The 57,671-nt window shown below is 62.2% G+C and carries 47 protein-coding genes and 1 pseudogene (2 of these 48 running past the window's edge); 26 read left to right on the forward strand and 22 right to left on the reverse strand.

The genetic code is table 11. The features are described from left to right. The 4 genes from NKJ09_RS03680 to glcF form a co-directional block, all read left to right on the forward strand. Positions 1–881, forward strand: partial view of an FAD-linked oxidase C-terminal domain-containing protein gene (locus NKJ09_RS03680; protein ID WP_352493848.1) — the 3' portion only. 616 nt of this gene lie to the left of the window's left edge; only the last 881 of its 1,497 coding nucleotides appear in the window; its start codon lies off the left edge, out of view; the stop codon is at positions 879–881. A gap of 223 nt (positions 882–1,104) precedes the next feature. Continuing rightward, positions 1,105–2,361: an FAD-binding protein gene (locus NKJ09_RS03685; RefSeq protein WP_352493849.1), complete on the forward strand. Its 1,257-nt coding sequence runs from the start codon at positions 1,105–1,107 to the stop codon at positions 2,359–2,361. Beyond that, positions 2,358–2,747 carry a DUF4870 family protein gene (locus NKJ09_RS03690; RefSeq protein ID WP_352493850.1) on the forward strand — a complete coding sequence of 130 codons (390 nt, stop codon included), beginning with the start codon at positions 2,358–2,360 and terminating at the stop codon, positions 2,745–2,747. Before NKJ09_RS03685 ends, NKJ09_RS03690 begins: the two co-directional genes overlap by 4 nt. Positions 2,748–2,809: 62 nt before the next feature. After that, complete coding sequence (gene glcF, locus NKJ09_RS03695; RefSeq protein WP_352493851.1) at positions 2,810–4,141, forward strand: glycolate oxidase subunit GlcF; 1,332 nt, start codon at positions 2,810–2,812, stop codon at positions 4,139–4,141. Positions 4,142–4,153: 12 nt separating this feature from the next. On the opposite strand, the gene NKJ09_RS03700 is transcribed toward glcF, so the two are convergent. Next, a complete protein-coding gene (locus NKJ09_RS03700; RefSeq protein ID WP_352493852.1) occupies positions 4,154–5,074 on the reverse strand; it encodes a bifunctional 5,10-methylenetetrahydrofolate dehydrogenase/5,10-methenyltetrahydrofolate cyclohydrolase in 921 nt (306 codons plus the stop codon). 273 nt (positions 5,075–5,347) lie between these two features. Continuing rightward, entirely contained in the window at positions 5,348–6,082 is a 735-nt protein-coding gene (locus NKJ09_RS03705; protein ID WP_352493853.1) for a L,D-transpeptidase, read from the reverse strand. Between the two features lie 222 nt (positions 6,083–6,304). Between NKJ09_RS03705 and NKJ09_RS03710 the strand changes: the two genes are divergently transcribed. Then, positions 6,305–6,940, forward strand: a complete 636-nt coding sequence (locus tag NKJ09_RS03710; protein WP_352482353.1) for a DNA-3-methyladenine glycosylase I — start codon at positions 6,305–6,307, stop codon at positions 6,938–6,940. A gap of 4 nt (positions 6,941–6,944) precedes the next feature. Here the strand turns inward: NKJ09_RS03710 and NKJ09_RS03715 are convergent, their stop codons facing one another. Next, the gene (locus NKJ09_RS03715) at positions 6,945–7,199 is read right to left on the reverse strand and encodes a hypothetical protein (protein WP_352493854.1); all 255 of its coding nucleotides are present in this window, start codon (positions 7,197–7,199) and stop codon (positions 6,945–6,947) included. A gap of 210 nt (positions 7,200–7,409) precedes the next feature. Here NKJ09_RS03715 and hisS point away from each other — a divergent pair, with 210 nt between their 5' ends. The 5 genes from hisS to NKJ09_RS03740 all read left to right on the forward strand — a co-directional run bounded on the left by hisS (position 7,410) and on the right by NKJ09_RS03740 (position 14,417). Beyond that, positions 7,410–8,972, forward strand: coding sequence for a histidine--tRNA ligase (hisS, locus tag NKJ09_RS03720; RefSeq protein WP_352482351.1), 1,563 nt, complete (start codon positions 7,410–7,412; stop codon positions 8,970–8,972). Between the two features lie 178 nt (positions 8,973–9,150). Next, positions 9,151–10,266 carry an ATP phosphoribosyltransferase regulatory subunit gene (locus tag NKJ09_RS03725; RefSeq protein ID WP_352482350.1) on the forward strand — a complete coding sequence of 372 codons (1,116 nt, stop codon included), beginning with the start codon at positions 9,151–9,153 and terminating at the stop codon, positions 10,264–10,266. Further along, positions 10,263–10,964 (forward strand): ATP phosphoribosyltransferase, encoded by a 702-nt coding sequence (gene hisG, locus NKJ09_RS03730; RefSeq protein ID WP_352482349.1) that lies wholly within the window; start codon positions 10,263–10,265, stop codon positions 10,962–10,964. Before NKJ09_RS03725 ends, hisG begins: the two co-directional genes overlap by 4 nt. 498 nt (positions 10,965–11,462) lie before the next feature. Next, on the forward strand, positions 11,463–13,229 hold the full coding sequence (locus NKJ09_RS03735; protein WP_352493855.1) for an AMP-binding protein: 1,767 nt from the start codon (positions 11,463–11,465) through the stop codon (positions 13,227–13,229). 84 nt (positions 13,230–13,313) lie between these two features. Further along, a complete protein-coding gene (locus NKJ09_RS03740; RefSeq protein WP_023716483.1) occupies positions 13,314–14,417 on the forward strand; it encodes a calcium:cation antiporter in 1,104 nt (367 codons plus the stop codon). Between the two features lie 475 nt (positions 14,418–14,892). On the opposite strand, the gene NKJ09_RS03745 is transcribed toward NKJ09_RS03740, so the two are convergent. Then, positions 14,893–15,366, reverse strand: coding sequence for a methyltransferase family protein (locus NKJ09_RS03745; protein ID WP_023716484.1), 474 nt, complete (start codon positions 15,364–15,366; stop codon positions 14,893–14,895). 21 nt (positions 15,367–15,387) lie between these two features. Then, the gene (locus NKJ09_RS03750; protein ID WP_023716485.1) at positions 15,388–16,281 is read right to left on the reverse strand and encodes an NAD(P)/FAD-dependent oxidoreductase; all 894 of its coding nucleotides are present in this window, start codon (positions 16,279–16,281) and stop codon (positions 15,388–15,390) included. A gap of 114 nt (positions 16,282–16,395) precedes the next feature. On the opposite strand from NKJ09_RS03750, the gene NKJ09_RS03755 reads away from it, so the two are divergent. Then, complete coding sequence (locus NKJ09_RS03755; protein WP_023716486.1) at positions 16,396–17,043, forward strand: TetR/AcrR family transcriptional regulator; 648 nt, start codon at positions 16,396–16,398, stop codon at positions 17,041–17,043. 321 nt (positions 17,044–17,364) lie between these two features. After that, the gene (locus tag NKJ09_RS03760) at positions 17,365–17,967 is read left to right on the forward strand and encodes a cupin domain-containing protein (RefSeq protein ID WP_352482348.1); all 603 of its coding nucleotides are present in this window, start codon (positions 17,365–17,367) and stop codon (positions 17,965–17,967) included. Between the two features lie 159 nt (positions 17,968–18,126). Here the strand turns inward: NKJ09_RS03760 and NKJ09_RS03765 are convergent, their stop codons facing one another. From NKJ09_RS03765 to NKJ09_RS03775, 3 genes are all read right to left on the reverse strand, one after another. After that, positions 18,127–18,831: a hypothetical protein gene (locus NKJ09_RS03765; RefSeq protein WP_352493856.1), complete on the reverse strand. Its 705-nt coding sequence runs from the start codon at positions 18,829–18,831 to the stop codon at positions 18,127–18,129. 34 nt (positions 18,832–18,865) lie between these two features. Further along, a complete protein-coding gene (locus NKJ09_RS03770; RefSeq protein WP_352515651.1) occupies positions 18,866–20,086 on the reverse strand; it encodes a coiled-coil domain-containing protein in 1,221 nt (406 codons plus the stop codon). A gap of 486 nt (positions 20,087–20,572) precedes the next feature. Next, positions 20,573–21,481, reverse strand: a complete 909-nt coding sequence (locus NKJ09_RS03775; protein WP_352482345.1) for a hydrogen peroxide-inducible genes activator — start codon at positions 21,479–21,481, stop codon at positions 20,573–20,575. A 148-nt stretch (positions 21,482–21,629) separates the two neighbouring features. Here NKJ09_RS03775 and katG point away from each other — a divergent pair, with 148 nt between their 5' ends. Then, a complete protein-coding gene (gene katG / locus NKJ09_RS03780) occupies positions 21,630–23,828 on the forward strand; it encodes a catalase/peroxidase HPI (RefSeq protein WP_352493858.1) in 2,199 nt (732 codons plus the stop codon). Positions 23,829–23,905: 77 nt separating this feature from the next. Here the strand turns inward: katG and NKJ09_RS03785 are convergent, their stop codons facing one another. Continuing rightward, positions 23,906–24,583: an MIP/aquaporin family protein gene (locus NKJ09_RS03785; protein ID WP_023677138.1), complete on the reverse strand. Its 678-nt coding sequence runs from the start codon at positions 24,581–24,583 to the stop codon at positions 23,906–23,908. 348 nt (positions 24,584–24,931) lie between these two features. Between NKJ09_RS03785 and NKJ09_RS03790 the strand changes: the two genes are divergently transcribed. The 4 genes from NKJ09_RS03790 to guaA all read left to right on the forward strand — a co-directional run bounded on the left by NKJ09_RS03790 (position 24,932) and on the right by guaA (position 29,152). Next, a complete protein-coding gene (locus tag NKJ09_RS03790) occupies positions 24,932–26,221 on the forward strand; it encodes an RsmB/NOP family class I SAM-dependent RNA methyltransferase (protein ID WP_352493859.1) in 1,290 nt (429 codons plus the stop codon). A 145-nt stretch (positions 26,222–26,366) separates the two neighbouring features. Further along, the gene (locus NKJ09_RS03795; RefSeq protein WP_023716493.1) at positions 26,367–26,825 is read left to right on the forward strand and encodes a PaaI family thioesterase; all 459 of its coding nucleotides are present in this window, start codon (positions 26,367–26,369) and stop codon (positions 26,823–26,825) included. Between the two features lie 27 nt (positions 26,826–26,852). Then, on the forward strand, positions 26,853–27,503 hold the full coding sequence (locus NKJ09_RS03800) for a 5'-methylthioadenosine/S-adenosylhomocysteine nucleosidase (protein WP_023716494.1): 651 nt from the start codon (positions 26,853–26,855) through the stop codon (positions 27,501–27,503). Between the two features lie 86 nt (positions 27,504–27,589). Next, positions 27,590–29,152, forward strand: coding sequence for a glutamine-hydrolyzing GMP synthase (gene guaA, locus NKJ09_RS03805; protein WP_352482341.1), 1,563 nt, complete (start codon positions 27,590–27,592; stop codon positions 29,150–29,152). A 262-nt stretch (positions 29,153–29,414) separates the two neighbouring features. On the opposite strand, the gene NKJ09_RS03810 is transcribed toward guaA, so the two are convergent. Beyond that, a complete protein-coding gene (locus NKJ09_RS03810; RefSeq protein WP_352493860.1) occupies positions 29,415–30,014 on the reverse strand; it encodes an NADPH-dependent F420 reductase in 600 nt (199 codons plus the stop codon). Between the two features lie 407 nt (positions 30,015–30,421). On the opposite strand from NKJ09_RS03810, the gene NKJ09_RS03815 reads away from it, so the two are divergent. Further along, positions 30,422–30,655 (forward strand): hypothetical protein, encoded by a 234-nt coding sequence (locus NKJ09_RS03815; RefSeq protein WP_023716496.1) that lies wholly within the window; start codon positions 30,422–30,424, stop codon positions 30,653–30,655. A 159-nt stretch (positions 30,656–30,814) separates the two neighbouring features. On the opposite strand, the gene NKJ09_RS03820 is transcribed toward NKJ09_RS03815, so the two are convergent. Continuing rightward, positions 30,815–31,945 (reverse strand): aminopeptidase, encoded by a 1,131-nt coding sequence (locus NKJ09_RS03820; RefSeq protein ID WP_352482497.1) that lies wholly within the window; start codon positions 31,943–31,945, stop codon positions 30,815–30,817. Between the two features lie 264 nt (positions 31,946–32,209). Between NKJ09_RS03820 and NKJ09_RS03825 the strand changes: the two genes are divergently transcribed. The 3 genes and pseudogenes from NKJ09_RS03825 to NKJ09_RS03835 form a co-directional block, all read left to right on the forward strand. Next, a complete protein-coding gene (locus NKJ09_RS03825; RefSeq protein ID WP_352482339.1) occupies positions 32,210–32,869 on the forward strand; it encodes a L,D-transpeptidase in 660 nt (219 codons plus the stop codon). 10 nt (positions 32,870–32,879) lie between these two features. Next, entirely contained in the window at positions 32,880–33,392 is a 513-nt protein-coding gene (locus NKJ09_RS03830; RefSeq protein WP_352482338.1) for an OmpA family protein, read from the forward strand. Positions 33,393–34,534: 1,142 nt separating this feature from the next. Continuing rightward, positions 34,535–34,660 (forward strand): annotated as a pseudogene (locus NKJ09_RS03835) (LysR family transcriptional regulator); the annotation flags it as partial. A 106-nt stretch (positions 34,661–34,766) separates the two neighbouring features. On the opposite strand, the gene NKJ09_RS03840 reads toward NKJ09_RS03835, so the two are convergent. The 4 genes from NKJ09_RS03840 to NKJ09_RS03855 form a co-directional block, all read right to left on the reverse strand. Then, complete coding sequence (locus tag NKJ09_RS03840; protein ID WP_023716502.1) at positions 34,767–35,579, reverse strand: SDR family NAD(P)-dependent oxidoreductase; 813 nt, start codon at positions 35,577–35,579, stop codon at positions 34,767–34,769. 164 nt (positions 35,580–35,743) lie between these two features. Beyond that, a complete protein-coding gene (locus NKJ09_RS03845) occupies positions 35,744–36,247 on the reverse strand; it encodes an SRPBCC domain-containing protein (RefSeq protein ID WP_352493861.1) in 504 nt (167 codons plus the stop codon). Positions 36,248–36,250: 3 nt separating this feature from the next. Then, positions 36,251–36,850 carry an NADPH-dependent F420 reductase gene (locus tag NKJ09_RS03850; protein WP_502895877.1) on the reverse strand — a complete coding sequence of 200 codons (600 nt, stop codon included), beginning with the start codon at positions 36,848–36,850 and terminating at the stop codon, positions 36,251–36,253. A gap of 158 nt (positions 36,851–37,008) precedes the next feature. Continuing rightward, entirely contained in the window at positions 37,009–37,743 is a 735-nt protein-coding gene (locus tag NKJ09_RS03855; protein ID WP_292208972.1) for an SDR family NAD(P)-dependent oxidoreductase, read from the reverse strand. Positions 37,744–38,011: 268 nt separating this feature from the next. Here NKJ09_RS03855 and NKJ09_RS03860 point away from each other — a divergent pair, with 268 nt between their 5' ends. Beyond that, the gene (locus tag NKJ09_RS03860; protein ID WP_352515650.1) at positions 38,012–38,908 is read left to right on the forward strand and encodes a LysR family transcriptional regulator; all 897 of its coding nucleotides are present in this window, start codon (positions 38,012–38,014) and stop codon (positions 38,906–38,908) included. Positions 38,909–39,110: 202 nt separating this feature from the next. On the opposite strand, the gene NKJ09_RS03865 is transcribed toward NKJ09_RS03860, so the two are convergent. The 5 genes from NKJ09_RS03865 to NKJ09_RS03885 all read right to left on the reverse strand — a co-directional run bounded on the left by NKJ09_RS03865 (position 39,111) and on the right by NKJ09_RS03885 (position 46,683). Next, on the reverse strand, positions 39,111–41,411 hold the full coding sequence (locus tag NKJ09_RS03865) for a mechanosensitive ion channel family protein (protein ID WP_245278482.1): 2,301 nt from the start codon (positions 41,409–41,411) through the stop codon (positions 39,111–39,113). Positions 41,412–41,758: 347 nt separating this feature from the next. After that, complete coding sequence (locus NKJ09_RS03870) at positions 41,759–42,841, reverse strand: adenylate/guanylate cyclase domain-containing protein (protein ID WP_352493862.1); 1,083 nt, start codon at positions 42,839–42,841, stop codon at positions 41,759–41,761. 3 nt (positions 42,842–42,844) lie between these two features. Continuing rightward, positions 42,845–43,336 carry a Rab family GTPase gene (locus NKJ09_RS03875; protein WP_352482333.1) on the reverse strand — a complete coding sequence of 164 codons (492 nt, stop codon included), beginning with the start codon at positions 43,334–43,336 and terminating at the stop codon, positions 42,845–42,847. Positions 43,337–43,352: 16 nt separating this feature from the next. Continuing rightward, positions 43,353–46,010 carry an OmpA family protein gene (locus NKJ09_RS03880; protein ID WP_352762334.1) on the reverse strand — a complete coding sequence of 886 codons (2,658 nt, stop codon included), beginning with the start codon at positions 46,008–46,010 and terminating at the stop codon, positions 43,353–43,355. Positions 46,011–46,017: 7 nt separating this feature from the next. Continuing rightward, complete coding sequence (locus NKJ09_RS03885; RefSeq protein WP_352482331.1) at positions 46,018–46,683, reverse strand: DUF3450 domain-containing protein; 666 nt, start codon at positions 46,681–46,683, stop codon at positions 46,018–46,020. Positions 46,684–47,093: 410 nt separating this feature from the next. Between NKJ09_RS03885 and NKJ09_RS03890 the strand changes: the two genes are divergently transcribed. After that, a complete protein-coding gene (locus NKJ09_RS03890) occupies positions 47,094–47,225 on the forward strand; it encodes a glycosyltransferase (protein ID WP_352482330.1) in 132 nt (43 codons plus the stop codon). Positions 47,226–47,306: 81 nt separating this feature from the next. After that, complete coding sequence (locus NKJ09_RS03895) at positions 47,307–50,279, forward strand: trifunctional glycosyltransferase/class I SAM-dependent methyltransferase/polysaccharide deacetylase (protein ID WP_352482329.1); 2,973 nt, start codon at positions 47,307–47,309, stop codon at positions 50,277–50,279. Positions 50,280–50,584: 305 nt separating this feature from the next. On the opposite strand, the gene NKJ09_RS03900 is transcribed toward NKJ09_RS03895, so the two are convergent. Together NKJ09_RS03900 and NKJ09_RS03905 are read right to left on the reverse strand one after the other, a co-directional pair. Continuing rightward, positions 50,585–51,265 carry a redoxin domain-containing protein gene (locus tag NKJ09_RS03900; protein WP_023716514.1) on the reverse strand — a complete coding sequence of 227 codons (681 nt, stop codon included), beginning with the start codon at positions 51,263–51,265 and terminating at the stop codon, positions 50,585–50,587. A gap of 19 nt (positions 51,266–51,284) precedes the next feature. Further along, entirely contained in the window at positions 51,285–54,584 is a 3,300-nt protein-coding gene (locus tag NKJ09_RS03905) for an ATP-binding protein (protein ID WP_352493864.1), read from the reverse strand. A gap of 279 nt (positions 54,585–54,863) precedes the next feature. On the opposite strand from NKJ09_RS03905, the gene NKJ09_RS03910 reads away from it, so the two are divergent. Together NKJ09_RS03910 and NKJ09_RS03915 are read left to right on the forward strand one after the other, a co-directional pair. Continuing rightward, on the forward strand, positions 54,864–55,958 hold the full coding sequence (locus NKJ09_RS03910) for a branched-chain amino acid ABC transporter substrate-binding protein (RefSeq protein WP_352493865.1): 1,095 nt from the start codon (positions 54,864–54,866) through the stop codon (positions 55,956–55,958). Between the two features lie 80 nt (positions 55,959–56,038). Next, positions 56,039–57,671, forward strand: partial view of an adenylate/guanylate cyclase domain-containing protein gene (locus NKJ09_RS03915; protein ID WP_352482326.1) — the 5' portion only. The gene runs 839 nt beyond the window's last position; 1,633 of the gene's 2,472 nt are visible here — the first part of the coding sequence; it begins with the start codon at positions 56,039–56,041; the stop codon falls past the right edge of the window.

Genomic DNA, 57,671 nt, shown 5'->3' on the forward strand with positions numbered 1-57,671 from the left:
TCGGCGTGATGACCGGCTCCGAAGGATTGCTCGGTGTCGTCACCGAGGTCACCGTCCGCATTTTGAAGAAGCCCGAGACGGCGCGTGCCCTGCTGATCGGCTTCCCGACCAGCGAGCAAGCCGGCCAATGTGTCGCCGACATCATCGGCGCCGGCATCATCCCGGGCGGCATGGAGATGATGGACCGCCCGGCCATCCACGCCGCCGAGGATTTCGTCCAGGCCGGCTATCCCCTGGATGTCGAGGCGCTGCTGATCGTCGAGCTGGACGGGCCGGGTGTCGAGGTCGACCATCTGATCGGCCTGGTCGAAGCCATTGCCTATAGGAACGGCTCGACCACATGCCGCATTTCGCAATCGGAGCAGGAGCGGCTGAGTTTCTGGGCCGGCCGCAAGGCAGCCTTCCCGGCGGTCGGCCGCATCTCGCCCGACTATTACTGCATGGACGGCACCATCCCGCGCAAGGAATTGCCGCGCGTCCTCGCCGGCATGCGCGAACTGTCGGAGAAATACGGGCTCGGCGTCGCAAATGTCTTCCACGCCGGCGACGGCAATCTGCATCCGCTGATCCTCTACGACGCCAACGTGCCGGGCGAGCTCGACAAGGCGGAGAGTTTCGGCGCCGACATATTGCGGCTCTGCGTCAAGGTCGGCGGCGTGCTGACCGGTGAGCACGGGGTCGGCGTCGAGAAGCGCGACCTGATGCCGGAAATGTTCAACCAGATCGATCTCGACCAGCAGATGCGCGTCAAATGCGCCTTCGACCCCAATCACCTGCTCAACCCGGGCAAGGTATTTCCGCAGCTGAGGCGATGCGCGGAGCTCGGGCGGATGCACGTGCATCGCGGGCAGCTGGCATTTCCGGACATTCCGAGGTTTTGAGGGGTATGTTGGCGCTTGGACACCCCCCTCTGTCCTGCCGGACATCTCCCCCGCAAGGGGGGAGATTGGCTGCTTCAACGTCCTGCTCGCCTTCAAGCGTTGATGGTTGGCGAAAGCCTAAGCGACATCCGATCTCCCCCCTTGCGGGGGAGATGTCCGGCAGGACAGAGGGGGGTGGGAAGGATCGCGGCTTCTCGTCATTTACGACTGGTGGTTCTGCCGCATGACCACCTTCACCCCGACCACATCAGCGGAAACCCTCTCCACCATCGCCTGGGCCGCAGCGGAAGACTCGCCGCTCGAGATCCTCGGCCATGGTTCCAAGCGCGGCATCGGCCGGCCGCAGCAGAGCGAGCATACGCTCGACCTGTCGAACCTGTCCGGCGTCACGCTCTATGAGCCGGCCGAACTGGTGCTGTCGGCGAAAGCCGGCACGCCGCTGGCCGCGATCGAAAGCCTGCTTGCCGAAAACGGCCAGCAACTGGCCTTCGAGCCGATGGACTACGGCCCGCTGCTCGGCGGTGAACCAGGACGAGGCACGATCGGCGGCGTGCTGGCCGCGAACCTTTCCGGCCCGCGGCGGCTGAAGGCCGGGGCTGCGCGCGATCACATCCTTGGCATCGCGGCCGTTTCCGGCCGTGGCGAGGCCTTCAAGTCGGGCGGCCGTGTGGTCAAGAATGTCACCGGCTATGATCTGTCCAAGCTGATGGCCAACAGCTGGGGCACGCTGGCGGTGTTCACCGACGTCACCTTCAAGGTGCTTCCCGCTGCCGAGACCGAAGTCACGCTCGCCATCCGTGGCCTGCTCGACGATCATGCCACCGCCGCCATGGCGCTGGCACTGGGTTCCAGCGCGGAGGTGTCGAGTGCGGCCCATCTTCCTGAACGGGTCGCCGCGCGGGTCGCCGGCGGCAGTCTCGGCAGCGATGCGGCGACGCTGCTGCGCATCGAGGGTTTCGGCCCGTCGGTCGCCTACCGCATCGCGGCGCTGAAAGACCTGCTGAAAAACGCCGGTCCGCTGCAGGAGATTTCCGGTTCGGTCTCGTATTCTGTCTGGCGTGACATCCGCGATTGCGCGCCGTTTGCCGACGGCAGCGAAAGGCCGGTGTGGCGCGTCTCGATGGCGCCGTCGCAGGGCCACCTTATGGTGCTGGAGCTGCGCATGCAGGCCGCGGTCGATGCCTTCTACGATTGGCAGGGCGGGCTGATCTGGCTGCGCATGCAGCAGGACGATCCAGAGGCCGGCCTGTTGCGCGGGCTGATCAGAAAATATGGCGGCGGCCATGCGACGCTGGTGCGCGCAACCCCTTCGCACCGTGCCGCCGTGCCGGTGTTCGAACCGCAAGCGCCGCCGCTGGCAGCTTTGTCGGCGCGGCTGAAGGCCGAATTCGACCCGAAGAATATCCTCAATCCCGGGCGTATGGCGCCGGGCGCAGGCTCTGCTACTCTCGCCCCAGCAACCGAGGGAGGAGCGCAATGAGCGATGCAGGCCAAAACGGTACGTCACGCCAGACCGACCGCTGGCTGGAGCCCGGTCCGACCAACGCGCTGGTCATCTATATCCTCTATCTCGCCGGCCTCGTTATCGGCGTCAGCGGCATTGTCGGCATCGTCCTGGCCTATATCAACCGCGGCAAGGCCGGCGGCTTCGTCGAAAGCCATTACGCATTCCTGATCCGCACCTTCTGGATCGGCCTGCTCTATGCACTGATCTCGGCGCTGCTGATGGTCGTGGTCGTCGGCGTCGTGCTGATGGTCGCTGTCGCCGTCTGGTTCATTGCCCGCTGCATTCTCGGCCTGCAGGCGCTGCAGCGCGGCGAGGCGGTCAAGAACCCGGAAAGCTGGTTCCTCGGACTACGAGCATGATCCCAAAAAGCGGATACCGGTTTTGGGAAAAGATCATGCTCAAACGGTAAGGATTCGTTTAGGTGCAGACCTCCTTCTCGCTTGCCCAGCTTGCCGATCCGCATGTCGCGGAATCGGAAAAGATCCTGCGCAAATGCGTGCATTGCGGCTTCTGCACCGCCACCTGCCCGACTTATGTGACGCTCGGCAACGAACTGGATTCGCCGCGCGGCCGGATTTACCTGATCAAGGACATGCTGGAGAACGGCCGTCCCGCAGACAAGGAGATCGTCACCCATATCGACCGCTGCCTGTCCTGCCTCGCCTGCATGACCACCTGCCCGTCTGGCGTCAACTACATGCATCTGGTCGACCACGCTCGCGCCCATATCGAGGAGACCTACAAGCGTCCGCTGGCCGATCGCCTGACACGCGCCATGCTGGCCTTCGTGCTGCCTTATCCCTCGCGCTTTCGCGCGGCGCTCAAGCTGGCGAAGCTCGGCCAGCCATTCGCCGGCCTGTTTGAGAAAATCCAGGCCTTGAGGCCGCTGGGCGCCATGCTCAAGCTTGCACCGGCGTCGGTCCCGGCAGTCTCGCCGATGGCTTCGCCGGGCGTCCATGCGGGGCAGGGCGGCAAGAAAAATGGCCGCGTCGCCATCCTCACCGGCTGCGCGCAATCAGTGCTCGATCCCGGCATCAACGACACGGCGATTTCGCTGCTGACCCGGCTTGGTGTCGAGGTCGTCGTCCCGCAGGGCGAGGGCTGCTGCGGCGCATTGGTGCATCACATGGGACGCGAGGACGCTGCCTTGGCGTCGGCCCGACGGAACGTCGACGCCTGGACGCGCGCCATCGAGCAGGGCGGACTCGACGCCATCGTCATCACCGCATCCGGCTGCGGCACCACCATCAAGGATTATGGCTTCATGCTGCGCCTCGATCCTGCCTACGCCGACAAGGCGGCGCGCGTGTCGGCGCTGGCCAAGGACATCACCGAATATCTCGGGAGTCTCGACCTGCCGGAACCGGTGCGTAGACCGGGCACTATCGTCGCCTATCACTCGGCCTGCTCGATGCAGCATGGCCAGAAGATCACCCGCCAGCCGAAGGAGCTTCTGGTCCGGGCCGGGTTCGTCGTGCGCGAGCCGCGCGAAGGGCATCTCTGCTGCGGTTCTGCCGGCACCTACAACATCCTGCAGCCCGGGATTTCGGCGACGCTGCGCGACCGCAAGGTCAGGAATATCGAGGCGACCGGCGCTGAAATCGTCGCCACCGGCAACATCGGCTGCATCACCCAGATCGCCTCCGCCGCCAAGCTGCCGGTGGTGCATACGATAAAGCTGCTCGACTGGGCCTATGGTGGGCCGAAGCCCGAAGGCGTTCGCGAAGACAGGGTGGTTGTCGCGGCCGAGTGATCCGCCAGTCGCCTACTCCGCCGCCAGTCTGTCCGCCGTGCCGTAGGTTGCCTGGTAGCGGGCGCGCTGGCGGCTGAGCGCCACCATCGTGTTGCGCAGCAGGATCGCCACGGTGATCGGGCCGACGCCACCAGGCACCGGCGTGATCCACGACGCGACATGCCTGACGCTCTCGGCATCGACGTCGCCGACGATGCGGCTCTCGCCATCCGGCCCGATTTCCGAATTGATGCCGATATCAATCACGGCGGCGCCCGGCTTGACCATGTCGGCCTTGATCAGCCGCGGCTTGCCGACGGCCACGAACAGCGCGTCGGCGCGGCGTGCATGTGCCGCCACCGAGCGCGTCATGTGATGGCAGACGGTTACCGTCGCGCCTTCGCTCATCAAAAGGAAGGCGATCGGCTTGCCGACGATCTCGGAGTGGCCGACGACCACCACTTCGAGCCCCTTGAGGTCGAGGCCGGTTTCCCTGAGCAGTTCGACCGAGGCAGCGGCAGTGCAGGGCGCCAGGTCGAGTTGGTTGTAGACGATGTTGCCGATTGACGCCGGATGCATGCCCTCGACGTCCTTGAGTGGATGCACCGCCGCCTGCAGCGTCTTGATCGGGATATGCACCGGCACCGGTCGCTGGATGATGATGCCGGTGACGCGCGGGTCGGCGTTGAGGCCGTGGATCGCAGCTTCGAGTTCGCCGGCAGTGATGTCGGCGCGAAAGCGCCTCTCCTCGAAGCCGATTCCGGCCAGCCCCGCCTTGGCGCGCTGGTTGCGGACATAGACGTCGACCGCCGCTGTGTCGCCGACGGTGATCGACACCAGCTTGGGCGGAAAGCCTTCGGCGGTGGCGATCGCCGCGTCCTCGCGCACGCTGGCGATGATGCGTTGGGCAACCGGGCCGCCCTTGAGATAGCGGCTGTCATCGGAGAGGGACATCGAGATAGGGCCTTTGTCTGGAATTTTGGCTGCCACATAGCAAAGGGACGGCGAAAAGGCAGCGCGAAAAGCGAACCGCTATGCCTGTCGCGCGACGTGCCGGCGAAATCTTCGTCAATTCTCGCTGGCGGAAACAAAAAGGGCAGCACGGCTTGCCGCGCTGCCCTTTCGTGACTGGCCGCATCCCCACACGGCCCGTCCCCCGTTGTTTATTCATCTGGCCTCAGAAAGCCAAAGCTAATGTCTTCTAGACCAGATGATTCGTCGCGGCAACTATATCACCACCACCGTTGTTCCGATATTCACGCGTTCGTAAAGATCGACCACATCCTCGTTGCGCATGCGGATGCAGCCCGACGACACCGCGCCGCCGATGGTCCAGGGCTGGTTGGTGCCGTGGATGCGGTATTCGGTCGAGCCGAGATAGAGCGCGCGTGCGCCGAGCGGGTTTTCCATGCCGCCGGCGAGATAGGTTGGCAGATAACGGCCCTTTGCGGCTTCGCGGGCGATCATCACCGCCGGCGGCCGCCAGTCCGGCCAGACGCGCTTGTTGGTGATCTTGTGAGTGCCGGACCATTCGAAGCCCGGCTTGCCGGTGCCGACGCCGTAGCGCCGCGCCTTGCCGTTCTTCTCGACCAGATAGAGGAAATTCTCTCTCGTATCGATGACGATCGTGCCCGGCTTCTGCGGGCCGTCATAGGCGACTTCCTGCGGCAAATAGACGGGATCGATCTGCGGCCGCATCACCATGCGTTTGGCCGGCGCCTGCACCGCTGCGGTGTGCAATTGATCGGGTTCAGCTTGCCGCCGGTAGCGCCGTAGCGGCTGCGCTTCTTGCCGGCTCTGCCGCACGATGCCCGGCGCATGGCCGAGCTGCAGCACCCAGGGCGCCGAAAGGTCGGGGCTGACCACCACCGGCGGCCTCTCGGCATAGCGGTCGTTGGCATTGGCGGCACCAGCGGCAAGCACGGCCGCGGCGCCGAACAGTGGGAACAAGAATATCTTCATCGGATCGCACCTTGATCGTCGAACATGCCGGGGCGCAAAGCCTCCCCGATTTCCGCGACATTGGGCGCGAAGCGGCAACCGAAACATGAATCGGAATGCGTAAAATGCCGATCTGTCAGTAAAGCTTTTGGTGTGGTTACCGCCCGGTTCAGGAATCTGGTAAAGCCGCGGTAAAGGCCGCTTCAAAACGCGTTAACGCCAAGACACGAACGGAATTCTGCCATGGACGAAAAGACAGGTCTGCTTGCTGGTCCCGACGGCATCGCCCGCTGCTTCTGGCACGGCAACCTGCCGGATTATCTGCACTACCACGACCACGAATGGGGCCGGCCGGTCGCCGACGATCGCCGGCTGTTCGAAAAGATCTGCCTCGAAGGCTTTCAGTCGGGCCTGTCCTGGCTGACCATATTGCGCAAGCGCGACAATTTCCGCGAGGCCTTCGCCGGCTTCGATGTCGACAAGATCGCCGCCTTCACCGACGCCGATGTCGAGCGCCTGCTCGGCAATGCCGGCATCATCCGTCACCGCGGCAAGATCGTTTCGACCATCAACAACGCCAAACGCGCCCGCGAACTCATCAACGAGGCCGGCTCGCTGGCCGCCTGGTTCTGGAAGTTCGAGCCCGGCCCGGACGAGCGGCCCGAGATCGTCGACCTCGCCCATCTGCGCGCCAATCCGACGACGGCCGTTTCGGTCCGCATTTCGAAGGAGCTGAAGAAGCGCGGCTGGAGCTTTGTCGGCCCGACCACCGTCTACGCTTTCATGCAGGCGATGGGGCTGGTCAACGACCATCTCGAGGGCTGCGTCTGCCGGGAACCGGTCGAGGCGGAGCGGAAAGCGTTCAGGCGGCCGAAATAGCGGCTCAGGCGCCGCCGGCGCCGGCCAGGAAAAACCCGGCCAGGATGGCCGCCAGCGCGGCGAACACCGGATAGATCACCAGCAGGCCGGTCATCAGCACGTCGCGCATGGTCGGCCCGCTGCGCTGTTGCGCCGCGATCTCGAACGGTCCCGCGATTTGCTTCGTCGTTTTTGACCCATAACCATCGGCCGGCGGTAGCCGGATCGAGGCGTCGCGTGCACCGCTATCGATGATGTCGAACTTCTGTAGCGTGGCCATGGCCCCGAACCCCTTGTTTCGGCGCGCTTATCGGCCCGGATTGTGTCGGCACGATGCCGCGCGCATGGCGCAATTGTTTCAGCTTCTTTTTCTTGCCTTCTCGCGCAGGGGGAGCAAGGAGAAGCGCAAACCCTTGCCTTCTCCGGGCTGCATCGGTAGGACACGCCGACCCGAAATAAGTCACCAATTGCTTAGCAAAGTACCCATCCCATGGCCGACAAATCCGAAAAGATGAAAGCGCGGCTGCCGCGCGGCTTTGTCGACCGCGGCGCCGACGATCTGCGCGCCGTCGAGAAGATGATGGCGACGATCCGCTCGGTCTTTGAGCTTTACGGTTTCGAGCCGGTCGACCAGCCGCTGATCGAATACACCGATGCGCTCGGCAAATTTTTGCCCGACCAGGACCGACCGAACGAGGGCGTGTTCTCGTTCCAGGACGACGACGACCAGTGGCTGTCGCTGCGCTACGACCTGACCGCGCCAATGGCGCGCTTTGTCGCCGAAAATTTCGAGCGCCTGCCGAAGCCCTATCGCAGCTATCGCTCCGGCTGGGTGTTTCGCAACGAGAAGCCCGGTCCCGGCCGATTCCGCCAGTTCATGCAGTTCGATGCCGACACGGTTGGCACGCCGGGCGTCGCCGCCGACGCCGAGATGGCGATGATGATGGCCGATGTGATGGAGGCGCTCGGCATCAAGCGCGGCGACTACGTCATCCGCGTCAACAACCGCAAGGTGCTCGACGGCGTGCTCGAGGCGATCGGCCTCGGCGGCGAGGAGAACGCTGGCCGCCGCCTGCAGGTGCTGCGCGCGATCGACAAGCTGGACAAGTTGGGCGTCGAGGGCGTGCGCCTGCTTTTGGGTGCAGGGCGCAAGGACGAGAGCGGTGATTTCACCAAAGGTGCCGGGCTGGATAATGCGCAAATCGACGTTGTGATCAGCTATTTCACAGTCATGGCGCAGCACGATCCCGAAAAAATTGTCCAGACACTGGGATCCATCAACCCCGGACTCAGCAATCTTGTCGAGGAAAGGAAACTCGAACATCTGGGCATAACGAATGCGTCGTTTGTCGAGGGCCTTGCAGAGCTGGAACAGATAAGAACCATGGTCGCACAAAGCGGCTACGGTGAAGACCGTATCCGCATCGACCCCTCCGTCGTCCGCGGCCTCGAATATTACACCGGCCCGGTCTACGAGGCCGAGCTGCTGGCCGAGATCCCCAATGAGGACGGCCAGATCGTCCGCTTCGGTTCGGTCGGTGGCGGTGGCCGCTATGACGGGCTGATCTCGCGTTTCCGTGGCGAGCCGGTGCCGGCAACCGGCTTTTCCATCGGCGTCTCCCGCCTGATGACGGCGCTGAAGAACCTCGGCAAGCTCGACACGTCTGACGTGATCGCACCGGTCGTCGTGCTGACCATGGACAAGGATACGGAAAGCCTCGGCCGCTACCAGAAGATGGTGGCCGAGCTGCGTGCCGCCGGCATCCGCTCCGAAATGTATCTCGGCGGCGCCGGCATGAAGGCGCAGCTGAAATATGCCGACCGCCGCGGCAGCCCGGTCGCCATCATCCAGGGCGGCGACGAGCGCGCCAAGGGCGAGCTGCAGATCAAGGACCTGATCGAAGGCGCCAAGATGTCGGCCGAGATCGCCGACAACGCCGAATGGCGCGCCGCACGGCCGGCGCAGGTGACCGTGGCGGAAAGTGGGCTGGTTGCCGAGGTGAGGAAGATACTGGCGGCGCAGGCGGCCGACCGGGCGAAAGGTGGCGCGTGAGCACCCCCCTCTGGCCTGCCGGCCATCTCCCCCTCAAGGGGGGAGATTGGCAGCTTCAGCCTCACCGTCTTCTTTCCAACGCTGGAGATTGGCGAAAGCAGGCGCGATATCCAATCTCCCCCCTTGAGGGGGAGATGGCCGGCAGGCCAGAGGGGGGTGCCTCGCGCCCCACATCCCCATGACCTCCCCTGCCATCGCATCCGACATCGCCAGCCTATTCGCCGCGCGCAACACCCATGCGGTCGAGGTCGCTGTGCTGCAGCCGGCCGACCCGTTCCTCGACATGGCCGGCGAGGATTTGCGGCGCCGCATCTTTCTCACCGAGAGCGAGACCGGACAGACGCTTTGCCTGCGGCCGGAATTCACCATTCCGGTCTGCCTCGACCACATTGCCAGCCAGGCCGGCACGCCGCGCCGCTATTCCTATCTCGGCGAGGTGTTTCGCCAGCGCCGCGAGGGCGGCAACGAATTCTTCCAGGCCGGCATCGAGGACCTCGGCGACCGCGACACGGCCGCCGCCGATGCGCGTTCGCTGGCCGATGCGCATGCGCTGCTTTCGCTGGTGCTGCCCGGCCGGGAGCTGGCGGTGACGCTTGGCGACCAGACCATCTTCGAGGCGGTGCTGGCAGCGCTTGGCCTGCCGCGCGGCTGGCGCATGCGGCTGGCCCGCGCCTTCGGCTCGGCGCCAATGCTGGAAGCGGCGCTTGCCGACCTCGCCAATCCGCCGCGCAACAGCCAGCTCGCCGGCGCGGTGGCAGCGCTTGTCCTCGACGGCGATCTGGAGGCTCTTTCGGCGCATATCGCCGGCGGCATGGAAGAGGCCGGCCTGTCGGCAACGGCCGGGCGTTCGCCGTCCGAGATTGCGCGGCGGCTAATCGAGAAAGCCGAACTGCGCAGCGTCCGGCTGTCGAACGAGGCATTTGCGGCGCTGAAGGGGTTTCTGGCGATCGACGTGCCGCTCGATAGCGCCGCCGGGGCGCTCGCAAGTTTTGCCGCCGATGCCGGCCTTTCGCTGGGGACCGCGCTGGAGAATTTTGCAGCCCGCGCCGCGGCCATCGAAAGCCTCGGCCTGCCGATGTCTGAAATCAGCTACGATGCCGCCTTCGGCCGTCCGCTCGATTACTACACCGGCCTCGTCTTCGAGATCGCGGCGCAGGGCGGCGACCGGCCGCTGGCCGGCGGCGGCCGCTACGACCGGCTGCTGACGCTGCTCGGCGCCAAAACGCCGATCCCCGGCGTTGGTTTTTCCGTCTGGCTCGACCGCATCGAAGCGTTGCGGGAGACGGCGCCATGATCACGCTGGCGCTGCCGTCGAAGGGCCGGCTCAAGGAGCAGGCGCTGGAGGTGCTGGCCAAGGCCGGGCTTGCCGTCAGCCTGCCCGGCGACGAGCGCAAATACCGCGCCCGCATCGATGGCATGGACAGCGTCGAGATAGCGTTCCTGTCGGCTTCCGAGATCGCCGGCGAAATCGGCCAGGGCTCGGTCGATCTCGGCATCACCGGCGAGGATCTGCTGCGCGAAAATCTCGCCGACTGCGAGACGCGCGCCGAAATCATCGCCCGCCTCGGTTTCGGCAATGCCGATGTCGTCGTCGCCGTGCCCGACATCTGGCTCGATGTCGACACCATGGCCGACCTCGACGACGTCGCCGCCGATTTTCGCCAGCGCCATGGAAGGCGGCTCAGGATCGCCACCAAATACTGGCGCCTGACCCAGCAGTTCTTTTCGCAAAAGCACGGCATCCAGGTCTACCGCATCGTCGAAAGCCTCGGTGCCACCGAAGGCGCGCCGGCAGCCGGATTGGCCGACATCGTCGTCGACATCACCACGTCAGGCGCGACGCTGCGCGCCAACCATCTCAAGGTGCTCGCCGACGGCGTGATCCTGCGCTCGCAGGCCTGTCTCGTGGCGTCGCGGAAGATGCGCGCTCCGGCCGACGAGGCGGTGTTGCGCGATGTCGCGGCCAGGATGGCGTCGGTGAACTCGGGTTGACGATCGCGGAGCAGGCGCCGTCGGCCAAGCTGCCAATCTCCCTCCTTGCGGGGGAGATGGCCGGCAGGCCAGAGGGGGGTGCTGTCCCGCCGACCTGTCAGCCAATCGGAGCCTCATCCGTTCCCGGTTGGGGGTGCTGAAGTCGAACTTGGCGATCCTTCGCACCCCCCTCTGCCCTGCCGGGCATCTCCCCCGCAAGGGGGGAGATCGGATATCGCCTCGGCCTTTGCCAACCACTAACGTTGGATCCAGCGGTCTAGCCGCGGCACCGACCTGAAGCGATTTTCCTGATGTACAGCAATTTTGTTCTTGCTTTGTGCCGGCAGCTATGCTACTAATCTCCCTATGGTGCCAATTGGCCCCGAAGACCCGCCCGTCGAGGCGGTTTTTTTGTTTTCGGCCCTGACAGGGCGAGTTCCAACCCCAGCCCTATCATCGACGGGATTTCCACCACCCCGCCGGGCTGATAGGCTCGGCCTGTCTGCGGAGGACACGGCGATGCCGATCAATCTCGACGAGCTGAAGAATGCCACCAGCCTGCGCGGCAAGCGCGATGGCGGTTCGTTCATTGCGCCGGTCGACGGCACGGCGCATGTCTCGGGCGAGCGCAGCGTGCCGCTGCTCAACCTGACGATCCCGGCGCTGTTTGCCGATACGGTCGGCAGATACGGCACGCTCGATGCCGCCGTCTTCGTCGAGCAGGACAAGCGCTTTACCTGGGAGGAACTGTCGGACACCGTCGATGCGCTCGCCGCCGGCTTCCTGGTGCTCGGCCTCGAGAAAGGCGACCGCGTCGGCATCTGGTCGCCGAACCGCTGGGAATGGCTGGTGACGCAATTCGCCACCGCCCGCATCGGCCTGATCCTGGTCAACATCAACCCGGCCTACCGGCTGGTCGAGCTGGAATATGCCTTGAACAAGGTCGGTTGCCGAGCGCTGGTCACCGCCGCCAAGTTCAAGAGCTCCGACTATCTCGGCATGATCGAGACGCTGGCGCCGGAGATCGCCAAGGCAGCGCCGGGCAAGCTCGACGCCAACAGACTGCCGGCGCTGAAGATCGTCATCCGCATGGACGAGGAGAATTCGCCGGGCATGTTCAATTTCGCCGACGTGCTGGCGATGGCCGGGCGCGACGAACATGATAAGCTCGACCGCATCTCCGACGGGCTGAAGCCGGACGACGCCATCAACATCCAGTTCACCAGCGGCACGACCGGTGCGCCCAAGGGCGCGACGCTGACCCACAACAACATCGTCAACAACGGCAATTTCGTCACCGCGGCGATCAGGCTTACGGTCGACGACCTGCTGTGCATCCCGGTGCCGCTCTATCACTGCTTCGGCATGTCGATGGGCACGATTGGCTGCGTCACCAAGGGCGCGACCATGGTTTTCCCGAGCGAGGGGTTCGATGCCGGCGCCACGCTGAAGGCGGTGGCAACGGAACGCTGCACCGCGCTCTACGGCGTGCCGACCATGTTCGTCGGTCTGCTCGACCATCCGGAGTTCGCCTCCTTCGATCTCACCAGCCTGCGCACCGGCATCATGGCCGGCTCGCCATGCCCGATCGAGGTGATGAAGAAGGTGGTGTCGCTGATGCACATGGCCGAGGTGACCATCGCCTACGGCATGACCGAGACCAGCCCGGTGTCGTTCCAGAGCAGCGTCGACGACCCCCTGGAAAAGCGCGTCTCGACCGTCGGCCGCGTCCATCCGCATGTCGAGGTCAAGGCCATCGACGCCGAAGGCGCCACCGTCGTGGTCGGCGCGCCGGGCGAGCTCTGCACGCGCGGCTATTCCGTGATGAAGGGCTATTGGGACGACGAGCAGAAGACCCGCGAGGCGGTCGACGCCGACGGCTGGATGCACACCGGCGACCTCGCCACAATCGATGCCGAGGGCTATTGCAACATCGTCGGCCGGGTCAAGGACATGGTCATCCGCGGCGGCGAGAACGTCTATCCGCGCGAGGTCGAGGAATTCCTCTATCGCCACCCCAAGATCAAGGAGGTGCAGGTATTCGGCATTCCCGACCCGAAATATAGCGAGGAGCTGTGCGCCTGGATCGTGCTGAAGCCCGGCCAGATCACAACGGAGCAGGAGATCAAGGCCTTCTGCGCCGGGCAGATCGCCCATTTCAAGATCCCGCGCTACATCCGCTTCCGCACCGAATTGCCGATGACGGTGACCGGCAAGCCGCAGAAATACCTGATGCGCCAGGCGATGATCGACGAACTGGGATTGGTGACGCAGAAGACGGCTTGAGCGCGCGCTTCAGGCTTTCGCAGGGTTCGCAGAAGGGGCTTGCCCAGAAGGGACCTGCAACACGGCTTGCGGAAGGGGCTTGGAATGAGTGGTTTCGCAAGATCGGCGGTTTCCTACGGCATGCCGTTGGCCGCCCTGGCGATGGCTGTCGCGGTCAGGGCCAGCGGGGTGTCGGTGGACGAAGGGTCGCTTGGCACCAGGATATTTATCGGCGCGCTTTCGAGCGCGATCATGTTCACCACCATTTTCGTCGTGCTCGACCACGCCGAGGCGGTGGCCCGGCGGGTAGGCGAGCCGTACGGCACGTTGGTGCTGACCATCGCCGTGACGGCAATCGAAGTGTCGATCATCGTTTCCATCATGCTGCACGGAGCCAACAACCCGACGCTTGCACGCGAATCCGTCTTCTCGACGGTGATGATCACGTCGACCGGCGTTGTCGGCATGTGTCTGACATTTGGCGGCTGGCGTCATCGCAAGCAGGCAATCGTCCGCCAAGGGACCAGCGCCTATCTGGCGGTGCTGGTCGCACTGAGCGTCACGACGCTCATTCTGCCGACCTACACGCGAACCACCGATCCCGGCACCTTCTCGGCCGCCCAACTCGGCTTCGTCAGCGTGCTTTCAGTGCTGCTCTATGCGGGTTTTCTGTTCGCGCAGACTGTCCGCCACCGGGATGATTTCATCGACGGACAAGCGCATGGCGCCGCAGTGCCAGCCGACGCCCACGAAAGCATTGCCGCTAGTGCTCTGCTCCTGCTGATCGGGCTGATCGGCATCGTCATGCTGGCCGAGCAGGTCGCCGCCAGCGTCGAGGATGCGCTCGTCGCCTATCAGGTGCCCCAGGCCGACGCCATTGTCGGCGCGATGATCGCCGGGCTGGTCTTGATGCCGGAGGCGATCTCGGCGGTTCGCGCCGCCCTCAACAACGAGCTGCAGCGCGGCCTGAACGTCGCCATGGGTTCGGCCTGCGCCACAATCGGCCTGACAATACCGGGCATCGCCGCCGCCAGCCTGCTGACCGGAAGAGGCCTGACCCTGGGCCTGCCGGCGACCGACGTGGTGCTTTTGGTCCTGGCGCTCTTCATCTGCAATGTGAGCTTTAGCACCGAGAGGACGACGTTCCTGACCGGGCTGGTGCATCTGGTGGTGTTTTGCACGTATGTGTTTTTGATATTTGTGCCGTGAGGGTGGGGGGAGGTGGGCGGTCAGAGGCGGATAGGTTAGGAAAACTGCTTGAACGTCTCAATATGGGCCGGTGGCGGTCTGTCCGCTCTTGGTCACCGCTTCTCGAAAGCAGACATCGGTGTGCGGTGCGTCGACGGCTCATTTGTGGCGGCAAGCCGTGCAAGACGAGCGTCGGTTGACCATCGGGATCACCACCCTGCAGCGCGTGAAAGGTGCAGTGTGGCAGGTCGAAGGTGACGTGTTCGAACTCCATGTGTGTCAGGCTTCTCCAAGAGCGGTCGGACGAGCGATCCTGATGCTGGCCTCGGTGTCTCTGGTTTTGGACATGTGCGTCTCCTCAGGCGCCAGGTGTACTGCGTCAGCCGGCAGTCGGTTTCCGTGACACCGGCCCGCAACCTTCAGAATATGATAGCTCGCGGCAAGGAAGCCGGTGCTGGTTTATCAGAAGGCCCCGCAGGCGGCAGCGGCGGAATAGTCAGAGCCAGCGGCGAACCTCGGCCTTGTAGCGGCGGTAGTCGTCGCCGAACTTCGCTTCGAGATAGCGCTCCTCGCGGGCGATCACCTGCGTCTGGATCGCGATCAGCACCAACGGGAGCAAGGCGAAGGCGATCGGCCCGTCGAAGCCGATCGCAAGGCCGGAATAGATAAGCGCCATGCCGAGATACATGGGATTGCGGGTCCACCGATAAGGACCGGTCGTTGCGATGAGGGTCGTTGGCTGCGACGGCGGAACGTTGGTGCCCAGCCGCCGGAACAGCCCCGCCGCCGCAAGCATCATCGCCGCGCCGGCAACGAACAGCAGCGCGCCCGTCGCGACCAGCAACCGCCAGTCGATGCCGAAAGAGCGCAGGGTGACGAACCGCTCCGCCGCCAGCCCCAACAGCAGCGCTCCTAGATAGACGAAGGGCGGAGGGAAGCGCACACCCGCGCTGTCCGGTTCGACGGCCATGCTCATCTCCAATCTGTGCTCTCAAACAAGCATCGACTGCTGGGCTGAGATACCCGCCGTCGCGCCCTGCGATATTGCTGTGGTGACCGAAGCCATGGCTGGGTTTGCAAGATCGCCGGCGGCGTACATGCCGGGTATGCTGGTTTCGCGGCGCTCGTCGGCCTTCAGGGCGATGCCGAGGGGCGTATTGACCGTGGCGAGTCCCAGTGATTCATGCAGGCTTGCGGACGGCTTGTTGCGCGGATGCGCGAACAAGATATCGACTGCGACATCGGGGGCGGTATCGAGCTTGACGGTGGCATTGTGGCCCCTGTGGCGGGCGATTTCGGTGATCCGGCCATCAACGACAGGTATGTTGCGGCGCGCCAGATCGGCCCGGATATCGGGTGCAATGTCGTGACCATCGGCGAAGACCGTCAACGTGTCGGTCCAGTCGTGGTACAGCCTGACATAATTGTGCGACGGCGGGCCGGACCAGACGAGGCCCCAATGCTGGCCGGCGACTTCAAAGCCATCGCAATAGGGGCAGGGTACGATGGACGTGCCCCAGCCTTCGGCAAAGCCCGGAACATCAGGCATCTGGTCGGCAACGCCATAGCTCAGGATCAGTCGCAGCGCCCCAAGGCTTTCGCCAGCGCCAGTGAGGACAGAGAAATCGTCGATGGCGCCGGAGACCCTGTCGGCCCGGGCATTGACCAGCCTGATCGTGGGATAGCGCGCCAGCTGCTGCCGCGCTTCGGCCAGGATGTCCAGCGGTGGCTTGTGATCGTGGCCGAGCAGACCATGCGAGTGGCCGGCGAAGCGGTTGCGCGGCAGGCCGGTATCGAGAACGGTGACCTTGCGGCGGGCACGGCCGAGCTGCAGGGCGGCGGCGAGACCGGCAAAGCTGCCGCCGATGATGATGACGTCATCCATGGTGATGGGCTCCGTATGTGGATGAGGGGTTGGTTTGGGCCTGGCTTGCACATTTTTGACACTGCGTGGTATCGTAATTCAAGAATTATGATACTGTCAAGGACTGGAATTGTCGTGACCGAAAACAGCCAGGGCCGGCGCGGCCGGCCCGCCAATGAGGCGCTTGGCCAAACGATAGTCGACGCCGCGTGCGAACTCTTTGAGGAATTGGGTTTTCATGCGACGACATTGGACAAGGTCGCCCAGCGAGCGAAGATATCCAAGCTCAGCATCTATCGGCACTTCGAGAACAAGGAGGCGCTGTTCAGCGCGGCCATCGCGGCCCGCTGCCATCAGTTTGCACCACAGGCCCTTTTTGAAGGCGTCGACGGTTCGGCCGAAGATCAGCTCATGGCGGTGGGATCATCCCTGCTTCGCACGCTGTTGAACCCGGACGTCCGCAGTGTCGAAGCCATGATCATGGCCGACAAGACGAATCAAAAGTCGTTAAGCAAGCTCCATTACGAAGCCGGCCCCGCCCATGTCATCGCCCAAATCGAGGCCCTGTTGCGTCAGTTGCACGCGAAGGCGGTTCTGAACGTGACCGACCCTCTCCGGTCCGCCCGCTTGTTTGCCGCGCTTATCAAAGGATCCGATCTCCTGATTATCGCACGCTTCGATGAGGCGAGAGCAGAGGACGACAACGAAATCGAATCCTATTGCCGGTCGGCCGTCGCCATGTTCATCGCCGCGCACGGTGGCAACGACCACCCGGGCGGATAGCCTAGGAGTACTTGCATGATATTTGGGATGCTCGCATTGACATCAACGCGACTATTATCGTTGGGCAGCGGGCTGACCGGCGGAGTAACCGCTACCACCCCATTCGAGGCCTTAGTGCCGGCTTAGCAGACCGTCAGCTTTCGGGAAGCTGCAATGGTGGTCTGAACGGCAAAAATGCGGCGCAAAGCAGCCATTCAGGATTTGCCGGACCTTGTTGCGGAGCCGCCATGGTGCAGATCGCGGAACTCTAACCCTAGCGGAACCAACCGCCACGCAGCCGATTAACCGGCATGGAGCTCCAAACCACCCAAGGGCCACCCCATGAGCATTCTGCAAACCACGAAGAAGGCCGTCGAGCAGGTCACCGGCATCGCCAGGCCAGACAGGCGAGAGGTCGCCGACCTCCTGAGGCCGCGCAAAGCGAATGCATTTCGGTTCAGGGATGACGGGCTGGTGCCCAACCATCCGTTCTGGCCGCTGGTCGTCTATCGCGGCGCCGTGACGCTGCCCGAAGACTTCGATCCGGCGGCTGTCATGGAGGCGCTTTTTGAAGCCAATGGCTGGGGCGATAGCTGGCGCAACGGCATCTACAACTACGTTCACTACCATTCGCGCATACATGAGGTGCTGGGCGTCGCGCGCGGCACGGCCAAGGTTCGCTTTGGCGGCAAGATGGGACGAACGCTGTCGCTGAAGGCCGGCGACGTCGCGGTGCTTCCGGCCGGCACCGGGCACCAGCGTCTTTCCGCATCCGACGATTTTCTAGTCGTCGGCGCCTATCCTCAATCCGGCACCTATGACCTGTGCACGACTGCCGCCTACCATGCCAAGGCGGTCGTAACGATCCCCAAGGTTGGCCGGCCGCGCAAGGACCCTGTCTATGGAAGCAAAGGCCCGTTGCTCGCAGCCTGGGAAAGCGACTGAAGTCGTTCCTTTCGAAGGGGCTTGCGGGTTCGCTTCGGGGCTCAAACCGAACCTTTGACCAACACCTCCGGCGCCACCGACGAAGAAGGCCGCCTTGTAGATGGCGAAGCGGATCGTGCCGCTGTCGGCGTGCGGCAGCGCCGGCAATCAGGCTTGGTACTATATTATTGCAATGACCCTGCCCGACCCATCGAGGCGACAACTGACTTGCGCCTGTCGGACTTCGATGCCACCCTTTCTTGCGTAGTCTATTCGCACCTCGATCGGCGCCGTGAGTGCACCCCGAAGTTGACGCAAGGCGCCTGCGCTTACCGCGTGGACACGGACGGCGCCAAGCGGCGTCGCAGCGGCCATGATCGCCGCGCGGCAGGCTCGCACCACCGCAACCGGCGTACCGGGTTTCGCTGTCAGTGGTCCCAGAGATCCAAAGGGATACCCCTTGGTGGAGTCACCCCCACCGGCTTTGGAAGGCCTGAGGACGGGTGGCAGGACGATGGATTGCCTGGCGGTCTTGGCAGAGGAAGGGGCTGTCACTGCAGTCGAACTGTCGGGTGCGGTAGCCGCTTCATTTTCGGCGGACGGATCGTCGCCCACACTGGCACTTGTGCTTGTGTCACCAATGTTGCCGCTGGCACTAACGCCTGCGTCGACTGATCCGTCATCTGCACCGACCGAAGCTCCAACATTTGCTCCGCCTACGCCGTCGACGCTCGTGCTCGCCCCCACAGATACGCCTTGCGAACCGGCGCTCACTCCAGCACTGACCCCGACACCGCCGGCCCTACCGCCCACACCTGCTTCAAGAGCCGAGGCAGGCCCAATTGTGATCCCGATCGTCAACGCGGCTGCGACATACTTGTTCATTGTCATCTCCCCTGCGGCTTTCGCTCCCTAGTCTTCACTGGCGCGGCTCGCCGCTTTTGGATGGCCGTGTTGGAAGCAATGCGGCGGGAAGAGGTATGGTTGCCAGCAGAGCAGTTTGTGGCGACTTTTGGACCTTCACTTTCTGTTTTTTCGGCAAGCCCGGTTTACGGGCTGGTTGGGCGCCCGTACGTGCTTTCGGCGCGCGCTCCACAGCCGCAGTGCGACGCTTACCCTTGACAATATCAATTGCCTGACGCGCGGCACTGAGGCTGCGGGCTAGACCGATAGCCCTTTCACGCTCCTGGTCCAGAGCGGCACTCAATTCTACCGAGTTCTGCTTTAAAGCATCGCGTTCCTGGCGAACAATATCGAGGTCACGTACAGCTGAATCTGCTCGTTCGTGTCCCCGTTCGAGTGTTTCTCGAGCCTGCTTTAGAGCGGCCTCGGCCACCTGTCGGTCCCTTATGGCGTTGGCCTGCTCGACGGCTGCCAGATTTGCGCCTTTCTTAAGAGCATCGATAGTTTGGCGAGCCGTGGTAAGTTCTTGTTCCAAGAGCTCAACCTTGTGCCGCTCGTCATCAAGCGTTCGCTTCGCAGCAAGCTGGGATGCGTCCATAGAGGGGTGCGCTCCAAGCGCGGCAGCCTTCTCGCTGTTCCAGAGACTGGCTTCGGCCCTGTAGCTTTCGATAACGCGCTGCGCGGCCTCCAGATCGAGCGCGAGCGCTTCGTCTGTTCGCTGCTGCTCATTTAGGGCTTGTGCTTGCTGAGCCACCGTGTCTGCCAGTACGTGTGCCTGGGCGCTTAGCTCACGTGCGCCGCGCTGCATAGCGTCCAGCTCCGCTCGTGCTGCGGCCAATTCGCGGCGTAAAGCCTCCTCATGCTCGCCGAGCGGCGTTTGCGCGCCCTCCTTGAGTGCCCGTGTTTTGAGTGCCTGCGCTTCGCTGAGCACCAGCTCTCTAGATATACGGGATCCCAGCGCGCTCGGTTGTGGCTTGCCCGGTTCTTTGCCGACCTTGGTGTGTTCGGAAACCACGACCGACGAGCTGTCGTTAGCTGTGGCAACCGCTGACGCTTCGGGCGCCAACTGACCATTTGCCGGAGATCCCAACAGCAGAACGAGGCATAACGGAATGAGGGATGGTATGGCGTTGCACCCCCTGCCGCGTATCTCGTGAAGTAAAATCAAGGGCCGTCGTTTAATAAAGGTGAAGTCACAGCGGAGACATTTTGACCTGGTACTCTGCGCATGATTCATCACTGAACCTCACCGATCGCGGCCCTCACCGCTATTGTATTCTCCACTTACTGCACGCCGCGGATGCCGCACCAAAAAGATCAATGCTAGTCAAGCACCCTCGGCACCGCCAAAGCACGGAATTGCGCGCAAGGCTGTTTCCTATTTCCTTAGTTGTCATCATTCGAACAAACGGGACTTTCGGCTTTCGGGATGACCATCTTCCCTTCCCAACGGCTGTGATGCGGCGCAAAGCAGCCATTCAGGTGCGAAGGTCGACTTCGGGTCAACACCAGACTTCCGCTGGATGGTACGGCGCACCTCACCCGCCAGCACCGCCGCTTCCAATCGGGATGATCTTCGCAAGCTGGATGCATTCATCGTGCCGGACCTTGGTGGGGAGCCGCATGGCGGCTTGCTCGCCGCCTGGGAAAGGGACTGAAGTCGTCCCTTTCGAAGAGGCTTGCGGGTCCGCTTCGGGGCTAACCGGACCCAACATCCGCCGCTCTACGCCGCCAGCACCGCCGCATCCAGCCCGCGAATAATCTTCGCCAACTCCACACATTCGTCGTGCCGCACCTTGTTGCGCCGCCATGCTAGGCAGATCGTGCGTTGCGGCATCGGTTCCTGGAACGGCACGATCTTCAGATCGGGGATAGTGCTGGCCGGTCCTGTCGCCATTTCCGGGATGAGCGTGACGCCGAGCCCGTGCGCCACCATTTGCAGCAGCGTCGTCAGGCTGGTCGCGCCGTAGCTTGCCATTGCCACCGGCCGCACGCTGCCGCAGACGGCGAGCGCCTGTTCGCGCAGGCAGTGGCCTTCCTCCAGCAGCATCAGCCGCTCCAGCGCCGGGCTTTCCGGCGGCACCGGCGGTGAGGCGAAGGCGGGATCGCCGGCCGGCACGGCCAGGAAGAACCGGTCGGAGAACAGCGCCTCGGTGACCAGGCCTGGGTAATCGAGAGGCAGCGCCGCGACGAAGGCGTCGAGCTTTCCCGAAGCCGTGTCCTCGACCAGAGAGGCGGTCACCGCCTCGCGCAATTCGAGCTGCAATGCCGGGAAATGCCGTTTCAGTTCCGGCAGCACATGCGGCAAGAGATAGGGCGCCACCGTCGGGATGATGCCGAGCCGGAAGCGGCCTTCCATCGCCGGGCGGCCGCGCCGGGCCGTCGCCTCGACGTCGCTGATATCGGCAAGAATGCGCTCGATGCGCGGCAGCAGGGCCTGCGCCTCGTCGGTCATCCGCACCGATTTGCCGCCGCGCTCGAACAACCGGCAATTGAGCCGCAGCTCCATCTCGGCGATCTGCGAAGAAAGCGCCGGCTGGCTGACGCCGGCGAGTTTGGCGGCGCGGCCGAAATGCAGCGTCTGCGCCAGCGCTTCGAAATAATGCATCTGCCGGACGGTCAAGCCAATCATAAGGAAAACCTATCAGAATAAACAGCAAAGGCAATTTGTCTTTATCGGCTGGGCAGGCTAGTCTGGAACCATTCCAGAATGGCGCGGCTGCTGGCCCTGCCCGGAAAATCAACAAAATCCCGGAAAATCAACAAAATCGGAGGCAAAGATGGACGCGAAAACCGACGACAACAGCGCCGGCAAATGCCCGGTCCCACATGGATCGGCCAGGAGGAGCAATCGTGACTGGTGGCCGAACCAGCTTGACCTTGCCGTCCTCCACCAGCAGTCCAGCCTCTCGGACCCGATGGACGAGGACTTCGACTACGCCAAGGAATTCAAGAGCCTCGATCTCGATGCGGTGATCAGGGATCTGCACCAGGTGATGACCGATTCGCAGGATTGGTGGCCGGCCGATTTCGGCCATTACGGCCCGCTCTTCATCCGCATGGCCTGGCACAGCGCCGGCACCTATCGCATCGGCGATGGCCGTGGCGGCGCCGGCGCCGGCCAGCAGCGTTTCGCGCCGCTCAACAGCTGGCCGGACAACGCCAATCTCGACAAGGCGCGCCGGCTGCTGTGGCCGGTCAAGCAGAAATACGGCCGCAAGATCTCCTGGGCCGACCTGTTGATCCTCACCGGCAACGTCGCGCTGGAATCGATGGGCTTCAAGACCTTCGGCTTCGCCGGCGGGCGCGCCGATGTCTGGGAACCCGAGCAGGACGTGGACTGGGGGTCGGAAACCAAGTGGCTCGACGACGAGCGCTATTCCGGCGACCGCGAACTTCAGGGCCATCTCGGCGCCGTGCAGATGGGGCTGATCTACGTCAACCCGGAAGGGCCGAACGGCACGCCCGATCCATTGGCCTCGGCACGCGACATCCGCGAAACCTTCGCCCGCATGGCCATGAACGATGAGGAAACCGTGGCGCTCATCGCCGGCGGCCACACCTTCGGCAAGACCCACGGCGCCGGCGATGCGTCGCTGGTCGGGGCGGAGCCGGAAGGCGCAGGCATCGAAGCGCAGGGCCTCGGGTGGTCGAGCAAGCATGCCACCGGCATTGCCGGCGATGCCATCACCTCGGGCCTCGAGGTGACGTGGACCACGACGCCGACCAAATGGAGCAACAACTTCTTCGACAATCTGTTCAACTACGAATGGGAACTGACCAAGAGCCCGGCCGGCGCCCATCAGTGGACACCGAAGGGCGGCGCCGGTGCAGGCACCGTGCCGGATGCGCACGATGCCTCGAAGCGCCGCGCCCCGGCGATGCTGACCACCGACCTCGCGCTACGCGTCGACCCGGCCTACGAGAAGATCTCGCGGCGCTTCCATGAGAATCCGGATCAGTTCGCCGATGCCTTCGCCCGCGCCTGGTTCAAGCTGACCCATCGCGACATGGGTCCCGTCGTCCGCTATCTCGGCCCGCTCGTGCCGAAGGAAGAGCTGATCTGGCAGGATCCGATACCGGCAGTCGACCACGAACTGGTCGGCGAACAGGATATCGCCTCGCTGAAGGCGAAGATCCTGGCCTCCGGCCTGTCCGTGTCCGAGCTGGTCTCGACCGCCTGGGCCTCGGCCTCGACTTTCCGCGGCTCCGACAAGCGCGGCGGCGCCAACGGCGCCCGCATCCAACTGGCGCCGCAGAAGGACTGGGAGGTCAACCAGCCGGCGCAGCTGGCCAACGTGCTCGAAAAGCTCGAAGGCATCCAGAGCGAGTTTAACGCCGGGCAGTCCGGCGACAAGAAAGTCTCGCTTGCCGACCTCATCGTTCTCGGCGGCGTCGCCGCGGTCGAGAAGGCGGCGAAAGACGGCGGCCATGACGTCAAGGTGCCGTTCACGCCAGGCCGCATGGACGCCTCGCAGGAACAGACCGATGTCCAGTCCTTCGCCGCGCTCGAGCCGAAAGTCGATGGCTTCCGCAACTACGTCAGGGGCAAGCCGCCGATGTCGGTTGAAGCGATGCTGGTCGACCGGGCGCAGCTGCTGACCTTGACGGCGCCGGAGATGACTGTGCTCGTCGGCGGCTTGCGGGTGCTCGGCGCCAACACCAGCCAGTCGAAGCACGGGGTGTTCACCGACAGGCCGGGCACGTTGACCAACGATTTCTTCGTCAACCTGCTCAGCATGAATACGGTCTGGGATCCGGCCGCCGGCTCCGTTGAAGTCTACCAAGCGCGCGACCGCAAGACCAAGGCGGTCAAGTGGACCGGCACCCGCGCCGACCTGATCTTCGGCTCGCACGCGCAGTTGCGTGCACTTGCCGAGGTTTACGGCTCGGCCGACGCCGGGCAGAAGTTCGTCAGGGATTTCGCCGCGGCCTGGACCAAGGTGATGAACGCCGACCGTTTTGACCTCGCGGCCTGATCCAGCACACGAAGTTCTCGACGCAACAAAAAAGGCGCGGGCCTCGACCCGCGCCTTTTCGTTGGGCCTCCGAAAAGTCAGTCCTTCTCGAAAATGCCGGCCTTGGCAACCACGCCGGCAATGGCGCCGCCGATCAGCGGCGCGACGATGAACAGCCACAGCTGGCCGATCGCCGCAGTTCCCGAAAACAGCGCCGGTCCGATCGAACGGGCCGGGTTGAGCGATGTGCCGGTCACCGGGATGATGGCGAAATGCAGGCCGGCCAGCGTCAGGCCGATTACGAGGCCGGCGAAGGCCGTGGTGTGCTTGGCGTTGGTGACGCCGAGGATCACCGTGACGAAGGTGAAGGTTCCGATCAGCTCCCACAGGAAGGCCGAGCTGACGCCCCATTTCGTCACGTCCCAGCCATTGGCGCCGAAGCCGCCGGTGTGGCCGCCGACCTGTCCGGAGACGATGATCCACAGTGCCAGCGATGCGATGATGGCGCCGATGACCTGCGCGATCCAGTAGGGAATGACGTCCCTGGCCGGCATCCGCCCGGCGAGGAACACACCGAGCGTCACCGCCGGATTGAGGTGCGCGCCGGAAATCGGGCCGATCGCATAGGCCGCCGCAATCAGGCCGATGCCGAATGCCAGACCGATACCTTCCTGGCCAAGCGGCAGCGCGCCGCCGAAGCCGCCCGTCACCACCGAAGCCGTGCCGATGAACACCAATAGAAACGTGCCTAGAACTTCCGCCAGATAAGTTTTCATTGCCCTCTCCTCGTATCGACCCGCGGCTCCGCCTTTTTCTGCGACGCGAATCACCGCGCAAAGAGTATTCGCAACCGCAAAAGTTGCAAAGCAGAGCAGTTGCACCAGCCGGCGTGCTTGCGCCCGCCAGACAAGAACATTAGAAGCTTGTAATATATTGATCGAATTATTTGGTTCCGCATGCCGACGCCCGCTTGGTGGCGGCGGCTCGCGATGCACGAACCCACATTCGTCACCCGCCTTGCATGGATTGTCTCGCCGTCGGGGAAACAGAACTGTTTCAATCAGGACACGAAAAGCTCTAAGAGCAGGGCCGGATTTTATTTTGCTGAGTAATGGAAGACGACAATGAGACTGGGCGGGCGGCTGGCGGCAGCCATCGAAGTGCTTGACGACATTGGCCGGCGCCACCGGCCGGTGGCCGATGCGCTGAAGGACTGGGGCCTGTCGCACCGCTTCGCCGGTGGCGGCGACCGCGCCGCGATCGGCAACATCGTCTATGACGCGCTGCGCCGCAAGCGCTCGGCCGGCTGGCTGTTGGGCGAAGACACGCCGCGCGCCATCGGCTTCGGCGCGCTGCTGCTCGAGTGGGGCCAGACGGCGCAGTCGCTGAACGAGGCGCTCGAGGGCGACAAGTTCGCGCCGCCGCTGCTGAACGCCGACGAATTGAAAACCCTCGCCGCTCGCCGGCTCACCGACGCGCCGCCGGCTGTCAGGGCAGACATCCCTGACTGGTGCATGCCGCTGTTCGAGCGGGCGTTCGGCACGGCCTGGGTGGAAGAGGGTGCCGCGCTTGGCACTCGCCCGCCGCTCGACCTCAGGGTCAACACGCTCAAGGCCGATCGTGGCAAGGTGCTGGCGGAATTGGCGGAGACCGGCGCCAAGCCTGCGCGGATCGCGCCGCACGGCATCCGCATCCCGCCGATCGACGGCGACGGCAGGCACCCGAACGTGCAGGCCGAACCGGCCTTCCAGAAAGGCTGGTTCGAGGTTCAGGACGAAGGTTCGCAGATTGCAGCCGAACTGGCCGGCGCCGAGCCTGGCATGCAGGTGCTCGACTTTTGTGCCGGCGCCGGCGGCAAGACGCTGGCGCTGTCCGCGGCGATGGACAATCGCGGCCAGATCTTCGCCCACGATGCCGAGAAGGCAAGGCTGGCGCCGATATTCGACCGCATCCGCCGCTCGGAAAACCGCAATGTGCAGATCGTCACCAAGCCGGCCGAGCTTGCGCCGCTCGGCAAGCACATGGATATCGTCCTGATCGATGCGCCCTGTACCGGCAGCGGCACGTGGCGGCGCCGGCCGGATGCCAAATGGCGGCTGACGCAAAGGCAGCTCGACGCCCGCAAGGGCGAGCAGGAGACGATACTCGATGCCGCCAAGGACTTCGTCAAACCCGGCGGCCTGCTGGTCTACATCACCTGTTCGGTGTTCGACGAGGAGAATGGCGACCAGGTTTCGGCCTTCCGGGACCGCCATCCCGGCTTTGTCCCGGTCGATCACCGCCAGCTTTGGGACAGCCGTTTTGCGGGCCACGAAGCGGCAGTGCGTATTGGCGCCGCGGGCGGCATTTCGCTGTCGCCGTTGCTGAGCGGCACCGACGGCTTTTATTTCTGCGCGCTGCGGCGGGCTGGCTGAACGGTTGCCGGATGTCGCCGATCTCGCTTCTTATCAGCAGGTTTAGCCAATTGCTGCAGTGCAGCATTTGCGATTGCCTGCCGCCCACCCCTCTGCGATAAATGCCTCTGCAATAAGATTTGTCGAGAAACGAAGGGCGACGGCCATGGCAGCAAAGATCGTTCCTGCTCCCGATTATGAGGACCGCGTCAGGACGTCCTTCGCGCGCCAGAACGCGATGATGACGATTGGCGCCGAGCTGACGCTGGTGACGCCCGGTATCATCGAGATCGAAATGCCCTATTCGTCGGCACTGACCCAGCAGCACGGCTTTCTTCATGCCGGCGTCATTTCGACGGCTCTCGATTCGGCCTGTGGCTATGCGGCATTCTCGCTGATGCCGGAAAATTCCGGCGTGCTGACCATCGAGTTCAAGGTCAATCTGCTGGCGCCCGGCCGGGGCGAGCGCTTCCTGTTCCGCGGCTCGGTGACCAAGCCCGGTCGCACCATTATCGTCGCCGATGGCCAGGCCTATGCGTTCGCCACCGACGGCGAGGCCAAGTTGATCGCCACGATGACCGGAACGATGATGACGGTGCTCGGCCGCGACGATATCGAGGGCTGAGGAACGGGCAGGGGAGGACAGACGATCATGGCCGGCAAGACACCTGGTGAGCTCACCCTGATTTCCGGCAAGTCCGTTCTCTTCGTCATGGCGGCCGAAGCCGAATACGGCCCACACTTGCAGCGGCTGTTCACGCCGCTGATGACCGGCGTCGGGCCGGTCGAGGCCGGCGTCGGGCTCAGCGCCGAACTGTCCCGGCTGCACGCCGGGAAGGCGCTGCCGGATCTGGTCGTGTCGCTCGGTTCGGCGGGCAGCCGGATGCTGGAGCAGACGGAAATCTACCAGGCCGTTTCGGTCGCCTACCGCGACATGGACGCTTCGCCCTTGGGTTTCGAGAAGGGCGCCACGCCGTTTCTCGACCTGCCTGTCGGTGTGCCGCTACCGTTCAGGATACCGGGCATCAGGCCGGCGACGCTGTCCACCGGCGCGGCAATCGTCTCCGGCGCCGCCTACGACGCGGTCGCCGCTGATATGGTCGACATGGAGACCTTCGCCTGCCTGCGCGCCTGTCAGCTGTTCGACGTGCCGCTTATCGGCCTGCGCGGCATTTCCGACGGGGCGGCCGATCTGAGACACGTCGGCGACTGGACGGAATACCTGCATGTCATCGACGAGAAGCTGGCCGGGGCGGTGCAACTGCTGGAACAGGCGATCGCGTCTGACACGCTGCAGTTTTGACCTGTCCCATTAAGATGCGGATTCGGAGTGAGAGAGACGCCCCGCAACCCATTGCGCCGACTCGTTTCTTTCTTTAAACGCTCGCCATGAAAACAGCCAATCATCCCGACACCGTCCTGATTGTCGATTTCGGCAGCCAGTTCACTCAGCTGATTGCCCGCCGCATTCGCGAGGCCGGCGTCTTTTCCGAGATCGTGCCCTTCCAGTCGGCTGAGGCGGCGTTCAAGCGCATCAATCCAAAGGCGGTGATCCTGTCCGGCGGTCCGGCCTCGACCAGCGACATCGGCAGTCCGCGCGCGCCACAGATCGTCTTCGACGCCGGCGTGCCGGTGCTCGGCATCTGCTATGGCCAGATGGCGATGTGCGTGCAGATGGGCGGCGTCGCCGAAAGCTCCGACCATCGCGAGTTCGGCCGCGCCTTCGTCGAGATCGCCAAGGACAGCCCGTTGTTCGAGGGCCTGTGGGCGCCCGGCCAGCGCCACCAGGTGTGGATGAGCCATGGCGACCGTGTCATCTCCCTGCCGAAGGGATTCGAGGTGCTCGGAAAATCGGAGGGCTCGCCCTTCGCCATCTTCGGCAATGTCGAGCGCAAGATGTACGGCCTCATGTTCCACCCCGAAGTGGTGCACACGCCGGACGGCGCCAGGCTGCTCCAAAACTTCGTCCACAACATCGCCGGCATCGAAGGCGACTGGACGATGCGGGCCTACCGTGAGCACGCGGTCGAGACGATCCGCAAGCAGGTTGGCAAGGGCAAGGTGATCTGCGCGCTTTCGGGCGGCGTCGATTCCTCGGTCGCGGCCCTGCTGATCCACGAGGCGGTCGGCGATCAGCTGACCTGCATCCTCGTCGACCACGGGCTGATGCGCAAGGACGAGGCGGCCGGCGTGGTGGAGATGTTTCGCCAGCACTACAATCTGCCGCTGATCCTGGTCGATGCTTCGGACCGTTTTATCGGCGCGCTCGAGGGCGAGTCGGATCCGGAGAAGAAGCGCAAGACCATCGGCCGGCTGTTCATTGAAGTGTTCGAGGAGGAGGCCGAGAAGCTCGGCGGCGCCGATTTCCTGGCGCAAGGCACGCTCTATCCCGACGTCATCGAAAGCGTCTCTTTCACCGGCGGACCGTCGGTGACGATCAAGTCGCACCACAATGTCGGAGGCCTACCCGCGCGCATGAACATGCAGCTGGTCGAGCCGCTGCGCGAATTGTTCAAGGACGAGGTGAGGGCGCTCGGGAAGGAGCTCGGCCTGCCCGACAGCTTCATCGGCCGGCATCCGTTCCCCGGCCCCGGTCTCGCCATCCGCTGCCCGGGCGGCATCACCCGCGAAAAGCTGGAGATCCTGCGTGAGGCCGATGCCATCTATCTGGATGAGATCCGCAAGGCCGGCCTCTACGACGCCATCTGGCAGGCCTTCGCCGTGCTGCTGCCGGTGCAGACCGTCGGCGTGATGGGTGACGGCCGCACCTACGAATTCGTCTGCGCGCTGCGCGCCGTCACCTCGGTAGATGGCATGACTGCGGATTTCTACCACTACGACATGGCATTCCTGGGCGCCGCCGCCACCCGCATCATCAACGAGGTGCGCGGCATTAACCGCGTCGTCTACGACGTGACGAGCAAACCGCCAGGCACGATCGAGTGGGAGTGAGGAGGGAGTGCGGTGGAGTAGTATCGGATAGCAGAGGACACTCGAGCGAATCCTAGGCCATCGATAGCAGCCGATAGGTTCTAGGCGACCGGCAGATCTGCCGCTGTGTCGGGCGTCTCCCCGCTCTTCGAACGGCGCCCATACCCCGTCGGGCCCACCCCAACCTTCGCGACTTTGTGGCCTTCAAATATTCGGTCGCGCGCTGCTCGAAGAAGTTAGCGCGCGACCAGTTCTCGGCGTCGACCACACGGTCGTAGATCGATTACTGCTCCTTCTTGAACAGGTCCTGGAAGATGAGCTGGCCCCACGTGCGGCCGCGTGCGTGAACCAGCGCGCCACCCTCGCTGAGCTTTCCCAGCTTGACGGGTGCGAACCCGAGTTGTTTGGCCAAGGCCGCCACCGGAGCGGTCGCGTCCTCGTCGTCGCTCGACAGAAAGACGACCCGGTGCACGCCCTCGACGATCGGATCGGCAGCCAGGGTGGCCGCAATCAGGTGATTGAACCCTTTCACGAATTTGGCGCCGGTGAACGCCTTCGCGACGAAGGCGGAGGACGGGAGACCGTCCAGCTCTTCAGGGACTGGAAACGCGTTCATCGCGTCGATGACCGTCTTGCCTTTCCAGCTCGGCAGGGCCTTCGCAACCTCGCGATGCTCCCCGAACGGGACCGCCAAGATGATTGTGTCGGCCTCGAGTGCATCCCGCAGCGACTTGGCGACGACCGTGGGTCCAATCGCCCGAGCCTGCGGCGCCAGCGCCTCGGGCGGCCGGCGGCTCGCGACGGTCACGTCGATGTTTTTACGGGCGAAGGCGTGGGCGAGGGCCTGGCCTACCGCACCGAATCCTACAATCGCATAGCTCATAATACTTCTCCGATCCGTGTTGGTCTTGATTCCCCGGCCCTCAACGGCGCTGGGTTATCCGTTTCGCTGCATGGCGACCTTCGCGAGATCTTCGGACTGCCACCCCAAGCGATGCGCGTCATCGGTTCGAATTCCTGAATTGACGCGTAGACGTCCTGCCGTGAACGACTTCCGCGCGGCCGGACGGTCAGCCGCGCGGCAGGCAAGCCCGGATACTCGAACGTGTGCGTCCAATCCTCCTCACTCGTTCATGTCGACATGGCTTGCGATCTCCGACTCAGGCGGAACCTATGACTCACAACCGACCCCAAGGAACACTGTTGCCGCCCATCTAGCCGTCTTATCGGTATCGGCGAAGCCGCTGATCTGTGCTAAGCCGCCGCCCGAATAGCCAAAGGAGTACACCCGTGAGCGAGCCGACCGTGGCCGAGGCGACCGACAGCATCTATGCATCGCTCCGGGCGAACAATGCCGACATCGACGCACATATCGCGGCGCTCAAAGCAGCGCTGACGCGAGAGGGGATAGAACAGGCGGTGTTTGATCCGGCAAGGCTGGCACAGAACAACCGTTCGGGCCGCAAGCTGATGCAGGCTTATTTTCGGCAGCGCGGCGTGAGCGTGAGGTTTTCGGCCTCGTAGGGGCGCACACTGAGGCGCCACAGCCCGCCGGCAATCATTGTGGTCCAGGACCCCTCGGGGAGTTCAGGCAAGTCCGCTTTTGGCTTCTGTAGGCCGACATGCGTCTTCTGGCCCCGCCGACGTCAAAGTACCTAGGAAATCGGCCGACAAATGGTCAATTCAATCACCTGCGCTGGCTGCCGAGTACATCAGCGACCGATTCGCCGCTTCTGGCCTTCGGATTTGACCGGCCCAATCGCATGTATCTGCCGCCTCGAGCGCTTCGGCGCGGTCAGATTTGTCTAACGCTCCTATCCGTCGAACCGACGCGAAGAAGCGTGGATAGTCGCCCGAACACAAATCGAATAAGCGGAGAAACGCAGTCACCCGATCGCTGTAGACGGAAGTCGCGGCGAGCTTTGCGTTGTTGATCGGAGCATCGAACCAGGCGTCATATCCACGGTATCCACCCCAGCGCCTGTCGCGCATCTGTCGGTATCGCGTCCTCAGCCGTTCGATCGCGGCCTTCTTCGCGGCCCACTTCTGCTCAGAAGTAACATCGTCGTCATAGACATGCCTTAGCTCGTCCCGGGTCTGCGACACCAGCACAAGAAATTCAGCTCTGCGCCTCCGGTCGGCTTCGTAACGGCGCAATCCGGCAGTATCGCCGGTCGCGCGCAGCCATTTTCTCACACCCGTTGTTTCGACAGCGACAGCGAACGCTTCGTTGAACGAGGAATCGTCATGCACGTAGACGCGCTGGTGAGCGAGTTCGTGGAATACCAGCCCTGCAAGATACGTTTCATCTTGGCTGAGCATGGTGCTTAGCAGCGGGTCACTTGACCAGCCGAGCGTGGAATATGCAGTGATGCCCGTCACATAGATGTCCAGGCCCTGTCTCTGAAGTTCGACAGCGGTTTCAATCGCAGACCTTTTGGAGAAGTACCCTCGGTACGGTACGCATCCGAACACCGGAAAGCACCATGTTCGTGGCGTCAGCGAGAATTCCGGCGCTGCAAAGATGGCCCATGTCACCGCGTCTCGACCAACGTCAACATAGCTGCGGTAGCTGTTGTTGTCCGGCAGCGCTAGTTCATCTATCGCAAACTGTCGGATGGCGCTCGCCGATGCCATTCGAGCGCGCAATGTCCCAGGGGTCGAAGGATTGTCGATCAGCTCTCCGACATCCTGGCGCGCCGCCATGATCTCCACGTGACCCTTCAAGGATTGTGCGTAGTAGGAAATGCTGGTGCAACCTGCCACGCCGGACATCACGATCATCGCAGCAACCGAACGAAAAGCATGCATCATGCCCACGGCATCGCTCACACTTCCGGATAGGGCAAATGTCGCAACTACGCCCGGTCCCAAACAGTCGCGCCAATTTGGTAAGGTCCTGGAGGGGGTTTAGGTTAGACGTTCGTCCTCGGCAAGATAGTCACAATTCGGTCACTCGCTGCCAAATTGCCGAATGTCCGGACACGGCCGACTTAAGCAACGCAGCATTTTCCACTTTGAGGCGAAATAATTCTCAACTATGGTCCGCCAGGCTTTAGGCATGGGGGAATATTGCCGATGGTTTTATCACGCAGGGGTGTCGTGCTCGGTGGCCTGGCGCTGGTCGCGGTGGGTGCAACCAGCAATATTGCTCAAGCCGCGGCGGCAAAATCCTTTTTCGCCGGTACCGCCAGCGACAACAATTTTGTCTATCGCAAGACCAACTTCGCCAAGATCGACAAGAGATGGCATCGCCAGATCGTCAAGTATTTCAGCAGCGAGCCGGTCGGCACCGTCGTGGTCGATACCCGCCACCACTTCCTCTACGTCATCATGGAAAACAAGACCGCCATCCGCTACGGCGTCGGCGTCGGCAAGGACGGCTTCAAATGGTACGGCCGCGCGACGATCGACCGCCGCGCGCTGTGGCCGCAATGGGTCCCGCCCCCCGAAATGCGTAAGCGCAAGCCGGACCTACCACCCATGGTCGCAGGCGGCGCGTCCAACAATCCGCTCGGGCCGCGCGCGCTCTATTTGCACCGCGACGGCGCCGACACCGGCTACCGCCTGCATGGCACGCTGGAGCCATGGAGCATCGGCACCGACGCTTCCAGCGGCTGCATCCGTATGTTCCCGGAAGACATCATCGACCTCTACCAGCGCTGCCCGATCGGCACCGCGGTGCAGGTCCTGCCGCACATCGCCGACCAGGCGCCCGCTTCCACCACTGTCGAATGATTGGCGCCTCATGAACCGCACGATTGAAAACACGCGCCGGCTGCTCGCCGCCGGCCTGCTGGTGCTGGTCGCATCCTGCTCGACCAGCAACACGCTGGCCCCTTCCACGCCCGACGTCACCAACACCGAGGTTGCCGGCTTCCAGAACGTGCAGCCGGGCAGCGAGGAGGATTTTATCCTCAATGTCGGCCGCCGCACCTATTTCACGCAAGGTTCGGCCGCGCTCGATTCTGTCGCCAAGGCCACCCTCGACACCCAGATCGCCTGGTTAGCAAAGCATCCGCGCTGGCTGCTCAAGCTGCAGGGTTTCGCCGACGATCCCGGCGCAAGTGAAACGGCGCTGTCGCAGCAGCGCGCCGATGCGGTGATGGACTACCTCGCCGCCGGCGGCATAGACCGCAACCGCATGTGGGCCAAGGGCTACGGCAAGGACAGGCTCGTCCGCGAGTGCCCCGACAACGCCTGCAGGTCGCAGAACCGCCGGGTTGTGTCTAATTTGCGCGATGTGAGGGACGAGCCATAGGGCTGCTGTTTTGCTTGTGACCCGAAGCAGAGTCTCACACGCGACGGCGGCATGGCTGCTTTGCGCCTCATCTCAGTCGTTAACCCAAACTCTGCCTCGACTTGAAAGCGGTTGTTCCCACAACTGCAACAGCGGCAGCCAAGCGTCCTTTCTTTTGTGATGATCCCAAGAGCCATTGCTCTGCCACACTACGGCCTTTGGGTTACAGACAGGCGAGTGTGACGCCTGTTGCTTCGGCCTTTCCTGCGGGCTTGCGAACCGCAATATCGGAAGCCGATCGCTCGGTGACCTCCGTCGCCGATTTGGATCAATCAGCGGTTCACAATTTGTTTCGCGTAGGATAATGCCCGATCGTGGGAAATTTTGCGATCGTCACTGAATGAACAACCTTGACCTTTCCGCCACGACTTCGTTCTGAGCGTCAAGCCAGAGTACGCTACCAAGATTGTAAGCGGTCAGAAGAAAGTCGAACTGAGGCGTCGATTTCCGCACCTTTACACGCGCGGCAGCGTCGACTTCTTCCGCACATATCCCGGAATGTATGTGCCGCGGCCGCTGATACTGCGATGTCAGGTCCTCGGTCAACCACTGCAGCATATCGCGTACGAGACCCTGGCTTTGACCAAGATGAATTGGAACAACACTCAGTTCGACAACGGAATGCCGATTACTATTGCGACGGCAAGACAGGTGGGGCAGGTGCTGAAGTACCTCGAGACGGGCAGGAGATCGCTCCAAGGTACAGCTTTTACATGTAGAGAATCGGCTCTGACGCTGCGGAAGCGGGCAGCTCTATGTCGGCGAACGAAAGCGATGGAGTGAACACAAACGCCCACTCTGGCTGCGCGAACGGAGGGGAGTGCTGTGGAGTAATATCGGATAGCAGAGGACACTCGAGCGAATCCTAGGCCATCGATAGCAGTCGATAGATTCTAGGCGACCGACAGATCTGCCGCTCTGTCGGGCGTCTCCCCGCTCTTCGAACGGCGCCCATACCCCGTCGGGCCTACCCCAACCTTCGCGACTTTGTGGCCTTCAAATCTTCGGTCGCGCGCTGCTCGAAGAAGTTAGCGCGCGATCAGTTCGTGGAGATGTTTCGCCAGCACTATAATCTGCCGCTTATCCTGGTCGATGCTTCGGAGCCGGTGCTTTCCAACCATGCGGTCGAGCGGCACAATATCACGGCGGTCTGGCCGGAAAGCCGGCGCGCCAATCCCGCTGTGCGCGCCTTCCTCGACCTGTTGCAGGGTGTGTCGAGAAACAGGTGAAGGTCACGGCCAGCATTTGGCCTGAAGACACCGGGCAGGGGAAACTCAGCCGCAGGTGTCGACCGTCCGCTGGTCGGCGCCATTAGCGCCATAACCGTCTCGGCAGCTACGCGACGAAGCGGACCACGCCGCCATCCACCCGCAAAGCCGCGCCGGTTGTCGCCGAAGCCTGCTCCGAGCATGCGTAGATGATCATGTTGGCCACCTCATCGGTGGTCGCGAAGCGTTGGATGAGGGTGGTCGGACGCATCGCCTTCAAGAAGCCCTGTTCGGCCTCCTGCTGCGTGATTCCGTTTGCGTCAGCCTGCTTCGCCATGAAGTCGCCCAGGATCTCAGAGCGGGTAGGTCCCGGCAGGACGGCGTTGATTGTGACACCCGTGCCCGCGACCGCCTCGGCGAGCCCGCGCGACACCGCGAGTTGAGCGGTCTTGGTCATGCCGTAGTCGAGCATTTCCTTAGGGATGTTGACTGCGGACTCGCTACTTACAAACACGACGCGGCCCCAGCCTTTCGCCACCATCCGCGGCAGATAATGACGGGTCACGCGCACGCCACTCATTACGTTCAACTGGAAGAGGCCAAGCCAGTCCTCGTCGGGGATCTTCGCGATGTCCTCGACGCCACTGTAGCTCCGGATGTGAGCCGTACCAACATTGTTCACAAGGATATCGGCGTCCGGCGCCTGCGCGATCAAGGCCTGGGCACCCTCCGCTGTCGCAAGATCGGCGGCGATGCCCGAGATGTCGCTTCCGGGAAAGGCCTGCCGCATCTGCCTCACCGCCTCGTCGACCCGGGTATTCCCACGGCCGTTGACGACGACCGATGCACCGGCACGGGCAAACCCCTCCGCCGTCGCGCGGCCGATTCCGGCGGTGGATCCGGTGACAATCGCCTTGCGGCCCCTGAGTTCAATATTCATGTCATTTATCTCCAATGGTAGGTGGGTGATCTTCCGCCGATCCAGGCTGGAAGCGCCCGTCGTCTGTTGAGTACCGACAATATTCGGGACGAAGGCAGGCCCAGTACTGTTCGGTCGAAAGCGTTGCGGCCCAAGCAACCGGCCAGGCCTTAAGACAAGCCCATTCAACTTGCCCTGCTTGCCACTTCCGCCTCCGCAGCGCGGGCGAGGCTTTCGACCCATTCCTGGTGATAGCGGTAGAGTGCACCGGGATGCTTGCGCCCGAGTTCCTCAAGGAACCAAGGGCCCTGCTGCGTTTCTTCGGTCAGCACATGGCAGCCATCGACCGTAGGAGTGATGACCCAGCCGTGGTACGCGCTCGAGCCGGTCTCGTCGCCATCGACCGTCGTCGCCCACGCGAGCCTGCGGAAGGGTTCACACTCCGTCACGACCAGACTCATCGGAAAGCCAACCGTCACCCGGCTGTATCTGGTTTGAAGCGCCAGTTCCGGCTTGCCGGTCAAGATCTTGACCTGATCTTCGGCGGGAAAGTAGCTCGACCAATTCTCGGCATCGACGAGCAGCTTCCAGACCACTTCAGCCGGCGCCTGCACGTCAATGTCGTTGAGTGCGTAGATGGCCGACGTTTTCGGATCATATCGCTCGGGCCAAATCACATGATCATACATCGATTACTGCTCCTTCTTGAACAAATCCTGGAAGATGAGCTGGCCCCAAGTGCGGCCGCGTGCGTGCACCAGCGCGCCACCCTCGTTGAGCTTTCCCAGCTTGACGGGTGCGAACCCGAGTTGTTTGGCCAAGGCCGCCACCGGAGCGGTCGCGTCCTCGTCGTCGCTCGACAGAAAGACGACCCGGTGCACGCCCTCGACGATCGGATCGGCAGCCAGGGTGGCCGCAATCAGGTGATTGAACCCTTTCACGAATTTGGCGCCGGTGAACGCCTTCGCGACGAAGGCGGAGGACGGGAGACCGTCCAGCTCTTCAGGGACTGGAAACGCGTTCATCGCGTCGATGACCGTCTTGCCTTTCCAGCTCGGCAGGGCCTTCGCAACCTCGCGATGCTCCCCGAACGGGACCGCCAAGATGATTGTGTCGGCCTCGAGTGCATCCCGCAGCGACTTGGCGACGACCGTGGGTCCAATCGCCCGAGCCTGCGGCGCCAGCGCCTCGGGCGGCCGGCGGCTCGCGACGGTCACGTCGATGTTTTTACGGGCGAAGGCGTGGGCGAGGGCCTGGCCTATCTTACCGAATCCTACAATAGCGTAGCTCATAGTGCTTCTCCGATCCGTATTGGTCTTGATTCCCCGGCCCTCAACGGCGCTGGGTTATCCGTTCTACTGTGTGGCGTCCTTTGCGTAGACGTCCCGGCGTTCCATCATGGACACGCTAGTTCCCGCCGGTCAGCCGCTTCCCGCGATCCGCCGCGATTTCAGATGGCCGAGAAGCCTCCGTCGACAGACAACTCCAGCCCATTCACGAAGCTCGAATCGTCTGAAGCAAGAAACAGCGCGGCCGTCGCAATTTCCTCAGGACGCCCCATCTTTCCCCGCGGGATCAGGGATTCGAACATCCGCTTCCCCTCCTCGTCGAGAACTTGGTCCTGCATCGGTGTGGCGATCGGCCCCGGGTGCAGCACGTTCACCCGGATATTCCTTCCCTTCAGCTCGTTGAGCCACCCGCGTGCGAATGCGTGCAACGCCGCCTTGCTCGCCGCATACACGCTGTAACCAGGAAAACCTTTCACCGAAGCAACTGATCCGGTCATGAAGATCGATCCGCCATCGTTGAACAGCGGCAACGCCTTTTGCACCGTGAACAGCGTGCCGCGCGTATTCAGGCCGAAGGTCGCATCGAAATGCTGCTCAGTAATCTCGCCCAGTGGGACGGCTTCGCCCGTGCCGGCGCTCGCATACAGGACGTCGATCTTGCCCTTTTCCCGCTTGACTGTATCGAACAGGCGGTCGAGGTCATCGAGATTGGCCGCATCGCCGCGCACGCCGGTCACGTTCCGGCCGATCAGCTTGACGGCCTCGTCCAGCGCCTCCTGTCTCCGGCCCGTGATGAAAACATAGGCGCCTTCTTCAACGAACCGCTTGGCGCTCGCCAGCGCCATGCCGCTCGATCCACCCGTGATGACTGCAACCTTACCCTCAAGCTTTCCCATGACTTCTCCTTTCGTGGTGTCGGGACAGCATCTGCCTCCGAGAACCTCGAAATGGGTCCGCCGGCGTCAGGTGTTGAGTGCGGAAGCGCGCACATCGGTGGTGCGAAATCGATCCGGCTGGACGACTGAGGCCAGCCGCGACGATCGGCGTCCGCCGTTCGAAATTGGGCCGCGCTCGTCGACATAGGCTATGATGACCGCCCGTACTGCTGTTCGATGTGTTAAATACGGGCTTTGGAAGGCGCACCGCGCGGTGCCGGATTGCACCATGATCGACTGGGATGACGTTCGCTACTTTCTTGCCGTCTCGCGCGGAGGCTCCGTGCGGGCTGCCGCCGAGCGCCTCGGTGTGAACCACTCGACCGTGCTGCGACGCGTCGCCCAGCTCGAGGAACGCCTCGGGGTGCACATGTTCGAAAAGCTGCCTTCGGACTACCGCCTGACGGCTGCGGGCGAGGAGGTCCTCGAGTTCGCGGACCAGATGGAAGTGTCGTCGCACCTGCTGGAGACGCGCGTCTTCGGGCGCGACCAGAGCGTGCGCGGGCTTCTGCGGGTGACGCTGGCACCGCCCCTCGCGACACACCTGCTCATGCCGGATTTCGCCGATTTCGCGCGTCTGCATCCGGACATCGAGATGGAAATCTTGTCGTCCGGCGAGCTGGCAAATCTGACCAACCGGGAGGCCGACGTCGCGATCCGCGTCGTCTACGACCGCAAAACCCTGCCGCTCAATCTTCACGGCCTGAAGGGACCGGAGCTGTTCGGCGGCGTCTACATGTCTCGCGATCGACTAGCCGCGTGGCGTGCGGGCGCGCCTGATCCCATCCGGTGGATCGTCATAAGCATTCATGGCATCCCGGATTGGGCCAGCGAGGGTGAGGTTCGTACCACGGGGGTTCCGTTCAGGACCACGGACGGCGAGGCGCAGATCGTTGCAGTACGGCAAGGGCTCGGGATGACGACACTGCCGTGCTTCGTCGGAGATGCCGACCCCCTACTGGTGAGGGTGCCGGGCACCGACCTGCACATGTACGGAACGCTCTGGCTTCTCACACAGGGGGAGACACGCAAGACGAAGCGCGTGCGGCTCTTCACCGAGTTCGTATCCCGCAGGCTCGCCGCGTACGCGCCGCTTCTCGCGGGACGGTCCTTATCGCGTGACTGACGCGCGGCAGGTAGCCGATGGCGCTGTCTCGAACGTACCACTGTATCAACTTACGCAGCCCGATGTAAATCTCGGGACGGACTCTGGTTGTAGACTGCCTCGTGACCGTCTTTTTCGTCTTAACGGTTGAAGATAGAAGAGTATCCCTGCCACGGGCGATGCGCGGAAAGCGACGCTGTGACCGGCAGGTGTCACAGCTTTCCTACTCCGGTGTGCTGGCTTTTTTTCTGCGCCGAATAGTGTGCGACTGCGCAACGGCCATTTTCAACTCGGGTGTGATCTCCAACGGCGCATTCTCTGCCCCATGTGGGTTCTGTAGCCCCTGGACCTGGACGGTCGGAAATGGGAGTTCGATGCCCTGCTCTTTGAAGACTTGGCGGAGGCGTACATAGAATTTGCGTTTCATACCGAAGGCGCCTCCCGGTTTGGTTGTGGCCTTGACCCTCAATACGATGCCGTATTCGCCGAACTCCTGTACGCCCTGCATCTTGATCGGGTCGAGCACCCAGTGTTTGAACTCGGGATCTTCCGCCAGTTCGAGGCCGATCCGCTTGATCAGCTTGCGAGCGAAGTCGATATCGGTGTCATAACCAACGGTGATGTTGAATTTGTCGATAACCCAGTCACGACTCTGGTTCTGGACTGCCCCGAGTTCACCGAAAGGTATCGTGAACAGCGGACCACGATGGTGGCGCAGCTTCACCGAGCGCAGCGAAAAGCTTTCCACAGTACCCTTGTAATTGCCCGATGAAATGTATTCGCCGACACGGAACGCATCATCGAGCAGGAAAAACACGCCTGAAATGACGTCCTTGACGATGGTTTGTGCCCCAAAGCCCACGGCGACGCCGACGACGCCAGCGCCGGCGATCAGCGGGCCGATCTGGATACCCAGCGAGGCGAGCATCATAAGCACCGCCATCACGATGATCGATGCGAGCAGAATGTTCTGGAGGATCGGCAAGAGCGTGTGCAGCCGCGCCTGCTGCGGATCGAGGACCGGGACATCCTCGTCGCTGATCACAGGGTGCGGTGTTTCGATGCCCAGCTTTCGTTCGATCAAAGCTTTGATGATCGACCAGCCGAAATCGGCTGCTAGGGCAATGACCACGACATTGACCAAGCCGCGCAATATGAACGTCGTCGTCGTATCGCTGTCCCGCATGGATTGCATGTCCAGACCCCAGACACGTGCGAGAAAGTAAGCCGCCGCCAAGATGAAAATCATTCGGATTGCGCGATCGATGACAGCGATCGTCACCGCCGGGATCGTAGGCCGGCCGACATCTTCCGAACCTGGTCGCAGAACGAAATTAACCCCGCGCTGCGTCATCACGATTGCAAAAGGCAGGAAGAATGCGGCGAAGGTAAACCAGAAGTATGTATAAAGGCCGGCGATGCGCTGCAGGAACAGGACGACGAAATAAGCAGTCAATAGCCATGTCGCTTCCGTGTGACCGATGTGGCGCGCACCGTCTCGCTGCGTTCTTGGCCGACGCCAAACCGCGAGCAGCAGGAGCACCAGCAGCACGAAGTCGGCGCCCAGTGACAGGACCATCATTCCGTCCTGATCGATGCCGAGACCTGGCAAGAGGATAAACGCGGCGCCGAAGAAGGCGAAGACGCCGACGATCCGGGGTAGCCAATAGGACCAATGGTCAGCCGCTTCGTTGGTGATCGGCAAAGCACGAACCTCGACGGCATTCTCGACATTCATGAAGGAAGGGACGAGCATGGCCATGACGTACATGCGCACACCCCATGTAACGACTGCCGCCATCAGAAATGTCAGTACAATCTCGCGGATAAGCATTGGCCAGTCGAACAACATGAACGCGCCGGCGCTGCCCAGTGCGAAAGAGACGATCAGCATGCTGGAATAAAGCATGCGACCACCAATCTTCTTGGCTCGCCCAATCGGCGTATCCTTCGGTTGCGCGATAATCCAAAGACGAAATGGACGGGTGAACTTGAACGTTGCCCAAGTGAGTGCCAGGCCGGCAGCGATGAACATCGCAATCAGCACAAATACGGCGGCTGACCCCTTGCTGGACATATCCTCCATCGTCTCTGCCCGAACGCGCGCGAACTGGCCTGGCAGCAAGGGCAAAGTTCGCACGATTCTTTCGATATGATGCCTGATCCCATCAAGCGTCGAGGATGCCATCGTATTCATCTGGCCGGGTGCGGCCACGGCGCCGGACGATGCGTCGGTCGGCGAAGCTCCTGTCTCGGCAGGCGCTCCCGTTGACCCGGCGTCCTGATTTCGCTGTTCGGCCACCCAGGCCTTCACTGATGGATCGTCGAGAAGCTCGAGCAGCTGTTTGACCCTTTCAGGCGGGGCGGTCGCCGGCGCCTGCGCCTGTGCCTGACCTGTCAACAAAAGGGCGATCCCAAAGACGAGCGGCCTGGCAATCAGGGCAAACATCGCAGTCAGGTCTCCGAGACGCCGTGCCAGGCGCGCCAGGTTCCTGGCCCCCAATCGTCGAATGATGCGTGGCATCGTGCTGTTAACCTTCCGGTCAGATCGGCTAGCAACGACATCTATGTCCGTTGTTGCCCTACCTTGAAGAAACCGATGTTGCGGTGCAAGACGTCATCGTTTCGACCCAGACCGTTACGCCGGGTACTTCGCGGTGTCTACTTAGCCGCCGGGGGAGGGCATTCCGACCTAGGCCCAGCCTCCAGCCGTTATATGAACTGCGCATCCGTGATGCTGGGCGTAAAAGACCCGGCACCAGGATCCCCCAGGCCAGAACGCGTATGCCGCGGTGGGCATCGCCGACCGAGGCTATGTGATGGAAACTGGGCGCATGACCGTGCAGGGAAGAACGATGGCGACGTCAGATATCAGGATCCGATTTCCCCCGGGAGCCGCCACATTCGCACACGACCTGTACCACGCAATTCCGTTTCCGCGAGTGGGTCGCAAGCAAAATTTGGTCCAAGCAGTTTGTGAGTTGCATCCGAAATACGGATTTCATCGGGCTCCGCGGACGTTTGGATACGTGCGGCGAGATTAACGGTGTCGCCCCATAGGTCATATGCAAACCGCCTTTTGCCTATGACGCCCGCCACGATTGGTCCTGAGTGAATTCCAATTCTGAGTCTTATCGGTTCTCCTGCGAAGCGTTCGAGCTTAACCGCCTTCCGCAGTTCAAGTGCATAGTGCGCAAGGGCTTCCGCATGATCGGATCGCGCGGCGGGCAGGCCAGCGACCACCATCACACAATCGCCGATTGTCTTGATCTTTTCGCAGCCGTATCGCTCCGAGAGCAGATCCGCCGCCTTGAAGAAGTAATTTAAAATAGCGAGCGTCGTCACGGCTCCGACGTTCCGCGCTCTTTCCGTAAAACCGACGATGTCGGCAAAAAGCACACTCACCTCTGCGTAGTTGTCTGCAATTTCTTCGTGCGCTTTTAGCCGCTCCGCGATAGACGCCGGAAGAATGTTGAGGAGCAGGGCTTCGGCGCGCTGGTATTCACGCGACAATCCCTCTTGGCTCGCCCTCAACGCCTCGTTCATCGATTGTAATTTCTCGTTGAGTTGACGCTCCCTCTCTTGCAGGAGCGTCATTTCATAAGCCTTCTGTTGAAGTCGCTGCCTATTGTCGCGTTCGGCAGTGGCGTCAAGAAAGAGCAGCCACACGCAGGCATTGTCAGCAAAAAGATGGAGGTCCGCGACACGCCCGCTGGGCAGTTCGACCATGGCCATATGATATGGAAGCTCCGGGCAGGGCAGCAAACCTTCCATGAATTCAAGCTGCTCGGCAACAGGCTTACCTATGCGAACTGATGAGAGTCCGTAATGTTCAACGTTACCGCCCTTCGCAGCTATGCAAAGCTGGGCGTCGATTTTCAGATATGCGACGGAGTGCTCGTTGTCGAAGAAATCGTCAATCCAGCTTCTGACTTCTCGTGGCAATTCATGCATGGTCTATTTGCTAACCATCGAAGCAAGATGACGAAACGCATCATCAACATGTTCACCCGAAAGCGCACTTGTTAGATAGATTTGCCATCCAAGTTGCCTCAGTTCGTTAATTTCACTATCCGATATTGCCCACCGATCGACCAGATCGGATTTGTTGAACAGCAATACAAACGGCATAGCGCCGAATTCCGCCTCGGCCCGCTCGCGCAACGTGAGCGCCACGGCAAGAGTAGCGGCGCGGGTTCCATCGACGACAAGCACGAGCCCGCTCGCACCTCGCACATAGCTGACGCGGAATGAGCCGATATCGTCTTCGCCGGCCAAATCCCACAAAATCAGATCCACGGTTTTGTCCGGGAATGCGACACTCTTCTTGTCGATTTTCACTCCCACCGTGGTCAAGTAGGTTTCGGAAAAGATGCTTTGCACAAACCTGCGAACCAGACTCGTCTTTCCGACAGCGAACCCGCCCAACATGCAGATCTTCTTTTGCAATATCCTGGGCTCCGCCCTAGTGGAAGTTTACCGTAACCGAAACTCTGCGATTGGCCGAGCTCCCGGTTCGGCTATTTTCAGTCTCCGCTGGCTCAAAGGTGCCCGCGCCGCGAACCAAGAGCAATTCCGGATCGACGCCGCGCTTCTTGAGAAGCGCACGAACTGTTTCCGCGCGCGCGGCGCTGATGGACAATTTGGCCGTTTCACGGCCCGTCTCGTCCGAATGGCCGGTCAACATGAACTGTGCTGTTACGCCTGCCTTGCGGGCGTCCTTGGCCAATTGCTTCAACTGATTCGCCAATTTGTCGAGAACCGGCAGTTGCTCTGGTCCCGGTACAGCCTTGCCAGAATCGAAGAAAATGTCGACCGCTTGAATAGCCTCCCTCAAATGAGTGAGTTCCGGAGGGGTCAACTCACGCAGCTCGGAGATTTCTAGAGAGCGTCCGTCCGCGGACAGCTGTTGGGCGGCGACCCGCGCCCGATCTATCCAGGCGGCAGGAGCCTCACCCTGGGCAACGATGCGATCCTTGATGATCGAAAGCCGTACCGAATCCGGCGGACTCAGCGACGCCATCAGCCGCTTCAGCACGAACTTCGGATCAAGGCTCTGATAGAATTGCCACTGCGAATGAACGCGAGCAGGATCGACCCCTGTTCCGGACAGCAGAGCCTGCGGGTTGGCGGCCTGCGGGTCTCTCAGGCCGGAAATATAGAAATGTCCGCCCCTCGCCGTTTGTTGGGCGACGATGATGCCCGCTTGGGCCTCCAGTCGCGACACATAAGTCTGCCAGTGCTCCGCCGCGCGTGCTTCGGGGCTCACATCACGAACCTTGGAGATGTCGAATTCCGGTCCGCCTGCCGAAAGCTGTCGGGCCGCTGCGCGCGCCCGATCTATCCAGGTGTCGGGAGCCTCACCCTCGGCAACGATGCGATCCTCGACGATCGAAAGCCGAACCGATTTCGGCGGGGTCAGCGACACCATCAGCCGCTTCAGGACGAACTCCGGATCAAGGCTCTGATAGAATTGCCACTGCGAATGAACGCGGGCGGGATCGACCTCCGTTCCGGACAGCAGAGCCTGCGGGTCGGCGGCAAGCGGGTCTCTCAGGCCGGAAATATAGAAATGTCCGCCCCTCACCGTTTGTTGGGCGACGATGATTCCCGGTTGGGCCTCCAGTCGCGACACATAAGTCTGCCAGTGCTCCGCCGCGCGTGCTTCGGGGCTCACATCACGAACTCTGGAGATGTCGAATTCCGGTCCGCCTGCCGAAAGCTGTCGGGCCGCTGCGCGTGCGCGATCTATCCAGCTGTCGGAAGCCTCACCCTCGGCAACGATGCGATGATTGACGATCGAAAGCCGAACCGATTTCGGCGGGGTCAGCGACACCATCAGCCGCTTCAACACGAACTCCGGATCAAGGCTCTGATAGAATTGCCAGCGTGAATGAACGCGGGCAGGATCGACCTGCGTTCCGGCCAACAGCGACTGCGGGTCGGCGGCAAGCGGGTCTCTCAGGCCGGCAATATAGAATTGGCCATCGCGCACCTTTTGTTCGGCAACGATGATGCCCGGCTGGGTCCCCAGTCGCGACACATACGCCTGCCAGCGCTGCCCGGATTGCCAGGAAAGAAAGAACCAACCGCCTGCGGGAATCAAAACCAGCAGGACTGCAGCCACTACCAGCCACGGAAATCCCTGGTTTGATTCCTCCTGCTTCAGTTCAACGCAGGTCTGCAACTGCGTCTCTACGCCGGCCAACTGCGAACTGTCGCCGTCAAACTGCTCTAGAGCCTGTGAGCATTCATCATGGATGCGAAGCAATACATCGCGAATTATTTCATGTAATTCCTCCGGCGGATTTCCCCGGATCACCGCAACCAAGGTCGCAAACGGTCCAACTTCCGACCAGAGACGAAGCTCCCCGAAACGAATAGTGTCCAGGCCGCTCTGTTCTTTCTCGTTAAATGAGTCTTTTACAAAATCTTGAATTGCACTAAGCATAGAAGAAATGAGTTGAGGATCTTCGCTAGTTGCATTATCGGCAGTTACATGCGCTATCAAAAGCCCGGAATTGCGATTGATGAGGAAGACGTGTTCCACACGATAGACAAGAGAATGCTTAAGAACAACTTCTGAGAAGCTTGCTCCTGTTCTCCAAGCTTCAAGTCTCCACTTGAGTCCATGCCAGGTAAATATATGTCTTAAAGTTTCATTCAGCGATTGAAAGGTTTGGTCGATCTTTTCGCCGATCGACTTGCGAATAGCCGGCAGAAACACCGGGTACAATATATCCGTAAGCGTACGCGGGCTCTTCTGGATGGACCGTTGCACGGCCCTCTCGACAGCCGGCGCAAGGGCCTCTCCGAGTTGCGCATGAAGCGCACGTGCGGCTGCACTGGGGAGAACGCTCCCCAGTGCAGCCGCAAGCTGTTCGGGTTCGTCGAGCAGGTGCGTAACTCGTGAAAGCTCCGAAATTTCGCGACCGACCAGCAACTGGCGAAGCGTTTCCATGCGAGGATCGGCGGTCGGGATTCCGTCGAGACGCGCACGATAGTCCGGATCAACGTTCCGGGCAATTTCGATCAAAAGGCGAGCCAGAGCCTCGCGATCAATCTCTGTATCGTTCGAAGCTGTTCTTTGAGGAAGGCTGATTGGGTCGACGGTTGACGTCAAGTTCCGATCAACTCACTTTCCAGCTACGCTCCGAGTTGCTCTTGCTGCCGACGGGATCCTGATTTAAGCATTTTGCAACCTCGACAAACAGGCCAGCCAAAAGATTTCGGTCGGTCTTGACATTGCCGAGATCGGAAAACATTTTCTCCATCAGCATCTGAATGCTTTCATTCTTTTGCTTGATTTCCTCACGCAGCAAATGGTCGTTTCGATTTATCCGGTCCGCAACTTCGCGCTCAAGCTCGCTCAACTGATCCGACAACGCGCGCACCTGCTTTTCAAGCGCCTGATTTTGCTCGCGAAGATTCCGGTCAATCTCCTTGTCGGCGTCGGCTCGCGCGTCTTTTTCGTTCCGCAATTGTGCCGCAAGCGAGTCGACCTGCTTCTTTGCATTTGACTCGTACATTTCAAGATTGCGCTTGGCCTCGGATTCGACATCCTTGAAGCGCTGCAAGACCCGTTCTTCAAGCTTGGAAAAGCGGCGGTCATAGTCCTGCATCTGGTTGCCGAACAGCAGATCACGTATCTTGTCGACACCTACAGCGTCGCCGGGGGCCCCGCTCTCGCGAGCCTGGCCCGCCATGAAGGTCAGCCCGTTTCCGTCTGCATTACTTATCAGATTTGCGTCCGCTTTATTTGCCGAAGAAGCGGTACTCGAAGATTCCTTGGCCATCCCATGCCCCTTCTTTTGAACATTGTCACAGCGCTAATTTAGCAACTGATAAACATGTCAGCAAAATAGCCAACCCGCAAGCCGGAATCTTCTCGGCTTAAGTCGGTTCGTGCGTCCCCATTCGGGTAGATTTCGACATGGGGGTCGATCCGGATCAGCTTACGCTCCCGTCTCGCCCGCGATCATCTTTTTGCAGATGAAATGCGCGAAAGGAAATGCCCCAGCGCATCGGCCTCAGTTCTAAGCCGTCGGGCATGCGCGCTTGCCATTCGGCCTGTCTTCAAGTCTTTTTCGCCTGCCTCTAATTCGCCCCGATCTTGACAGGGCAGTGCTGCCAGCCGATGCCGTCATCCGGTTTTGACATTCGCCGACTCTTGCCGAAGAAAACGAAAGCTCGATGATCCAGGAAAATGCTACCGCAAGGCGGTGTGGTACCGAGGGTCAATGCCGAGCAAACCGTCGGCGCAGCGCTCGCCGGCATCCGCCGGCAGACCTACCAGATACTGGATATAGTCGTGGTAGACGATGGGTCGACGGACTGATTGGCGTCGATTGTGACGGCCTACGCCGAGAAAGATCGACGCATCTTGTGCTACCTTCGAACCAGGCGCGGGTAAGACGGCGTGGCGCATAATCCCTTGGTTTCAATCGTGGTTCCTGCGCACAACGCGGAGGTAACGCTGGCGCGCGCACTCGATTGCCTTCTCGATCAGGAAATTGTGGATTGGGAGGCGATCATCGTCGACGACGCCTCCACGGACCGCACCCCCGCGATCATCGCCGGTTATGTGCAGCACGATGCCCGATTTCGGATGTTGAGCTCATGCGCGCATAGCGCCGCCGGCGCGCGCAATAGCGGGATGGCGACAGCACGCGGCCACTGGCTCATGTTTCTGGATGCGGACGATTGGGTGGATGCCAGCTTCCTTGCTAAAATGCTGGCCGCACTTGAAGCCGCGCCCGATGCGGTCGCCGCCTATTGCGGTTCCCGGCGCGTGATGCCCGATGGCGAACTCACCCCGTCGAGCATCACAACGGACGTTGCGATCCACCCCTTCGAGACATTCGCCCGCCGGTGTGCCATCGCCATTCACGCGCTGCTGGTCGACCGGGAGACAATTGTCGAGTTGGGCGGTTTCGATGTGTCGCTGCGCACCTGCGAGGACTGGGATCTGTGGCAGCGCCTCGCACGTCTAGGCAAAAATTGGGTGATGGTCGACGAGCCGCTCGCTTTCCGTCGGATCAGCCCCAACTCGCTCAGCCGCAATTCGACGCAGATGCTGGCGGATGCGGAAATCGTGATCACCCGCGGTTTTTCTGCTGATCCCAGGGTCAAACACCCAGCATCGGCTCACGCCAATGGAGCGATCGAGGCGAACGGCCGCACCGCTTCCGAAGCACTCGCATGGTTCGCGTTGTGGAACGCCGCGTCGGATTGCGGCTGCGGCTCGGCCTCGATCAACCCGCAGTCCCTGCGCGCGCTCCCGCCAGGACGTAAGTGGGCGCGTGAGATCGCCAAGGTGGTCTTCGATGGCCTTATGGCAGGAAGCCTGTCGGTGCCAGCGCAATTGGCTGCCAGGTGGGACAGGTTCGGCGGCTCCCTCACCGAATTGATCATCGAACTCGGCAAGGTCTGGGACGATCCCGTAGCGGGTCGCCGCGTCCAGTATCACCTTGAGCAAATGCTTCTCGACTTCGACGACCTTGCCGCACCGCGCAGACTGGCGCGGACACTCGGAATTCGCGTCGACGCTCGAAATCCGACCTCGATCGAACTTCCGGAAGGAATCGATCAAATTTATGCCTATCTGATGATGGATGGCCAGATCGAGGCTTTCGTACAGTTCGGCGTACTCGGGAAAGTGACAAGGCGTCATTGGACTGAATTGATCCTGAATTTCGTGCCCCCTGAGCGGCTTATGCACAGTGCCGCGCCGCTTGCGAGGCGATCGCCTATGCATGCACCGCAAAAGGGCGTCGGTGCCGACAAGTCAGACATATTTGCAGCCGAGGCATTGTTGTCCATAGCGGGACGCGGGTCTGATCGGGACAGCCATTTCGGCAAACTCGCGGGATTGGCCGCGGAAGCGCAGGCGCTGGTTGGGTCGAGCGCCGAAACTAAAGAGCCTCTTGCAGCGCCGCGCCGTGCACGGGCCGCGGATGGGCACGACAATGATCGCACGTCTTTCTGGAATCGCCATTTCGCGACCGAGGATCCCTGGAACTACGGCTCGCCCTATGAGCAGGAAAAATATGAGCGGCAGCTCGAAATTTTGCCTGCCGGTCCCATCGGACGGGCGCTTGAGCTGGGCTGCGCGGAGGGCCACTTCACGCGTCAGCTGGCGCCGCGGGTGGGCCATTTGACCGCAACTGACATCTCCGCCGTAGCCATCGGGCGGGCGCGCGCGCGATGCGGCGATCAGCCGAACGTTGAGTTCGGCGTACTGGATTTCTCCGCCGACACGCTGCCGGGTGAGATGGATCTGATCGTCTGTTCGGAAGTGCTCTACTACCTGGATGATCTCGCCGAGTTGCGGCGCATCGCCAAAAAACTCGTTGAGGCGTTGGCGCCTGGCGGCAGTTTCATCAGCGCACACGCGTTCGTGCTACGTGACAATATCGAAAGGACGGGCTTCGACTGGAACACATTCGGTGCACAAGCGATCTCAGAGACGCTGGCAGCGACCGACGGCCTCGTCCTCGAGCAATCGATCCAGACCGAGCTCTACCGCATAGACCGCTTCCGCCGCCTGTCACCAGGCGACGTGGCGACGGAACCGATGATTGATCACGTGCCAATCCGCGCGCCCGTCGAAATCGGGGTCGCGCGGAAAATCGTCTGGGGCGGGGCGCGGGCCTTGCGCCGCGACGTCGCACGTAGCGAGCGGCGACAGCGTATCCCTGTCCTCATGTATCACAGCGTCTCCGATGAAGGTCCAGCCGCGCTCGCCCGTTTTCGGCTCACGCCCGCCGCATTCGCCAGCCAGATGGCATGGCTGCGCGCCAATGGCTTTCACGCGATTAGGTCCGAGCAGCTGGAATGGTTCATCGCCAACCGTCAGCCTTTCGTTGGCCGCCCAGTGCTCATCACCTTCGATGACGGCTTCCAGAACTTTGCCGACCATGCCTGGCCGACCTTGCGCGCGAACGACCTGACCGCGGAAGTGTTCCTGGTGACGGACCTGGTGGGTGAAAGTGCACAGTGGGACGCCTACAGTGGCCCGCCGACGCAGCTTATGGACGCCAGGACAGTGCGACGCCTCGCCGGCGAAGGTGCGTTCTTCGGAAGCCATCTGGCGACGCATCGCGCGATCGATGGTCTGTCGAGCTCTGACTTGGCCGCCGAACTCCTGCGCTCTCGTATGTTCATCGAACGGTGGACCGGTCGGCCAACCACGGCGTTCGCGGCACCCTTCTCGGTCACCGACCGACGGCTTGGCAGGCTGGCCAAGGAGTGCGGCTATCGGATCGGCTTCGGCGGCAGACACGGGCCGGCGGACCTCGATTGCGATCCCATCGACCTTCCGCGGATCGAGATTCGCGGGGATCGCTCGCTCGATTACTTTGTTGCCCGTATCGAGGCCGTGCTCGAATGAACGGTGAGCTTGTCAGTGTCATCATTCCCGCTCACAATGCGCAAGATACAATCGACGAGACGCTCCGCAGCTGCGCGCTCTTTCGAGATTGTTGTTGTTGACGACAGCGTTCTGACGGTTGGAAGGGGTGCTGTCGCAGCCACCCCACGATACAGGAGCCATCCACAGAGGACATCGCTAGTCCAGAGGCGACAGAAAGCATTGCCAGGACCGTACATTCTGGCTCGTCGAGGCCAATGTTAGATTTGTAACAAATTGGTTCCGCTTTTTGTTCAGTGCCGCGCCCGTTTACCTCGTTCGCAAGTCTATTGGGCCACTTGGGACACGGCTGACATCAGCTCCTGCGGGCTTGGCGCCCCAAACATGTATCGCCCGCCCTCTGGAACCTCCGTGAAGCTCCAGCGGACGATCCCCTGCCGATCCAGTAGGAACTGACCGACCAGTTGTCCGTGTCCCGTTGCCATCATCTGCTCGTCGGCTTCGGTCAGTTCGTAATGGTCCCTCTTATTAAGGATTTCGCTGGCCGCAATGGGGTCCATAGGACCGGGCAACTCGCCTGGTATATCGACCCGCATATCCTTTGCCGCTGCCATCGAGACCTTGTACGGCCAGTTCGTCTCGTTTTGGGTGAATTCGAGATTGGGCAGTCCAAAAGCACGATGTGAAGCGCGTTCAGGGTCGGAGGCCGCAAGCAGATTCGGCATCGGATGGTAGCGGAAATAGAGACGCGCCCGTTCGATTGGCGTGTTGACCACCGTCAGGCTCTCCACGCCCTTTTCGCGCAGCTCCGGATCAAGCCGCGCCTGGGCGGCGATATGGCGCCGGCAAAACGCACAATGCAGACCTCGAAACAGGCCGACCAGCACCGGCTTTTGGCCGCGAAAGTCGTCAAGCGCGATCTTGCCTTCCTGGGTAATGGCGTCGAGTATCAAGTTCGGCGCACGGTCGCCCGGTTGAAGCGGTACCAAGTCACTACGCGCGGACATTTTCCACCTCCAACCCCGGCTAGTCGAGAAAAGGCAGCACCACAAGCGCTTCCGGGTCGAGCCCGTGCTGGGCGCATATACCCTGCGCCAGGGAAAAGTAGCGTTCGGCCTCGGCCAGATTGTCGAGGTCGAGATTAAGCGTTGCAAGACCATCATAGCACGGAAACAGCAGTTGGGGTTCGCCCGTTTCGCGGGCTACGTCCAGTGCTTCGTGGAACAAGCCAACCGCCAGCTCCGGACGCCCGTTGCACTGGTGGATCTGCCCAAGCACGATCAACGGCACCGGCAGGTGCTCGCGCTGGTCGAGCGCCCGGTCGATCTCGATGGCCTTCTCGGCAGCAGGTACGCCCTCCGTTGGACAGCGATCCGTGAAAGTACAACAAGCGACCGCCAGATTGGCGAGGAGGCGCGCCTGGAAACCCAAATCACCAATATGGCGCGCCACTTCAAGACCGCGCCGACAGACCTCCATCGCGTGCGCCGGATCGATGGTCGTGTAAAGCACGCCGAGATTGGTGTAGCCGCGGCAGGCCGCGCCCAGTAGACCGGCGGCTTCGGCCAATTCAATGCTATGCTCAACCTGACGCACGGCCTCACGGTTTCGCCCAAGGCGAGCCAGCGCAACAGCCTTGGTATTGAGTGCCTCGGCGGTCACAAGGGTGGCATCACGCCCTACCTCGGAGACATGCTCCGTTGTCAGAGTGCGTACGCAATCCAGCGCCGCGTCTGCCCATTTTGCCGCGAGAGCGTGATCTCCGCTACGGAACGCCTGTCGGCCACGTTCTTGCCAGAGATGCGCCTGCTCGATCGGGGCATCCGCTCCATCGAGGAGCGCTGCCGCTTCAGCATAGCGGGATTCTGCGTCGTCCCGCTTGCCGACGTCCCAGAGCAGCCGACCGATCTTGCGTAAAACTCGCGCCGACGCGACGCGATTGGCCGACTCGCGGTATACCTGCAACACCGTTTCGTAATGGTGGTGCGCGATCTCGCGGCGGCCTGCCGGGCCGCTCAAATCGGCAATGCGCTCTGCAATTGCCAGTTTGAGCGGTGTTTGCCCGATCGCGCCCAACGCAGTCAGTGCTCGCTCGTAGAAACGAAGGGCGTCGTCGTTGGCGTATATCATGCGAGCGCGATCGCCCGCCGCCTGCAGGTAATGCGCGCCCTTCTCCCGCTCGGCGCTCTGTGCGAAATGATGACCGAGCACGGTCAAATCCTCGAGCCGCTCCGGCTTGTCGCCGCACAGTTGCTCCAAGGCAGCTCCGACCCGCCCGTGGATGTCGGTCCGCCGTTGCAGGAGTAGATTCTGGTAGATCACGTCCTGCAGCAATGTTTGCGTAAAGCGGTAGCTTTGCGACGAGACCGAGCCTGATCCGGCAACTTCCTCGATGATTTCCGCATCGCAAAGCAGTTCGCAGCCGGCTTCGAGCCGGCCGGGGTCGGTTGTCACAGTTTTCAGAAGTGTGGCATCGAAGCGCGGGCCGATTACCGCGGCCTCCTGGGCCAACCGGCGCACCTCTTGGGGCAGCCGGTCGACGCGGGCAAGCAACATTGCCTGGATAGTGGCGGGGATGCCGGTTGCGACTTCGCCTGCCACAGTCCGCCATCGCTGGCCCTCTCGCATCAGTACACCGCGATCGATAAGGCCGCGAACGATCTCCTCTAAAAAAAGGGGGTTGCCGCCCGCGCGCTCGAGAATCTGGTCGAGAAGCCCTCCTGCGGAGTTTACCCAGCTCTCGCCGAAAAGCGCCGCCAGCAGGCTGCGTCCGTCATCACTGCTGAGCGGCGGAAGCCTGAGCGCTGTGTGACTGACCCGACTTGAGTCGAGCTGGTCGTTATCCGGCGCCGGACGATGCGTGACCAGCAACATCAACCGCGTGCGCTCCAACCTGTCCATCACGAAACGTAGTGCCTCAAGCGACACGGCGTCGGCCCAGTGCAGGTCTTCGACGACAATCAACAGCGGCGACAACGCAAGCCGCCGTTCGATGATTGTGCGGACTGCGTAGAGAATTTGCCGCCGCAGCTGCTCGGGTTCGACATGCTGCAAGGTGGCATCGGGGTCGCCAAGGCCGAGCACATGGTAGAGCAAAGGCATCAGCCGCTTCGCCTCCTCGCCCTGCAGGCCGAGATCGGTAAGCAAGCCTGCGAGCTTCCCCCGCATTTCGTCCCCATTGTCGTTTTGCATCATCCCGGCAGCGCTGCGCACCACTGCGCCCAAGGCGCCAAATGATTGTTCGCCCAGCGGTGAGCACGTGGCCAGCCGCACGGCGACGTTGCGAAAACGATCCTCGTCGCCGACGCGGGCGACGAACTCCTTCACCAGCCGCGATTTCCCGATACCGGCTTCTCCGACGAGGCGGACGAGTTGGGCCGAGCCGCTGCACGCCTGGTCAAGGCTCGCCATCATTCTACTGAGCTCCGCACCACGACCTATTATCGGCGCACTGAGGCCGAGCGCCTCGAGCCCACGCGCTGCACGCGGCGTCGCAAGCGGTGCATCCAGTCGATGGACGAGCACACTGCCAGCCTTGCCGCGAAACACGACATCACCCAGCGACTCGTAAGAGAAGGCATGCCGGGTCAGTCTGTGAGTGAGCTCGCCTACCAGCACCTCACCCGGTGCGGCCAGCGATTGCAGGCGTTGCGCCGTATTCACTGTGTCGCCGGTCACCGAATAGGATTTGGCGGTGCCGATGCCCAATCCGCCAGTAACGACCGGACCAGTGTTTATGCCGATGTGGAGCAACAGAGGCGAGCCGGAGTGGGGGGTGCTTTCGCCGAGCCGCGCCGTCCGGGCGATCATGTCGAGAGCGGCGCGAAGCGCACGTTCGGGATCGTCCTCATGCGCGACCGGCGCACCGAACAACGCGAGCAGTGCATCGCCGATGAATTTGTCGACGAAACCACCAAAGTTTCGCACGGCCGCCGTCAATTCCTTGAACAGTTTGTTCTGCAGCACTTGCATGACCTCGGGGTCGAGCTGCTCGCTGAGCGTCGTGAAGCCGCAAAGGTCGGCGAACAGGACCGTTACCGTCCGGCGATCGGCGTCAGAGAAGGGATGCAGCCCTTCTTCGCTTTCGATGTCCGGAAGCATCGATGGAGTTCGAGAAGGCGGCACAATGGTCCGGCTTGGTGTCGGAGCAGGCCGTTCGACGACTTTTGCGGGCGCACCGACGTTTGCCCCACATTTCGGACAGAACTCGAAATCAGGTGCGCAGGGGTAGCCGCAACTGGCGCATGGCACGGGCTGGCGCCTGCCACACCTCGGACAGAAGGCGTAACCGCCCTCAACCTCGAAACCGCAGCCCGAGCAGTCCATCGAACAAGACCTCACTAGAGGCCGTCCCGGCGTGACCTCGCCACGCACTTCACGGCCAGGCTATTCGCAAGGATGCACCGATAGTCGTCGACCGGCAAGCGGGAGCGCAAATGGGCATCGAGCGATCAGTGTGGGTCCGGTGGCAGGGCGCTGCGGGCAGGCATTGTTGAAGGCGCAATAGTTGTCGGATCCGCGAACGCCGCCGAGACAGCCGCGCTTGCCGAAGGGGCTGTCGGCTCTGACGGGATTGGCGTAAGCTACAGTTAAGGGGGTGCACACATGCACCGCATCATCGCCATGGCGATCTTAGTTCTCGCGGCCGCGTTCAGCTCCGCGCGGGCGGAGGTGCTGATTGGGGTTTCATCTGCGATGACGGGACGGCTCGCCTGGTTCGGCGAGCAGGCGCAGCGTGGCGCCGAGATGGCCGTGGCCGACATCAATGCGACGGGTGGCGTACTCGGCCAGCAGATGAGGCTCATCACGGCCGACGACTTCTGTGATCCCGAGCAAGCGGTCGCCGCAGCCCAGAAATTGGTGGGTGATGGTGTGGTGCTCGTCGTCGGGCACTACTGCTCTGGAGCCTCGATCCCAGCATCGAAGGTGTACGAGGCGGCGGGCGTTTTGCAGATTTCACCAGGATCAACCAATCCGCTGTTGACTGAACAAGGCCGCGCCAACGTTTTTCGAGTCATTGGTCGCGACGACACGCAGGGGATCGTGGCCGGCAACTACCTGGCCGAGCATTGGAGCAACAGCAAGATTGCGATCCTTCATGACGGCACCACTTATGGAAAGGGTCTTGCTGACGAGACTCGAAAACAGCTGAACAAGCGCGGCGTAGTCGAAGCGATCTACGAGGAATACACACCCGCGAAGAACGACTATTCGGCCGAGATCGCTGCGCTAGAGGCTGCGAACATCGCCGTGGCATATGTCGGCGGATATCATGCCGAGGTCGCACTCATCGTTCGCGCTGCGCGCGACCGCGGCTACACGGTTCAGCTAGTCTCAGGCGATGGCATGGCGACCGAGGAATTTGCTTTGATCGCCGGCCCCGCGGCTGAGGGTACCCTCTTCACGTTCCCCGCGGACGCTCGCCGAAATCCCGAAGCCGCCTCGGTCGTCGAGCGGTTCCGGGCTGAAAACTTCGAGCCCGCAGGCTACACGCTGCTCAGTTACGCCGCCGTCCAGGCCTGGTCGCAGGCAGTGGACAAGGCCGGCTCACTAGAGCTCCAAGCCGTGATAGCGGCGCTGCGCGGCAATCAATTTGATACTGTGTTGGGCCGTATCGACTTTGACAACAAGGGCGATCTCACGAGCCAAAACTGGGTATGGTACGTCTGGCGAGGTGGAGAGTACGTGCCGGTCGAATAAGCACCGCCGATGCCGTCGCCGCTTGAGACAGCTGATGGAGATCGAGTTAGCTGGACCGTTCAGAGCTATGTGTCGCCGTTATGCTTGAACGCTTCGGCATACGTGGCCGTCTGTTGCTCGCTTTTTTCGGCATCAGCACCTTCGCCGTACTCGCGACAGCGGCCGCTCTCTATGCCTTCCTCCAGGTAGGAGAGGTCGTCGACCGCATCACCAAGGATCGGGTACCGTTGGCGCTCGCGTCCCTCCAGCTGTCGCGCCAGGCAGAGCGGGTAGCCGCCTCTGCGCCCGCCGTACTTACTTCGACCAGCAAAGCTCAGCACGGCGAGGTTTCCGCCGCGGTCGGGGTCGAGATGACGCGCCTCGAGGAACTGCTTGCCGCACTCAAAGGTGCCACGCTTAGCACGGCGGTGGTGGCTGAGATCGAGGCTGCAGTTCTTGGTCTGCGGCGCAACCTCAACGCCCTCGACGACCTTGTTGTCGCCCGCCTCACAGTGGTGGCGCGCAAAGAAGAACTGTTACGCCGCTTGTCGGCTACGACAAATGCAAGCCAGCGTCTTGTGGCGCCCGGTATCCTCGTGATGAATTCCAAGCTCCAGCAATGGCAGGCGGTTACAGCCGACACCTCGCTCGCGCCGGATCGCGGTGCGGCGGCGGCGGCCGACCTGGTCCAGGCAATTGCGGCCTACATTCCGCAGCAGAAAGCGCAGCAGGAGATATCGGCGGTCAATGACGTGCTGGTCAAGACGACGGACGCGCCAACGCCAGACGATCTGACGTTGATCCTGTTTCCGCTGCGCCGGTCGCTCGCCGTTCTCGACACGGTTTCCACCGAGATCGACGAGAGGCTGCGAACCCGTTTCCAACAGCGGGTCGGCGAGTTCAAGGCATTGATCGACGGCGGGAACAGCATCCCGAAGGCGCGCAAGGACGAGCTAGCAGTGCTCGCAGAGGGCGAAAAGCTTCTGGCCGAAAACAATCGGCTGTCGCGCAGTCTCACCGCTGCCGTCGATCGCCTGGTCGCCGCGGCAGACCGCGAGATCACCGCGTCCGGTCTCGAAGCCGCGACGGTCCAGCGCTACGGTACCGGAGTTGTCCTTGGCTCCGCCTTTCTCACCCTCTTGAGTTCCGTTCTGGTTGTCTGGCTCTATGTCGACCGTAGCCTTCTCGCCCGTCTGGGAGAGGTGAGCCAAAGCATGTTCGCAATCGCCGGCGGCGATCTTCGTGCGCCGCTGCCTGCCGCGGGCCGCGACGAGATCGGCCGGATGGCCGAAGCGCTTAGGCTCTTCCGGGACACCGCAGTCGAGGTCGAGGAAAAGAACCTGCGCGATGTCGCTGAGGCGCGCCAACGGCTCATCGATGCGATCGAGAGTATCTCCGAGGGATTCGCGCTGTACGACGGGGAGGACCGGCTTGTCCTCAGCAATAGCCGCTACCGCGAACTGCTCTACAGCGACCTTGCGATCGAACTGATGCCCGGCACGACATTCGAGCACATTATTCGCCGATCCGCTGAGCGCGGCTACATCAAGGATGCCGAGGGGCGGCTCGAGGAATGGGTCGCCGAGCGGCTCTCCCGGCACCGCAACCCAGGCGAACCGTGGGTGCAGCGGCGAGGCGACGGGCGATGGATCATGATAAGCGAGCGGCGGATCACCGCCGGCGGCACGGTCGCGGTCTATTCGGACATCACTGAGCTGAAGCAACGAGAGGAGA

This window comes from Mesorhizobium sp. M0189, from assembly GCF_040322135.1.
Classification (GTDB): domain Bacteria; phylum Pseudomonadota; class Alphaproteobacteria; order Rhizobiales; family Rhizobiaceae; genus Mesorhizobium.

Bases quoted from the DNA above. Each gene is read 5' to 3' on its own strand.
- NKJ09_RS03685 (WP_352493849.1), top strand. From the start codon at position 1,105: ATGACCACCTTCACCCCGACCACATCAGCGGAAACCCTCTCCACCATC.
- NKJ09_RS03690 (WP_352493850.1), top strand. From the start codon at position 2,358: ATGAGCGATGCAGGCCAAAACGGTACGTCACGCCAGACCGACCGCTGG.
- NKJ09_RS03700 (WP_352493852.1), bottom strand. From the start codon at position 5,074: ATGTCCCTCTCCGATGACAGCCGCTATCTCAAGGGCGGCCCGGTTGCC.
- NKJ09_RS03705 (WP_352493853.1), bottom strand. From the start codon at position 6,082: ATGAAGATATTCTTGTTCCCACTGTTCGGCGCCGCGGCCGTGCTTGCC.
- NKJ09_RS03710 (WP_352482353.1), top strand. From the start codon at position 6,305: ATGGACGAAAAGACAGGTCTGCTTGCTGGTCCCGACGGCATCGCCCGC.
- NKJ09_RS03715 (WP_352493854.1), bottom strand. From the start codon at position 7,199: ATGGCCACGCTACAGAAGTTCGACATCATCGATAGCGGTGCACGCGAC.
- hisS (WP_352482351.1), top strand. From the start codon at position 7,410: ATGGCCGACAAATCCGAAAAGATGAAAGCGCGGCTGCCGCGCGGCTTT.
- NKJ09_RS03725 (WP_352482350.1), top strand. From the start codon at position 9,151: ATGACCTCCCCTGCCATCGCATCCGACATCGCCAGCCTATTCGCCGCG.
- hisG (WP_352482349.1), top strand. From the start codon at position 10,263: ATGATCACGCTGGCGCTGCCGTCGAAGGGCCGGCTCAAGGAGCAGGCG.
- NKJ09_RS03735 (WP_352493855.1), top strand. From the start codon at position 11,463: ATGCCGATCAATCTCGACGAGCTGAAGAATGCCACCAGCCTGCGCGGC.
- NKJ09_RS03740 (WP_023716483.1), top strand. From the start codon at position 13,314: ATGAGTGGTTTCGCAAGATCGGCGGTTTCCTACGGCATGCCGTTGGCC.
- NKJ09_RS03745 (WP_023716484.1), bottom strand. From the start codon at position 15,366: ATGGCCGTCGAACCGGACAGCGCGGGTGTGCGCTTCCCTCCGCCCTTC.
- NKJ09_RS03750 (WP_023716485.1), bottom strand. From the start codon at position 16,281: ATGGATGACGTCATCATCATCGGCGGCAGCTTTGCCGGTCTCGCCGCC.
- NKJ09_RS03760 (WP_352482348.1), top strand. From the start codon at position 17,365: ATGAGCATTCTGCAAACCACGAAGAAGGCCGTCGAGCAGGTCACCGGC.
- NKJ09_RS03765 (WP_352493856.1), bottom strand. From the start codon at position 18,831: ATGAACAAGTATGTCGCAGCCGCGTTGACGATCGGGATCACAATTGGG.
- NKJ09_RS03770 (WP_352515651.1), bottom strand. From the start codon at position 20,086: ATGAATCATGCGCAGAGTACCAGGTCAAAATGTCTCCGCTGTGACTTC.
- NKJ09_RS03775 (WP_352482345.1), bottom strand. From the start codon at position 21,481: ATGATTGGCTTGACCGTCCGGCAGATGCATTATTTCGAAGCGCTGGCG.
- katG (WP_352493858.1), top strand. From the start codon at position 21,630: ATGGACGCGAAAACCGACGACAACAGCGCCGGCAAATGCCCGGTCCCA.
- NKJ09_RS03785 (WP_023677138.1), bottom strand. From the start codon at position 24,583: ATGAAAACTTATCTGGCGGAAGTTCTAGGCACGTTTCTATTGGTGTTC.
- NKJ09_RS03790 (WP_352493859.1), top strand. From the start codon at position 24,932: ATGAGACTGGGCGGGCGGCTGGCGGCAGCCATCGAAGTGCTTGACGAC.
- NKJ09_RS03795 (WP_023716493.1), top strand. From the start codon at position 26,367: ATGGCAGCAAAGATCGTTCCTGCTCCCGATTATGAGGACCGCGTCAGG.
- NKJ09_RS03800 (WP_023716494.1), top strand. From the start codon at position 26,853: ATGGCCGGCAAGACACCTGGTGAGCTCACCCTGATTTCCGGCAAGTCC.
- guaA (WP_352482341.1), top strand. From the start codon at position 27,590: ATGAAAACAGCCAATCATCCCGACACCGTCCTGATTGTCGATTTCGGC.
- NKJ09_RS03810 (WP_352493860.1), bottom strand. From the start codon at position 30,014: ATGAGCTATGCGATTGTAGGATTCGGTGCGGTAGGCCAGGCCCTCGCC.
- NKJ09_RS03820 (WP_352482497.1), bottom strand. From the start codon at position 31,945: ATGATGCATGCTTTTCGTTCGGTTGCTGCGATGATCGTGATGTCCGGC.
- NKJ09_RS03825 (WP_352482339.1), top strand. From the start codon at position 32,210: ATGGTTTTATCACGCAGGGGTGTCGTGCTCGGTGGCCTGGCGCTGGTC.
- NKJ09_RS03830 (WP_352482338.1), top strand. From the start codon at position 32,880: ATGAACCGCACGATTGAAAACACGCGCCGGCTGCTCGCCGCCGGCCTG.
- NKJ09_RS03840 (WP_023716502.1), bottom strand. From the start codon at position 35,579: ATGAATATTGAACTCAGGGGCCGCAAGGCGATTGTCACCGGATCCACC.
- NKJ09_RS03845 (WP_352493861.1), bottom strand. From the start codon at position 36,247: ATGTATGATCATGTGATTTGGCCCGAGCGATATGATCCGAAAACGTCG.
- NKJ09_RS03850 (WP_502895877.1), bottom strand. From the start codon at position 36,850: ATGAGCTACGCTATTGTAGGATTCGGTAAGATAGGCCAGGCCCTCGCC.
- NKJ09_RS03855 (WP_292208972.1), bottom strand. From the start codon at position 37,743: ATGGGAAAGCTTGAGGGTAAGGTTGCAGTCATCACGGGTGGATCGAGC.
- NKJ09_RS03860 (WP_352515650.1), top strand. From the start codon at position 38,012: ATGATCGACTGGGATGACGTTCGCTACTTTCTTGCCGTCTCGCGCGGA.
- NKJ09_RS03865 (WP_245278482.1), bottom strand. From the start codon at position 41,411: ATGCCACGCATCATTCGACGATTGGGGGCCAGGAACCTGGCGCGCCTG.
- NKJ09_RS03870 (WP_352493862.1), bottom strand. From the start codon at position 42,841: ATGCATGAATTGCCACGAGAAGTCAGAAGCTGGATTGACGATTTCTTC.
- NKJ09_RS03885 (WP_352482331.1), bottom strand. From the start codon at position 46,683: ATGGCCAAGGAATCTTCGAGTACCGCTTCTTCGGCAAATAAAGCGGAC.
- NKJ09_RS03890 (WP_352482330.1), top strand. From the start codon at position 47,094: ATGCTACCGCAAGGCGGTGTGGTACCGAGGGTCAATGCCGAGCAAACC.
- NKJ09_RS03900 (WP_023716514.1), bottom strand. From the start codon at position 51,265: ATGTCCGCGCGTAGTGACTTGGTACCGCTTCAACCGGGCGACCGTGCG.
- NKJ09_RS03905 (WP_352493864.1), bottom strand. From the start codon at position 54,584: ATGGACTGCTCGGGCTGCGGTTTCGAGGTTGAGGGCGGTTACGCCTTC.
- NKJ09_RS03910 (WP_352493865.1), top strand. From the start codon at position 54,864: ATGCACCGCATCATCGCCATGGCGATCTTAGTTCTCGCGGCCGCGTTC.